This window comes from Agromyces humatus, assembly GCF_021228295.1.
Taxonomy (GTDB): Bacteria; Actinomycetota; Actinomycetes; order Actinomycetales; family Microbacteriaceae; genus Agromyces; species Agromyces humatus.
This window is the reverse complement of the sequence record NZ_JAJQPD010000005.1, coordinates 112,905-169,113: the sequence shown is the minus strand read 5'-3', so window position 1 is coordinate 169,113 and position 56,209 is coordinate 112,905. Positions and strand designations below refer to the sequence as shown.

The following is a 56,209-nucleotide window of genomic DNA, read 5'->3' as shown; positions in this document are numbered from 1 at the left end:
CGGTACGACTCGGTTCGGCGCCGGTTCGAGAACAACCTCGGGCTGCGCGACCAGGTCGCGCTGCTCAGGTGGGTGCGTGAGAACATCGGCGCATTCGGCGGCGATGCCGAGCGCGTCACGGTGTTCGGCGAGTCGGCGGGCGGCAACGCGGTCACGACGCTCATGGCGACGCCATCGGCGCGCGGGCTCTTCGCCGGGGCGATCGCCCAGAGCCCGCCGCCCGACGCCGTGTACTCGCCCGACCTGACGGCGAGATGGGCGGCGGAGTTCGTCGCGCTCCTGCGCGACGTCGTGCGGGAGCGATCCGAACCCGACCGCATGCGGGGCGAAGAGGATGTCCCACGCGACGCGGCCGCCTCGGCGACGCCCCAGCAGTTGCTCACCGAGGCGACCGCCGATGACCTGGTCGCGGCATCCGTCGCCCTGCAGGTGCGTACTCCCGACTTCTACGCCGGAGCCTTCTGCTTCGCGCCGGTGGTCGACGGCGACACGGTGCCCGAGCGGCCGTTCGTCGCGTTCCGCGAAGGTCGTGCGCACCGCGTGCCGCTCATCATCGGCACGAACGATCGGGAGGGGACGATCTTCCGTGGTCGCGTCGACATCCTGCCGCGCACGGGACAGCGCATCGACGACCTGTTCGCCGAGGCGCCCGGCGAATCGCGGCAGGCCATGCGCGCGGCGTACCCCGACCTGTCGGCACGGCGGTCCGCCGCGGACTTCGGCGGTGACTTCGGCTTCTGGTATCCGAGCACGCGCGTCGCCGACACCGGCTCGCGATTCGCGCCGGTCTGGTCGTATCGATTCGACTTCGCGCCGCGACTGCTCAAGCTGGTCGGCCTCGATGCGACGCACGGCGTGGAGATGTTCGCCCTGTTCGATCGCACCGACGTGCCGCTCGCGCGCGTCATCACCTCGTTGGGCGGGTACGAGGAGTACGCGGCGGCGGGCGAACGGATGCGGCAGCACTGGCTGCGCTTCGTCGAGACCGGGGCGCCCGGCCCGGCGTGGCCACGCTACGACGAGCAGACGCGATCGACGCTCGTGATCGACGACTCCGACCGCGTCGAAGCCGATCCGCGCAGCGAACGACGTCGAGCATGGGATGCGTTCATGCCTTCGCTGGCAGGGTGAGCGGGCGGCGTCTCACCATCAGGCCGCAGATGCTCCGGATGCCGCAACTGCGTGCCGCACGTCCTCCTCGACGAGGTCGGCGTTGATCATCGCACCGGCGGCGTTGCCCCCGGCCGAGGCGATCGGCACCGACGTGCGCGGTGACACGACGTTGCCTGCGGCCCAGAGCCCGGGCACGTTCGTGCGGCCCTCGCCGTCGACGGCGACCCAGTCGACGCCCGCGTGCTCGGCCGTCTTCGCGCCGAGGGCGCGGAGCACGCCGTCGTTCGGCACCGGAGTCGGGTGCAGGAAGATCGAGTCGATCGGCACGTCGACGTCGTCGGCGAGTCGGATGCCGCTGAGCCCGCCGTGCTCGTCGGCGAGCACGCGAACCACCGCCCGTGATTCCACCGCGATGCCGCGTGCGACGAGGCCGGCGTGCGCGTCCGCGGGCAGCTCGGTGCCGTTTCGGAAGTAGGTGACTTGCGGCGACAGCTGTCTGAGGAGTTGGGCCTGGTGCACGCTCATCGCCCCCGACGCGAGTACGGCGATGCGCCGGTCGCGGACCTCCCAGCCGTCGCAGTACGGGCACACGGCGGCGCCCGTGCCCCAGTGCTCCGCAAGGCCGGGGAGGTCGGGCAGCCGGTCGCGGACTCCGGTCGCGACGAGCATCCGACGTGCGGTGTGACGCCTGCCACCGTCGACCACGACCTCGAATCCACCGTCGCCGAGTGACGCAGTCGCGACATCCGCCGACTCGATGACGACGCCGTACCGTTCGACCTCGTCGCGACCCGCGGCGAGCAGGTCGAGCGGCGACCAGCCGTCGCGACCCAAGACGCCGTGCATGTGGGGCGCGAAGCGATTGCGCGGAGCGCCCGAGTCGAGCACGAGCACGCTGCGGCGCGAGCGGCCGAGCTGCAGGGCGGCGCTGAGTCCGGCGCTGCCGCCGCCGATGATGATGACGTCCCACGAGGTGTTGTGCATGCAGCCACTCTGCGGGTAGCCTGCCGCGACGGCAACTCGGTTTGCCGGAACAGCAAAGGAGCGTGCGCTCATGTCAGACGAACTCGACGGGGTGCTCGACGCCGTCGCTCCGAGGCTGCGCGCGCTGCGCGCACGACGCGGGCTCACCCTCGCCGAACTCTCGCAGCAGACCGGCATCTCGGTGAGCACCCTCTCGCGGCTGGAATCGGGTGGACGGCGTCCGACGCTCGACCTGCTGATCCGCCTCGCGTCGGTGTACCGGGCGAGCCTCGACGACCTCGTCGGTGCGCCGCAGATCGCCGACCCACGCGTTCAGCCGAAGCCGATCTATCGCGAGGGGAGGGCGATCATCCCGCTGACCCGCAGCAACCCCGACGTGCGTGCCTACAAGATGGTGCTGCCCGGGTACCCGCCTGCACAACCGATCGAGCAGGGAGCGCACGAGGGCTACGACTGGATCTACGTGCTCAGCGGCCGGGTGCGCCTCGCGCTCGGCGACGATGAGATCGTGCTCGAGCCGGGTGAGGCCGCTGAGTTCGACACCCGGATTCCCCACGGCAGCGCGAGCGCGTCGCTCGAGCCGGCCGAGATCATCAACCTGCTGAGCACCCAGGGTGAGCGGATGCATGTGCGCGGCGGCCGCGAGACGTGAGTTGAGGCATCCTCACCCGTTTTGGGGCTGATCGCGCGGCCGCGATGGGCGTACCCTTCGGACCGTTGTCGGCCCGGCCGCCTCGGGCCGCCGAGGAGGGGAACTCGCCATGTCGAGGCAACCGAACAGGCTCGCACTCATGCTCACGACCGCGGCGGTCGCTGCGGCGCTGACGGCGACCGCGAACGCGAACGCCACCGCGACGGCGACGGCGTCTGAGACCGGCCCGCGCTTCACGGGCACGGTGATCGCCGACGGCTCGGCCGTGCGGGGCGCCACGGTGCGGCTCTTCGCCGCGGGCGCCGCACCCGGCAGCGCGACCCGACTGGCGACCGAGACGACCGATGCGCGCGGGCGGTTCACGGTGCGCGTTCCGCAGTCGGTCGACGCCGCCGACGTGCTCTACGCGACCGCGCGAGGCGGCGCGGTCAACGGACAACCCGTGCCCGACTCGGTCGAGCTCGCGGCTTCGCTCGCCGACCTGCGCAAGGGCAAGATCACGATCGACGAGATGACCACGGTCGCAGCCGGGTACTCGCTGGCCCAGTTCGCGGTCGCCGGCGTCGTCGGCGGGCCGTCACCGGGTCTCGAGAACGCGGCGCGGATGCCCCGGAACCTCGTCGACGTGGCGAGGGGAGAGCCGGCGAAGTTCCTGCTGCAGCCGCCGAACGGGACGGCGACCGAGACGCTGTCGACGTTCAACTCGCTCGCGAGCATCATCGCCGGGTGCGTCGACGGCTCCAACGACTGCGACGCGTTCCTCGACGCGGCGACCGATGCATGGGGCACGCGACCCGGGACGACGTGGCAGGCGATGACGCTGTTGCCGACGAACCCGTCGGGCGATGCGCCGGGCGTCTTCGCGCAGGTGCCTGCCGAGCCGCGCTTCACGCCGGTGCGCGCCTCGGCACCGTCGGCGTGGGTCATCGCCCTGCGGTTCTACGGCAACGGGCACCAGTTCAACGGGCCTGGCAACGTCGCCTTCGACGCGCAGGGACTGGTTTGGGCCAACGACAACGCCACGTTCTCGCCGCAGCCGAAGAAGGTCTGCCCGGGGCTCGACCTGTTCCGGCTCGACCCGTACTCGCATGGGCAGCCGATGCAGGTGTTCCGGGGCGGTGGCCTGAACGGCGCCGGGTTCGGCATCGCGATCGACACGCGCGACCATGTGTGGGTGAGCAACTTCGGATTCACCGGCTCGGAGTGCCCGGTGGCGCCGACCTCGAACAGCGTCTCGGAGTTCACGGCAGGCGGGCAGCCGATCTCGGGTGATGACGGCTACCTCGACGGGCCGCTGAGCTGGCCCCAGGGCATCAAGTCCGACGTCGACGGCAACCTCTGGATCGCCAATTGCGGCACCGATTCGGCGGTCGTGTACCCGGGCGGCGACCACTCCCTCGCCGAGACGCTCGACACCGAGATCCCGAAGGCGTTCGACGTCGCGCAGAACACCGACGGCAACATCCTCGTCACCGCCAACGCGGGCGATCAGGTCTACGGCTTCGACCCCGACGGCACCCCGCTGCCGGGCTCGCCGTTCGGGGCATATCCGACGATCGACAAGCCGCTGGGCGCCGCGAGTGACAGCCTCGGCAACGTGTGGGTCTCGAACTCGGGCGTCATCGACATCCCGTGCAGTACCGAGGAGACCCTCGAGGCGCCGGCGCCCGAACTCCATCCGCTGTTGCACGGCACCGTGGCCCGAGTCGGCCCCGACGGGGCGGTCGCGAGCTTCGGCGGCGCCGGCATGACGGTGCCGTGGGGCATCGCGGTCGACGGCGACGACAATCTGTGGGTCGCGAATTTCGCGGGCGAGCGGCTCTCGCACCTCTGCGGTGCACGCGAGAGCACCTGCCCGAGCGGCGAGGTCGGGGACCCGATCTCTCCGGCCGACGACGGCTACTCGTTCGACGGGCTGCAGCGGAACACGGGTGTGCAGGTCGACCCGTCGGGCAACGTGTGGCTCGCCAACAACTGGATCGCCGTCCCCGTGCAGACCGACCCGTTCGGCGACGGGCTCGTCGTCTACCTCGGCATGGCCGCGCCGGTGAGGGCGCCGCTCATCGGAACGCCCGAGCAGCCCTGAGTGCTGCCGCGGGCAAGGTCGGCCTGAACAGGAACCTCCGGAGCCCTGCCGGCGTGTCGGGCGTGGCGACATGCCGGCGACCGAGCGGTTCTTCCTGCGTTTGCGGAAGACCGTGGGTCGCGAGAAACACAAGCGGCGCACCCGCCCGCAATCAGCGCGAAATTCCCTAGGCTGGTGGCATGGCCGCCGCCACCGCCGACACGCCAGCCCGAGGGGTCCGGTGGCGCGTGCGCGGCCGCGCCGCCCGTTCGCAGCAGCAGTTGCCGGCATGGACGCGCGCGCTCGCCGATGGCGACGACGCCGGGTTCTTCGGGCCCGGCAGTGCGGTGTGGGCCGTGAACGGTGCGCTGCCGACGCTCGTGGCCGGCATTCGCGCGCTGCTCTTGCAGACGTTGCACCCGGGGGCCATGGCGGGCGTGCACGACTGGTCGCGCTACAACGAAGACCCGCTCGGGCGACTCGACGGCACCGTGCGCTGGGTCGCGACGACGACGTTCGGCGACCGGCGCAGCGCCACCGCGGCCTCGGCCTTCGTGAGTCGCCTGCACGAGCGTGTCACCGGCACGTACACCGACGCGGCGGGCATCGAACGCCGGTACTCCGCGAACGACGAGCAACTGCTGCGCTGGGTGCACGACGCGTTCACCGAGGCCTTCCTCGGTGCACATGAGACGTGGGGCAGGTCGATCCCCGGTGGCGGTGACGCCTACGTGCGCGAGTGGGCGCAGGCCGGCCGGCTCATGGGCGTGACCGACCCGCCCACCACGGTCGCGGCCCTGCACGCCGAGATGTCGGAGTTCCTGCGCGAGGCGAAGGTCGACGAGCGCGTGGTCGAGGCCGTGCGGTTCGTGCGACGGCCGGGGCTGCCCGGACTCACGGGCCTCGCCTATCCGATCCTGTTCGGCGGGGCCGTCGCGTCGCTCGCGCCCGAGTACCGCAGGCTCCTCGGGCTGCGCCGACCGCGCTGGCCGGCCATCACGCTCACCAGGATCGCGCTCGCCGTGGGCGTGCTCGTACTCGGGCCGGTGTCGCCGAGTGAGCGCAACGCCCGCGCCCGCATCGCGCGGCTCGCCTCACTCGGCTGAAGCGGCCTCCGGCACGCACTGCAGCGCCGTCTGCGCGGTCACCGCCGTCTGCGCGGGTCACCGCCGACGAACGCGCATGCCCCCGAGCCAGCCTGGTCCGAGTTCGACCCTCGACGCTACGCGCCCAGTGCGCACGAACGCCGCGAACGCCGCACGCATGCCCACTCCCGCAGCGATCAGCGACCGGGCGCCGTCGGGCGCGACGAGCGCCGCGCGCGCCCAGACGGCCTCGTTGGGAAACAGCAGTGGCGTCTCCATCGCGTGCGAGGCGCCGAGCGTGCCTCCGACGGGGCGCCCGCTGAACACGCCCTCGTACACCGTCGCACCCGAGCGGGCGAGCAGCCTGCCGAACCTCTTGCCGCCGCGTGCGTACACCGCGCTGCTCGAGACCGCCACCGCCAGGCGACGGGCGATCGGCCCGATCACGGGCGTGCGGAACACGGCCTGCGCTCGAGGCACCTGGTTCAGGTAGAACATCGTCTCGTCGGTCGTCCAGGTCACGAGCACCTCGAGGCCTGTTGCGCGCCGGCGCCAGGTCGCGTCGACGTCGGCCTCGGCGGGCAGTGGCGCGCGGCCGTATTCGGTGCAGAACGACATCCCCGACCGCAACCCGAACGCCGAACCGGCCTGCTTCGCACGGGCCTGGGCTGCGAACAGGTCGTCGTACGGGACATCCGATCGCAGTTCGCCGATCGCCTCACGCATCTTCGCGTGCATCGCATCGCGCCGTGCACGAATGCCGAACGGCGCGCTCTGGATGATGGCTCGCCTGACGAGCCCTTCGGTGCCCTCGGCGACGAGCACGTGCGCGATCGCATCGCCGCCCGAGGAGTGGCCGCTGACCGTCACCGCGTCGGGATCGCCGCCGAACCCCGCGATGTGGTCGCGCACCCAGCGCAGCGCCTCGATGACGTCGAGCAGTCCGAGGTTCGCCGAGTGCCGCTGCCGCGCGTCGTCGCCGATGAAGCCGAGCAGGCCGAGCCGATAGGTCACCGAGACGACGATCAGGCCGTGCTCGCGCACGAGCGTCGACGGGTCGAAGCCGGGCAGGTCGCCCGCGTTCGAGACGTACGCGCCACCGTGGATGCAGACCAGCACCGGCAGGGGGCCGTCGATCTCGGCCGGGCGGGTGATCGTGAGGCGCAGGCAGTCCTCGTCGAATCGGGCGCCGACCAGCGGGTCGCCGAGCACCGCTGCACTCGCGCTCGGCGGCTGCGGGCAGGCGATGGTCGTGAACTGCAGGTCGGCCGACTCGTCGGGATCGGGACCGACGGGCTGCGGCGGTGCGAACCGATCGGCGCGGGCATAGCGGATGTTGCGGAGCCGGACGACTCCGTCGACCTCGACGGCCGGGAACCCGCCCCATGGCGTCTCGACGCGGACGAGATCGGGCTGGCGTTCGGTGAGATCGGTCACCTCACCGATTCTGCACCTCGCCGCGGCGGATGCGGAGACGGCTCACAGCTCCCAGGTGCGATCTGTCGCCCTGCGGGCGGTGACGAGCACGCCCAGAATGCCGGCGAACACGAGGATCGGGCTCGCGACCAGGGCCATGAGCACCCAGTCGCCGTCGAAGACCGACCCGATGGCGACGATGAGCGCCGGGGATGCCACGAGCGAGGCGGCCCACGGCCAGGCGCCGAGCGCCAGGGCGAAGAGCCCCGCAGCGATGCCGGCGGCGAGGCCCGCGTAGAAGAGCACGTCGTAGCCCCCGAAGCCGTGTCCGGCCTCAGCGCGCAGCAGCGAGCCGAGCATGCCGATCCCGATCGCGAACGGCGTGGCCGCGGTGAAGACCGACCAGAGCGCCAGCTCGACCGACGCGGTCGAGTGCCGGGGCGCGCGGCGTGCGTCCGTTCGCCCGACGGTGTGCTCCGCCAGCGCGCGCTCCATGTGCTGCGCGCGTGCGCGCTGCACCTGCGGCGCGTGGGTGCGCGGCAGTCGGAGGCTCTGGGTCTGGGTCATGGCGCGAAAGTACCTCCGCATGATCGGCACCGCATCCGTGCCACTACCGATTCCCGCTGCGCCGCGCGGCGCGATAGTCTCCGAATCGGAGGTGCATCATGCACGAGACATCCGCTGATTCTTCGATTCCGGCCCATCCCCACGGGCGCGTGAAACAGCTCCGGCTCGTCGTTTCGGTGCCCGAGGGCGAAGACTTCGAGGCGGCGCTCGCGTTCTATCGCGACGTGCTCGGAATGCCGCAGCAGGAGGCCTACGAGGGCGAAGACGACGCGCGCGTCGTGATCCTCGGCGCGGGTCGCGCGACGCTCGAACTGTCGAACGCCGCGCAGGTGCGCTACATCGACCGCGTCGAGGCCGAGGGGCAGCCCAGTGCGACGCTGCGGGTCGCGCTCGAGGTGACGGATGCCCCGGCCTCGACCGCAGACGCCGTCGAGGGCGGTGCCGAACTCGTCGCCGAGCCGCGGCAGACGCCGTGGCGGTCGGTGAACTCGCGGCTCAACGGGCCGGCAGGGTTGCAGCTGACGCTGTTCGAGGAGCTCGACTGAGCCGGTACGAGGGCAGGCCGATCCGGCACTGATGCCACGTCAGCATCAGTGCCGGAGTCGCGCGGCGGTCACCGATTCTTTCGGCGTTCCGCGTCATCATCGGGAGTGGGGCGCGTCTCTCTTGGTGAAGGGGATCTTTGAGGGGGGATCACATGAGCTCGACTCGTTCGCAACGGGCCGTCGATCGTTGGTTTGTCGTCGGGGTGGTCGCGGCGCTCGTGGCGGTGATCGAGTGCGGCATCGGCGTGGTGCTCGTCAGCAATCCGGCGGTCATCGAGGGATTCGCGCTGGCGGGGTGGGTGCCGCCGGCCGTGACGGTCGGGCTCATCGCGGTGGCGATCGCCATCGCCGGGGCCGCAGCGCTCAGCGCTGTGCCGCGCCCGCACTACATCACCGTGTAGTCGCGCCTGCCGCGTTCGGCTCGTCGGCCCAGGTCTGGATGATGACGTCGGACGCGTGGATGCAGAGGATCCGGAGGCGCCCGTCGCCGGCGTTCTTGAAACCGTGCCACACGCCCGTCGGCACGGTCGCGGTGTCGCCGACGGTCGCGATGAGCTGCCGGTCGCCGATCGTGATGCGCGCGGTCCCCTCGATCACGAACCAGGTCTCGGTGTACGGATGCCAGTGCAGGTCGGGGCCCTGGCCGGGCTCGTTGTCGACGTAGAAGTACGAGATGCCGGCGCCGTGCTCGCGGCCCACGAAGCGGCGGGTGCGGCCGGTGCCGATGACGAGCGACGCGGCGGTGACCAGCTGGGGCTCATCGGGCGGGGTCATCGTCGGGGTCATCGTGATCTCGGCGGCGTTCATCGGGGATACCTCGTTCCGGTCGGTGTTGGGTGTTCGGTCGGGATCGGTGCCTGCAGACAGGCTCCCGCCGGGGCATCCGATGCCGTTAGTGTTTCGATGTGGATCGAAACTTCGTCGACTTCCGGCTCGCGCCCGACGACATCTCGGCGATCCGGTTCGGAGTGTCTCCCGGTCACGAGCTGTGCCACGCGGTGCGGGTGCTGCAGCGCCCCGCCGAGCATCCGCTGCAGTGGGGATGGCTGCGCGGCGTGCGCGATCGGGTGCCGCGCGAGGCCTTCGACCTGCTCGCCCTCGTCATCGGCGCCGAGGGGTACTTTCCCGACTTCTTCACCGCGACGCCGAGCTGGGACATGACGCCCGACGACGAGGCCGATCGGCTGCGATCCGTGCCGCCAGACCTCATGCGGGCCGACCTGGCGAAGATGATCCTGCGGTCGACGGGCGCTCGGCAGGCGGCGATCACGCAGTTGCGTGAACGACCCGAGCGCGCGCGGGAGCTGATCGCCGATGCATGGACCGAGGCGTGGGCGGCACTGCTCGCGCCGGTCTGGGTGCAGCTCGAGCGCATCCTGCGCGCCGACATCGCCGTGCGGTCACGGCGCGCGGCGACCGAGGGCCTCGCGGGCATGGTGACGACGCTGCATTCCACGGTCGCGTGGAACGGCGACGCCGTGCGCGTCGGCATGCGCCTGCACAGCGAGGTGCTCGACTGCCGGGGGAGCGGCCTCGTGCTCGTGCCGTCGGTGTTCGGCGGGCAGCGGTGCGCCGTGCTCACCGAGCCCCCCGCGCAGCCGACGCTCTTCTACCCGGCGCTCGGGGTCACCGAGACGTGGGCGCGCGACCCCGAAGAGGCCGAGCGGGCGCTCGGCGCGCTGCTCGGGCCCGCGCGCGCGGGCATCCTCCTCGCCGCGCACGAGCCGCGCACGACCTCGCAGGTGGCCGCCGATGCAGGCCTTGCGATCTCGACCGCCTCGCATCACCTCACGGTGCTGCGTGACGCGGGCCTCGTGGCGAGCACGCGCGAGGGTTCCAGCGTGCACCACCTGCGCACGCCGCTCGGCGAGGCGATCGTCGGAGCGGTGCTCTGACGGCGATGAGTAGCGGGTGAATCCTGTGGCTGTGGCTGTGGCTGTGGCCGTGGCCGTCGCAGCGCCGCCCGCGGCTCAGGCGGTCAGCGCGAGGTCGGAGTCGAGCAGGTCGAGAAGCAGCGACGCGGACGCCGAGGAGGGCGTGCCCGTGATCGCCGACACCACCCACTGCGGCGCCGACTCCGGCAGGGGCACGGTGACGAGTCCGGCGGCCTGCGGTTTCGAGGCCACGTGCTGCGGCACGATCGCGACGCCGAGCCCGCGGTGCACGAGGTCGAGCAGCGTGTGCACGTCGTTGACCGTGCACCGCACACGCCGCGCGACGCCGTGCGCCAGGCAGGCCTCGTCGTTGAGCGAGCGCACCGCCCACGATTCCTGGAAGTCGACGTAGTCCTGGTCGCGCAGGTCGGACCAGTCGGCGTGATCGGCGGTGGCCAGCGGATGCCACGACGGCACGAGGAGCACGATGGGCCGGCGCCCGAGCTCCACCCGGTTCACCCTCGCGAGGTGGTCGCCGGTCGCCACGAACGCGATGTCGAGCGTGCCGTCGTTCACGCGGGCGACGAGGTCGTGCGAGCCCGCCTGCGTGAAGTCGAGGTCCACGAGCGGATAGCGCTTGTGCACCCGCTCGAGCAGACCCGAGACATCGACGCTGCCGAGGCACTGCTCGGCGCCGACGCGCAGGCTCCCCGAGAGCTCACGCGTCGCACGCACCACCGCGTCGCGGGCCGCGGCGGCCTGCGCGAGCATCGTGCGCGCGTGGGGGAGCAGCGCCAGTCCGGCATCCGTCGGCTCGACGCGACGCGTCGTGCGGTTGAAGAGGGTCGTGCCGAGCTCGTCCTCGAGGCCGCGGATCGCCGCCGAGAGTCCCGACTGCGACACTCCGCACACGGCCGCCGCTCGCGTGAACTGCTGTTCGTCGGCGAGCGTGACGAGGTACTCCATCTGCCGAAGATCCATCTATGTGCTCGCCTTCTGAATCGCATGAGCATTAGTTGTTGGACTTCTAGCTTGACCCTGCCTAGTGTGAATCCGCAACCCACCACGACGAGAGGATGCCATGCAGCAGCGAACCATCGGCCCGCGTTCCGTCAGCGCGATCGGTCTCGGCGGCATGCCGATGTCCATCGAGGGGCGGCCCGACGAGGCCCGGTCGATCGCGACCATCCACGCCGCACTCGACGCCGGCGTGACCCTGATCGACACCGCCGACGCTTACCACCTGACCGCCCACGACGTCGGCCACAACGAGGAGCTCATCGCGCGTGCGCTGGGTTCCTACGGCGGCGGCACGTCCGACGTGCTGGTCGCCACGAAGGGCGGCCACCTGCGACCCGGCGACGGATCATGGACGCAGGACGGCCGGCCCGAGTACCTGAAAGAGGCCGTCAAGGCGTCCGCGCGCCGGCTCGGCGTCGAGGCGATCGGCCTCTACCAGTTCCATCGGCCCGACCCGCACGTGCCGTACGCCGAGTCCGTCGGCGCCATCCGCGACCTGCTCGACGAGGGCGTGATCGAGCTCGCGGGCATCTCGAACGCGAACGTCGCCCAGATCGACCTTGCGAACGAGATCCTCGGCGGGCGCCTCGTGTCGGTGCAGAACCAGTTCTCGCCGGCCTTCCGGTCGAGCCTCGACGAGCTCGAGCACTGCGCCGCGCTCGGCATCGCATTCCTGCCGTGGTCGCCCCTCGGCGGCATCGCCCGCGCCGGCGCGGTCGGCCGCCGCCACACCGCGTTCCAGCGCGTCGCCGACGCCCGCGGCGTGAGCCCCCAGCAGGTCGCGCTCGCGTGGGAGCTCGCGCTCGCGCCGGTCGTCATCCCGATCCCGGGCGCCTCGCGACCCGAGAGCATCATCGACTCGGTGCAGGCCGTCGAGCTCGAGCTCAGCGCCGATGAACTCGAGTCGCTCTCGGGTGCCGAGGAGCTCGCGGCATAGCTGCCGCACCCCACGAACCGCGGATGCCGCGGCCGCGACACCGCGGCATCCGACCCGCCCGAACCAGGAGCACCATGAAGACCATCACCCTCGGCGCCGACCTCGCCGCCCCCAACGTCGTGCTCGGCCTCATGCGCATCTCAGAGATGAGCGACGACGCCGTGCGCGAGCTCGTCGGCACGGCCCGCGACGCCGGCATCGACTTCTTCGACCATGCCGACATCTACGGCGACGAACTGCACGGTTGCGAGCGCCGGTTCGCGGAGGCGATGCAGCTCACGCCGTCGGAGCGCGAGCAGATCACGATCCAGTCGAAGGCCGGCATCGTGAAGGACGGCCCGTACTTCGACTTCTCGTACGAGCACCTCACCGAGGCCGTCGAGGGATCGCTGCGCGCGCTGCAGACCGACTACCTCGACATCCTGCTGCTGCACCGCCCCGACGCCCTCGTCGAGCCCGACGAGGTCGCCCGCGCCTTCGACGAACTCGAGGCATCCGGCAAGGTTCGCGCCTTCGGCGTGTCGAACCACACGCCCGCGCAGATCGACCTGCTGAAGAAGTCGGTGACCCAGCCGCTCGTCGCGAACCAGCTGCAGCTGTCGATCACGCACGCGCCGATCATCGCGCAGGGCGTGGCCGCGAACATGCAGGGCACCGACCAGGCGCTCACGCTCGACGGCGGGGGCATCGTGGACTACTGCCGCCTGCACGACCTCACGATCCAGGCGTGGTCGCCGTTCCAGGCCGGGTTCTTCAACGGCGTCTTCCTCGGTTCGCCCGACTACCCCGAGCTGAACGCGGTCATCGACCGCCTCGCCGCGAAGTACGACGTGCCGGCGATCGCCGTCGCGACCGCGTGGATCACGCGTCACCCCGCGAACATGCAGGTGGTGCTCGGCACCACCAATCCCGAGCGGGTCGCGGGGGCCGCGCAGGGCTCCGACATCCCGCTCACCCGTCCCGAGTGGTACGAGCTGTTCCGTGCAGCGGGGTACCGCGTGCCCTGAGCAGATCACGGCGGGTTCTGGGCGCCCGTTCTCAGACGTCGGATGCCGCGTCGTTCCAGAGCCGCAACTTCTCGGGGTTGCGCATGATCCAGATGCGCGCGATGCGGTCGTCACGAACGTCGAGCACCGCGACGCTGTCGACCACGCCGCCCTCGCCGAACGCGAGCGTGAGGCCGTCTGCGGTCTCGTGCACCGAAACGGTGAGCGCCGGGCCCCGCTGCTCCTGCAGGCCGAGAATGAACCGACCCACGTGGTCGGCGCCGAGCACGGGCCGGCGAGCGGCCGATGCCAGCCCGCCGCCGTCGGAGACGAGTACCACGTCGGGATCGAGCTGGGCGACGAGCCCCTGCAGGTCGCCCTCGCCGGCCGCAGCGATGAAGGCGCGAACCACGGCGTCGTGCTGCTCGCGCGTGGCCGAGCCGGCTCGCCGCTCCCGCACGTGCCGCCTCGCGGTCGACGCGAGCTGCCGGCACGCGTCGGGCGAGCGGCCGACGACCTCGGCGATCTCGCCGAACGGCATCGCGAACACGTCGTGCAGCACGAAGGCGACACGCTCGGCCGGGGTGAGCGACTCGAGCACGACGAGGAGCGCGGTCGACACCGACTCGTCGAGCGTGACCCGGTCGAGCGGATCGGATGAGGGCGGGGTCGCGAACATCCCGGCGCCGCCCGGCAGCGGCTCGGGCAACCACTCGCCGACGTACCGCTCGCGACGTGCCCGAGCCGAGCCGAGCTGATCGAGGCAGATGCGGCTCGCGACCCGGGTGAGCCATGCGGCGGGGTTCTCGATCGCGTCGCGCTCGCCCTGCGGCATGCGGTACCAGCGCGCGTAGGTCTCCTGCACGGCGTCTTCGGCGTCGGCGACGGTGCCGAGCATGCGGTAGGCGAGGCTCATGAGCATGCGCCGCTCGGCCTCGAGCGTGGTCGCATCGAAGGCGTCAGCCGGTGCCGAGTCGTCCGCCGTCATGGTTCCACCTTCCCATCGATGCCGCGTCGCGGCCACTGGCCGGCGCGTGCCCCATTCATCCCACGACGCGGCGGCGACCGATGGGAGGAGGCGCCGAGACCCGGTCTCACATTCCGACGGCGTGTGTCGTCGGAGAGGTGTGAACACGAATTGGAGACGGATCATCCTGTGGGCCCTCAACGCGCTCGGCGCGTTCGTCGGTGCCTGGGCGCTCGCCGCGCCCCGCAGCTTCTACGACGTCTTCCCGGTGCCCGGCGTCTTCGGGCCCTGGGTCGCGGGCGACGGGCCCTACAACGAGCACCTCGTGCGCGACGTCGGGTCGCTCTACCTGGCGCTCGTCGCGGCCGGCGTGGTCGCGGCGCTCATGCGCCGGGCGGATGCCTCGGTCGCGGTCGGCGTCGCCTGGCTCGTGTTCTCGGTGCCGCACCTGGCGTATCACGTGGGGCACCTGCACGGGCTGGCACCCCTCGACGCGATCGCGCAGCCGATTGCGCTCGCGGCGACGCTGGTGCTCGCCATCCCCCTATGCCTGCCGCCACGGCGGAGCACGATCAGCGAACGAGAGGAACCATGATGAGGATCGCCGTCGCCGGAGGAACCGGCACTGTCGGAAAATACGTGACCAAGGCCGCGCGCGAGCGCGGGCACGAGGTGGTGCTGCTCACCCGAAGCAGCGGTGTCGACCTGGTCTCGGGCGCGGGACTCGATGAGGCGCTCGGCGGCGTCGAGGTGGTGATCGACACCAGCAACCTCAACTCGCTGTCGACGAGGAGGGCCACCGAGTTCTTCACGACCGTCACGCGCAACCTGCTGGCGGCCGAGGAGGCTGCCGGTGTACGGCACCACGTCGCGTTGTCGATCGTGGGCATCGACCGGGCTCCCTACGGCTACTACGCCGCGAAGCTCGCGCACGAGCGCGCGGTCGAGGCGGGCGCCGTGCCGTGGACGATCCTGCGCGCGATGCAGTTCCACGAGTTCGCGGTGCAGATGCTCGACGGACTCACCGTTGCGGGCCTGCACCTCGCGCCGAAGGTGCGCTCGCAGCCGGTGGCCGCACGCGAGGTCGGTCAGCGGCTCGTCGAGCTCGCCGAGGGCGCGCCCGCCGGGCATGCTCCCGACCTCGCGGGGCCGCGGCAGGAGCGCCTCGACGACATGATCCGCCGGTTCGCTGAAGCCACGGGGGTGAAAGGACCCGTCATCTCCATCTCGCTGCCGAACAAGCAGTTCGCCGCGATGCAGCGCGGTGAGACCCTGCCGGGGCCCGATGCGATGCTCGCGCGACAGACATTCGACGAGTGGGTCGCCGAGCAGGCGAGCGGAGCCGTCGCCGGCGCGGCTCGCTGACGCGGCTCGCTGACGCGGCTCGCTGACGCGGCTCGACGACGCGGCTCGGCCCCGACACGCGGCATCCGTTTTCGCGCTTTCGCCGTCGCGCGGCGCGCGCACGCGGCGTCCGCTCAGTGGTAGCGGCCGCTGTAGGCGTTGATCGCAGGCTGCCCGCCGAGGTGCGCGTAGAGCACGTTCGAGTCGCGGGGGATCTCGCCGTCGGTCACGAGCGAGATGAGCCCCGCCATCGACTTGCCCTCGTAGACCGGGTCGAGGATGACGCCCTCGAGGCGGCCGGTGAGCCGCATCGCCTCGTCGGTGGACTCGACCGGGATGCCGTACTCGTCGCCGGCCCAGCCCTCGAGCACCGTGATCTCGTCGTCGCGCAGGTCGCGGCCGAGCTCGATCAGGGCGGCCGTGTTGCGCGCGATTCGCGCGACCTGGTCGCGGGTCTCGTCGATCTTCGCCGACGCGTCGATGCCGATCACCCGGCGAGGCCGGCCGCCGAAGTTCTGCTCGAGGTCGGCGAAGCCGGCGATCATGCCCGCGTGCGTCGACCCGGTGACCGAGCACACCACGATCGTGTCGAAGAAGACACCGAGCGAGTCCTCCTGCGCGGCGACCTCGTGCGCCCAGTTCGCGAAGCCGAGGCCGCCGAGGCGGTGGTCGCTCGCGCCGGCCGGGATCGCGTAGGGCGTGCCGCCGGCTGCCTCGACGTCGGCGATCGCCTGCTTCCACGAGTCACGGAAGCCGATGCTGAAGCCGGCGGGTGAGAGGCGCACGTCGGCGCCCATGAGCCGTGACAGCAGGATGTTGCCGACCCGGTCGTTCACGGCGTCGGGCCAGTCGACCCAGTGCTCCTGCACGAGCACGGCCTTCATGCCGAGGTGGGCGGCGACGGCGGCGACCTGGCGGGTGTGGTTCGACTGCACGCCGCCGATCGACACGAGCGTGTCGGCGCCCTGCGCGAGTGCGTCGGGCACGAGGTACTCGAGCTTGCGGGTCTTGTTGCCGCCGAAGGCGAGACCGCTGTTGACGTCTTCGCGCTTCATCCAGATGCGACCGCCGCCGAGGTGGTCGCTCAGGCGGTTCACCGGGTGCACGGGGCTCGGCCCGAACGTCAGCTGATGGCGGGGGAAGTCGGCGAGTGCCATGGGGGCTCCTTGATTCAGGTGGCGGATGACCCGGGCGCGGTCGTGCTCGCGTCGCGGGGTGGTTCGGGATTCTGCGGAGGGAGTTCCTCGAGATGCAGCAGCCGGCCGAGCGTCGACCAGTTCTCGTGGGTGGCCGCGGCGGCCTCGTCGGCGCGTCCCGCCGCGCTGAGCTCGATGATGCGTTCGTGGTCGTCGACCGACCCGCGCCCCGCGAGCGACGAGAACCGGGCGTGCTCGAGCCGTCGGAGCAGTGGGGTGACCTGCTCGAGCAGCCCCGGCAGCAACGGGTTCGCGCTCGCCCGCACCGCGACGCCGTGGAAGTCGTCGTCGGCGGCGACCGCAGCGGCGACGTCGTTCGCCCGCAGTGCAGCGGCGAACCGGGCGTTCGCCGCCCGCATCTCGTCGAGGTCGGCCTCGGTGAACTGCGGCACCGCGTCGCGTACGGCGAGCTCGTGCAGTGCCGCGGCGATGCGCTGGGCCGCGAGGGCGGCCCGTGCGTCGAGCGGTGCGACGACCGTCTGCTTCGCGCGGCGCGTGTGCACGAGACCGGCCGTCTCGAGGCGCGCGATCGCCTCGCGGATCGGCGTGCGGCTGACACCGAGCCACTGCTCGAGCTCGGGGTCGCGCAGTCGCTCGCCCGGCTCGAGCTCGCCGCTGACGATCGCGTCGCGCAGCTCGCGATAGGCGTAGTCGCGCAGCGAACTCGGGCGCTCGGCAGTGCGTCGCGTGGAAAGTGGCATGCAATATATTGCAGTCGATTTCGGAACCGGAGTCAAGTCCTCTCCGCGGGCATCTGCTCCTGGGCGGTGCCGGAGTCGAGGCGCACGCGACGCCCGGTGAATCGCGCTCGCATGAGGCGGTCGTGGGTGACGAGCACCACCGTGCCCGGGAACGACGCGAGGGCCTGCTCGAGTTCCTCGACGAGCGCGGGAGCGAGGTGGTTCGTCGGTTCGTCGAGCAGCAGCACGTCGTGCCCGCCGGTCACGAGCAGCGCGAGGTCGAGCCGCCGTCGCTGGCCGTACGAGAGTGCGCGCAACGGCATCGACAGGTCCTCGGGGCGGAACAGCCCGAGCGCCCCGAGCGTCTGCTCGCTCGTGTCGAGGTCGACCAGGCTGCGCTTCGCGAATCCCTCGACGACGGTCTCGTCGGTCGGGGCGATCGCACTCGCCTGCTGCAGGTGCCCGATACTCGGCGGCGCGAGCACGGTGCCCTCGTCGGGCGCCGCCTCGTGCGCGATGAGCCGCAGCAGCGTGGTCTTGCCTGCACCGTTCGGACCGGTGATCAGCACCCGCTCACCGGGATCGACGCGCAGGTGATCGATCGTGAGGCGATCCCCGACCCGCACCGCGTCGAGTTCGATCGCCGTCCCCGGGACATCCGTCTCGCCGTGTTCGCCGCCGAGCGGCGCCGTGAACGTCAGCGGCTCGGGCGGCGGCGCGACCGCGTGCTCGGTGAGGCGCGCGATGCGCTCCTTGGCGTTTCGGATGCGACCCATCGCGCCATGGTCGCGGCCGCGGGCGCGGAAGGCGCCGGCACCCATGCCCGGCTTGTCGAGCTTGCGCGGGATCGCGTCGAGCCGCGACGCGTTCGCCGTCACCAGGTTGCGATTGCGGGCGAGCTCGCCCTTCCACGTCTCGTACGCCTCGATCGCCTCGCGGCGCTGGTTCGCCTTCGCGACCAGGTAGCCGGCATAGCCGTCGCCGTGGCGGGCGACACTGCGGGCGTCGACCTCCCACACGAGGTCGGTGAGCTCGTCGAGGAACGCCCGGTCGTGCGTGACCGCGACCACCGTGCCCCGATGCGCGTGCAGATGTTCCCGCAGCCACTCCCAGCCGGAGTCGTCGAGGTCGTTCGTGGGCTCGTCGAGCAGCAGCAGCTCGGGATCTCCGGCGAGCGTCGCGGCCAGCGCGATGCGCGAGCGTTCACCGCCCGACAGGCTCGCCCACGGCCGGGCGCGCTCGATGGCCCCGACGCCGAGCGCGTCGAGGGCGATCGCAAGTCGCGCGTCGGCCGCGTAGCCGTCGCGTGCCGCGAAGCGTTCGACGAGATCGCCGTACCGGTCGAGCGCCGTCGCGAGCGCGTCGCCGGCGAGGCCCGCGAGCGCGCGCTCGGCGGCCGCGAGGTCGGCCTCGAGGGCGCGCAGGTCGGCGAGCCCGGTGTCGATCGCGTCGTTCACGGTGGCGGATGCCCCGAGCTCGAGCTGTTGCGCGAGATGCCCGACACCGCCGGGCGCGACGACGCGCACGGCACCGTTGTCGGGCTCGAGGTCGCCGGCGATCAGGCGAAGCAGGGTCGACTTGCCCGAGCCGTTGTCGCCGATGATGCCGACGCGCTCGCCGGGCCGCACCGTGAGGTCGACCCGATCGAGCACGAGGCGATCGGCGAACCGCTTCGTGACGGAGTGCAAAGAGAGTTGGGAGGAAGACGGGTACATCGAAGTCCTTCGGGACACCCGAGGTCGCGGTGCCGGCCCGCGGTATCGAAGCCCGGTGGATGGGCGGCGGGCGATGGCGATGGGCGACGCTCGGAACGATCGGTGGTCACGCGCGAATGCGCGAAGCAGGACCGCGGAGCAGAACTCGACGCGGCCGGCCACCTAGGAATAGATCAGCGTACCCATTGCCCCGGCAGGCTAGCACATCCGAAGCGCATGTCGGCGGCCGGTGGCAGACTGGGCGCGTGCTGCTCGACGAGCTCGTCACCACCACCGATACCGTCGCCGCGACCCGCTCGCGGCTGGCGAAGGTCGACGCGCTCGCCGACCTGCTCGGCCAGCTCGAACCCGACGAGATCGCGCCGGCGGTCGGATTCCTGGTCGGCAAGGCACGGCAGGGGCGCGTCGGCGTCGGTTGGCGCGGGTTGGCGGCGGCCATGGGAGACCCGGCCGATGTCGCGGGCCTCACGGTCTCAGATCTCGACGGCCTGCTCGACCGGCTGGCCGTGCTGTCGGGCTCCGGCTCGAGCGGCGAACGCGCTCGTGGGCTGCGCGAGCTGACGGCGCGCGCCACCGCGCGCGAGCAGGACTTCATCGGTCGCGTGCTCATCGGCGACATGCGCACCGGCGCGCTCGAGGGCGTGCTCATGGATGCGATCGCACGGGCCGCCGATCGACCGGGCGAGGCCGTGCGGCGCGCGGCGATGCTCTCGGGCGATCTCGGCGAGTCCGCGCGACTCGCGCTCACCGGCACCGCCGACGACCTCGACGCCGTCGGACTCGTCGTCGGGCGCCCCGTGCTGCCGATGCTCGCGGCCACGGCGGCGAGCCCCACCGAGGCGGTCGAGGCGGTGGGCGAGGCATCCGTCGAATACAAGCTCGACGGCGCGCGCATCCAGGTGCATCGCGCCGGCGACGAGGTGCGCGTCTTCACCCGCAACCTCGCCGACATCACCCACCGGCTGCCCGAGGTCGTCGAGGTGGTGCGGGCGATGCCCGTGCGCGACGTCATCCTCGACGGCGAGACGCTCTCGCTCGACGAAGACGGCGGCCCCCGGCCGTTCCAAGACACCATGTCGCGGTTCGGCGCCGAGCGCGCGAGCGAGACGGTGCTGCATCCGTGGTTCTTCGACGTGCTGCACGTCGACGGGCGCGACCTGCTCGACGAGCCGCTCGCGTTGCGGCTCGCCGAGCTCGAGCGCATCACGCCCGGCCATCGCATGCCCGGCGAGGTCACCGCCGATCCCCAGGTCGCCGAGCGCGTCTCGATCGAGGCGCTCACCGCGGGGCACGAGGGAGTCGTCGTCAAGGCGATCGACTCGACGTATGCGGCCGGGCGACGCGGTTCGAGCTGGATCAAGGTGAAGCCCGTGCACACCTACGATCTCGTCGTGCTCGCCGCCGAGTGGGGCTACGGCCGCCGCACCGGCTGGCTGTCGAACCTGCACCTCGGAGCGCTCGATCCCGTGGGCGAGTTCGGCGAGGCGGGCGAGTACGTCATGGTCGGCAAGACCTTCAAGGGCCTGACCGATGCAGTGCTGCGCTGGCAGACCGAGCGGTTCCCGCAGCTCGAGGTGCGCCGCACCGAGTCGACGGTGTTCATCGAGCCCGTCATCGTCGTCGAGATCGCCATCGACGGTGTGCAGCGCTCGACACGCTACCCGGGCGGCGTCGCGCTGCGGTTCGCGCGGGTCAAGGGCTACCGCGACGACAAGCGGCCCGAAGACGCCGACACCATCCAGGCGCTGCGCGAGCTGCTGCACGTGTGACCGAGAGGGCGCACGTCGGGCCGGCGCACTCGTCGCACCGCACTCGTCGCACCGCACTCGTCGTGCCGCGCAGGAATCGGGCTGTGATGGGTCTTCCCAATGTTGACGTCAACATGTATCGTCGTGCCCGGGCGTGTTGACGTCAACACGCTTGCACCACTCAACTCCGACGGCGAAAGAGGACGACGTCAATGACGATGTCTCAAGGCAGACGACGGCTCACTGCGCTCACGACGGGCGCGGCACTCACCAATGCACTGCTGGCAGCGCCGATCGGCGCGGCGGCCCCGGCCTCCGCGGCGGACGGCACCACCATTACGCCCAACCCGGCCTACGCCGGCGAGGCATTCGAAGGCTGGGGCACCAGCCTGGTCTGGTTCGCAAATGCGACCGGCAACTACCCCGAGGATCTCCGCGAGGAGCTCTACCAAGCGGTGTTCGGTGACGACGGGCTCGACCTCAACATCGCGCGCTACAACATAGGCGGCGGCAACGCCTCCGATGTGACCGACTACCTGCGCCCCGGCGGCGCGGTCGAGGGCTGGTGGGCGCCGAACCCCGACGGCGACGCCGACAGGTATGGCGGCGTCTCGACCGGATACGCCGACCGCAACGCGTTGCTCGCGACGTGGAACGCCGACGACCCGGCGTCGTACGACTGGAACGCCGACGAGACGCAGCGCTGGTGGGTGGAGCGCCTCGCCGCCGACGACCAGATCACGCGCTGGGAGACCTTCGCGAACTCGGCGCCCTACTTCATGACCGAGAGCGGCTACGTCTCGGGCGGCTTCAACGCCTCGTCCGAACAGCTGAAACCGGCTGCGGAAGCGCAGTTCGCGAGCTACCTCGTGCGCGTGACCGAGCACCTCGAAGACCTGTACGGCATCGACGTCGACACGATCGACCCGTTCAACGAGCCGAACACGAACTACTGGGGCACGACGCTGAGCAACGGCAAGCCCGTCGGAGGCCGTCAGGAGGGCATGCACATGGGGCCTGCCCGCCAAGTCTCGCTCATCGACGACGTGCGCGCCGAGCTTGACGACCCGGCCACCACGACCGGCGCAGGCCTCGCGGCTATGGACGAGACCAACCCCGGCATCTTCGCGACGAACTGGGCTGCGTACCCGGCCGCGACGCGCGCCAAGGTCGACCGCATGAACGTGCACACCTATGGCACCTCGGGTCGACTCGCTGTTCGCGACCTCGCGAAGCAGGCCGACACCGACCTGTGGATGAGCGAGATCGAGGGCAACTGGGTCAGCGGCTTCAACCCGGTGAACATCGAGAACGGCCTCGGGATCGCCGGTCGCATCCAGGACGACCTGCGCGAACTGGAGCCGAACGCCTGGGTGCTCTGGCAGCCCGTCGAGGACCTCTACAACATGGAGCCGCAGGGCGAGAACCTCAACTGGGGCTCGATCTTCATCGACCTCGACTGCAAGCCGTACGACGAGGCGGGCGGGACCGTATGGAAGTCGGAGCGACGCGTAGAGGACGCGGGCGGCGACTCCAATGCGGCCCCCGAGTGCAGCGTCCAGGTGAACTCGAAGTTCAACACGATCCGCAACTTCACGAAGTACATCCACGAGGGCGACCACCTCATGGCGATCGACGACGTGTCGAGCACCGCGGCGATCCGCGGCGACGGCTCGGGCGCCACGATCGTGCACCGCAACACCGCGACATCCGAGCGTCAGATCATCATCGACCTCTCGAACTTCGGTGCGATCGCCGAGGGGGCCACAGTCACGCCGGTCGTCACGACGCAGGCCGACTCGGCGGATGCCCCGACTGCGAACGCCCTCGTCGAGGGCGCGCCGGTGGCGATCGACCGCGTGGCCCGCACCGCCACCGTCACCGTTCCGGCCAAGTCCGTGACGACGTTCGTCATCGACGGTGTATCGGGCGTCGCCGCCGATGCCCCTGCGCTCCGCGACGGCCACCGCTACCAGTTCGTGGGCGCGCAGAGCGGCAAGGCGTTGACCGCGGGTCCGAGCAGTGCGGCAACCACCATCCGCAACCTGGCAACGGATGCCGCAGCGGCCGCACCGCAGGCGTGGACCGTGCACGAGGTGGCGGCGGGCGACCGCGAGGCGACCCGGCGTGTGGTGCTCGAGGCATCCGACGGCCGTGTGCTCGGCGCGACCAGCTCGGGAACGGATCTTCGTTCGGAGAGCCTTGAGGCGGCGGCGGGGAGCGCGGCGACCCGCTGGATCGTGAACACGATCGACGGGCGCACCTACTCGCTCGTGAACGAGCAGCTCGGGCTCGCGCTCGACGTGGGCGGCCAGTCCACGGCCGACGGCGCGGCCGTCGGCATATACGGGTCGAATGGCGGTGCGAACCAGGCCTGGGATGCGCGCGACCTCACGCCGCTCGACGGCCAGTCGGTCGCCGCGCGCACGCAGGCCGGCGTGGCGCCCGTGCTGCCCGAGACGGTCGTGCCGCGGTACCCGTGGGGCGCCGGCGTGCCGGTTTCCGTGTCCTGGCAGCTTCCCGACGAGGACGCGTGGGCGAGTACCGGTCGCGTCGACGTTCCGGGTACGGCGACCGACGTGTTCGGGCAGGCCGTGTCGGTGACGGCGCTCGTCGACGTCGGCGGGCTCACGGCCTCCGACCCCGTGTCGGTCACGGTCGCCGCGGGTGCCTCGCTGGTCGCCGTGCAATCGGCGGCCCCGGCCGCCGTGCCGGCGCGCGTCGGTGCCTCGGAGAACGCGTTCGACGTGCCCGTGACGTGGGACTGGACCGGCGTCCCCGATGCCGCCTTCAGTGAGATCGGCGTGGTGCGCGTGCCCGGCGTGGCATCCGCCGATTCAACCGAGCTGCCCGCGACGCTCTCGGTGCTCGTGACGGAGGGCACGCTGCGCAACTTCAACCCCGATGCGGGCACCACCGCGACGGCGAGCTCCACCGAGTCGGGCTACCCGGTCGACCGCACGCGCAACGGCGTGCTCGGCGACAAGGGCTGGTCGAACTGGGTGTCCGCGAACAAGCCGGCGCAGTCGACGCTCACCTACCAGTACGCGGCGGCGCACCAGGTGCAGCGTGTGTCGGTTGAGTTCTACCGCGACGGCACCACGAGCTGGGCGCAGACCATGCAGGTGCAGGTGCGCGGCACCGACGGCGGCTGGGCGCCGGCGCCCGGATGGGAGTCGGCACGGCTTGTGGCGTCGCCGGTCGACGGCAGCGCGCCGACGGTGGTCGCCGAGTTCGCGCCCGTCACCGCGACCGGGGTGCGCGTGATCATGAACTCGTATGCGAACACGCACCTCATCGTGTCGGAGGTCGAGGTGTCCGAGGCTGTGCCGGCCCGGGCCGCGGTCTCGGACCTCGCGCTGCTGCGGCTCGACGGCGAGACGATCGACGGTTTCGATCCGGCGACGCTCGACTACGAGCTCGAGGTCGACGGCGGACGCCTACCGCTGGTCGACGCGATCGCGGTCGACTCGGCCGCGACCGTGCGGGTCACGCAGCCGACGACCGCGAACGGCGGAGTCGCGACCGTGGTCGTGACGTCGGCCGATGCCAGTGAACGAGCCGAGTACACGGTCACGATCCGGCGGCACGCGGTGATCGACGGGCTCGAGCTCGCCGACCGTCCGCGCGTGGGCACCCCAGCGTCGGCGACCGGCACGCTCGACCCCGCCGATGGCGAGATCGCCTACCAGTGGCTCCGCAACAGCGAGCCGATCGAGGGTGCGACCGATGCCACGTACACGCCGGTCACGAACGACGCGGGCAAGCTGCTCAGCGTGCGCGTGACGGTGTCGGCCGAGGGCGTCGAACCGGCCACCGCCGTGACACCCGCCCAGCGGATGCTGGCCGCGAACGCTGCCAAACCCTGAGCCCTGGCGCGCGCCCGAGCGGCGGCCGTCGCACCCCTGCGGCGGCCGCCGCTCGGGCATTTCGCGAGTCAGAACACGGATGCCGCGGCACGCTGCAACGCGCTCGGCGTGTCGCCGGGGTCGTCCGGCAACTCGGTCAGCCGACCCCGCGCGTCGTGTCGCGCATCAGGCGGGCGGGGCCGCCGACGAGTCGCGCACCACGAGCTCGGTGGCTACGAGCGTGCTGTCGTCGCGTTCGCCCGACTCGACCTCGTACAGGAGCGCCTCGACTGAACGTCGGCCGACCTCGCCGAAGAACTGGCGCACGGTGGTGAGGGGCGGCCAGAAGCTGCGCGACTCCTCCATGTCGTCGAAGCCGACCACGCTGACCTCGGCGGGCACGGCTCGCCCGGACTCGTGCAGGGCTCGCAGCAGGCCGAGCGCCATCTGGTCGTTCGCCGCGAAGATCGCCGTCACGTCGGGATTCCGGGCGAGCTCGAGCCCGAGTTCGTGGCCCGACTCGCTCGACCAGTCGCCGACCAGCACGGGCGGAACGTCGGCGCCGTGTTCGCGCAGCGTCGCCTCCCAGGCCTCACGCCGGTGGGTCGCGGAGTAGGAGCGCTCGGGGCCGGCGATGTGCCACACCGTGCGATGGCCGAGGTCGAGCAGGTGCTCGGTGGCGAGGCGGGCGCCGTGCGCCTGGTCGGTGTCGACGACGGGGTAGCGGTCGCCCGCGGTCGAGTCGACGATGACCACCGGCAGATCGGCGGGGAGCGCCACGTCGTTCTCGTCGAGCAGGTGCGCCTCGACGATGATGATCACGCCGTCGACCGCCTCTTCGCTGAGCCGGCCGAACGCGACCGAGATCTCGCCCTGCGTGGGGTGCGGCACCGGGATGAGCGTGATCGAGTAGCCCGCATCGGCGGCCGCGATCGCGATGGCGTCGAGCGTGCGCATGTTGCCGAAGCTCGACAGGGTGAACGTGATCACGCCGATGCTGTGGAATCGACCCGATCGCAGCGCGCGGGCGGCGCTGTTCGGACGATATCCGAGCTTGCGCATCGCCTCGAGCACGCGCTCACGGGTGTCGGGATCGACGTTGTCGCGACCGTTGGAGACGCGCGAGACGGTCTGCCCCGACACGTTCGCCTCTCGGGCGACATCTGCCATCGACGGACCGCGTCGGCGCCCGGGTGCGGCATCGGCCGGACTGGTGACGGTCGTCATCTGTGCTCTCTCTTCGCTCGACTTCATGCTCCCAGTGGTGCATGTTCACGTCAACATGCTACAGTGACCAGACCGCATGTTGACGTGAACATGCACGTGATTGGAAGAATCGATGACAGCGACGTCTGCAACGGCACCGCCCGGCGGCGCCACGGCGCCCGAGGCGCGGCCCATCCGATCCCGAGCGCGCAGCGAATGGAAGGGTCTCGCGTTCGTGGCCCCGTTCCTGGTGGTCTTCGTGCTGGTGTTCATCGCACCGGTGGCGTACTCGATCTACCTCAGCCTCTTCCGCGAGCAGCTCATCGGCGGCAACGCGTTCGTGGGCTTCGAGAACTACCTGGCCCTGTTCGCCGACCCCCAGTTCTGGGAGGGCTTCGGTCGTGTGTCACTGTTCCTGGTCGTGCAGGTGCCGATCATGCTCGCGCTCGCGCTCGTGGCGGCACTCGCCATCGACAGCGCGCGGCTGCACGCCTCGGGCTTCTTCCGCATCGTCATCTTCCTGCCCTACGCGGTGCCGGCGGTCGTCGCCGTGCTCATGTGGGGCTTCATCTACGGCGACAACTTCGGGCTTGCGGCCAATATCAACGACTGGCTCGGCTCGGTCGTGGTCACGCCGTTCGCCCGCGAGTGGATCCTCGTCTCGATCGGCAACATCGTGACCTGGGAGTTCGTCGGCTACAACATGCTCATCTTCTACTCGGCCCTGCGGGTCATCCCCACCGACCTCTACGAGGCCGCCGAACTCGACGGCGCCGGGCCCATGCGCGTCGTCACCGGCATCAAGCTGCCGGCACTTCGCGGCGCGATCGTCATCGCGACGATCTTCTCGATCATCGGCAGCTTCCAGCTCTTCAACGAGCCGAACATCCTGCGCACGCTCGCACCGAACATCATCACGACGTACTTCACACCGAACATGTACGCCTACAACCTCTCGTTCGCCGGCCAGCAGTACAACGCCTCGGCCACGGTCGCGATCGTGATGGGCGTGATCACCGCGGTCATCGCGTACGTCGTGCAATTGCGCGGCTCGCGGAAGGAGGAGCGATGAGCACCGTGGAACGCATGACTCCGGATGTCGCGGGGGCTGCCGGCGACAACGCCGCAGCCACTCGTGCCGCGGTGCTGCCCGCAGGTGTGCCGCGCCGCCGGCGCCGTCGCACGTCGGCACTGCAGCCGCGCAAGTCCGTTGCCTTCACGATCATGATGTCCATCTTCGTGATCTACAGCCTCGTACCGCTCGTGTGGCTCGTGATCAACGCGACCAAGACGCAGAGCGGGTTGTTCTCGAGCTTCGGGCTCTGGTTCGACGACGAGTTCGTGCTGTTCCAGAACATCTGGGAGACGCTGACCTATCGCGACGGCATCTTCGTGCGCTGGCTCGGCAACACGCTGCTCTACGTCGTGCTCGGTGCCGGCGGCGCGACCCTGCTCGCGACCCTCGCAGGATACGGGCTCGCGAAGTTCCGCTTCGCCGGCCGCCGTGCGGTGTTCGCGGTCGTGTTGGGCGCGATCGCCGTGCCCGGCACCGCGCTCGCCGTGCCGACCTTCCTCATGTTCAGTCAGCTCGGCCTCACGAACACGCCCTGGGCGATCATCGTGCCGTCGCTCATCAGCCCGTTCGGCCTGTACCTGATCTGGGTGTACGCGGTCGATTCCGTGCCCACCGAGATCCTCGAGGCGGCTCGCATGGACGGCGCGGGCGAGTTCCGCACGTTCTTCACCATCTCGATCCGGCTGCTCACCCCCGGCATCGTCACCGTGTTGCTGTTCACGGTCGTGGCGACCTGGAACAACTACTTCCTGCCGCTGATCATGCTGAGCGACCCCACGTGGTACCCGCTCACGGTCGGACTCAACCAGTGGAGTGCGCAGGCCAGCGGCGTCGGCGCGCAACCCATCTACAACCTGGTGATCACGGGCTCGCTCCTCACGATCATCCCCATCGTCGTCGCGTTCCTCGGGCTGCAGCGGTTCTGGCAGTCGGGACTCAGCGCCGGAAGCGTCAAGCAGTGACCGAGCGGCACCGCATGTCGAACCCCACCGACCGCTCACCGGGAGCGTCCTGCCCCCGAACACAGATGGCACAACGAAGTGAAGGGAAGCATCACATGACCACTGCCCGTACCGCCCTACGGCGGACCCTGACGGTCGCCGCGGCCGCCGCACTCGCGGTCGGTTCGCTCGCCGCGTGCTCCGCAGCCGGAAGCACCGAGAGTGGCACTGCCGACGACCTCGACGCCGCCCTCGAAGCCGGCGGCAAGCTCACCTACTGGAGCTGGACCCCGAGCGCCGAGGCTCAGGTCGCCGCGTTCGAGGAGGCCTACCCGAACGTCGACGTCGAGCTGGTGAACGCCGGCACGAACACCGAGGAGTACACGAAGCTCCAGAACGCGATCAAGGCCGGCTCGGGTGCGCCCGACGTCGTGCAGATCGAGTACTACGCCATCCCGCAGTTCGCGCTGTCCGACTCGCTCGTCGACCTCAGCGAGTTCGGCCTCGACCAGCTGGAAGCGCAGTACAGCGCCTCGACTTGGGGGGCCGTGAACGTCGACGGCAAGCTCGTCGGCCTGCCGCAGGACTCCGGCCCCATGGCCCTGTTCTACAACGCGGCGGTGTTCGAGGAGTTCGGCATCGCAGTGCCCGAGACCTGGGACGACTACGTGCAGGCAGGTCGCGACCTGCACGCCGCCGACCCGACGAAGTACATCACCTCCGACACCGGCGACGCCGGATTCACGACGAGCATGATCTGGCAGGCGGGCGGACGTCCATTCCAGATCGACGGCACCGACATCACGGTCGATCTCGCCGACGAGGGCACGCAGAAGTGGACGGGCGTGTGGAACCAGCTCGTCGAGGAGGACCTGCTCGCGACCACCCCCGGGTGGAGCGACGAGTGGTTCAAGGGTCTCGCCGACGGGTCGATCGCGTCGCTCGTGATCGGCGCGTGGATGCCCGGCGTGCTCGAGTCGAGCGTGGCCGATGCCGCGGGCGACTGGCGGGTGGCGCCGATGCCGACCTACGACGGCACCCCGGTGACCGCTGAGAACGGCGGCGGCGGGCAGTCCGTCACCAAGCAGTCGGAGAACCCGGCACTCGCCGCAGCGTTCCTGCGTTGGCTGAACAGCGACCCGGCGTCGATCGAGGTGTTCCTCGAGAGCGGCGGCTTCCCCTCGACGACCGCCGACCTCGAGGACCCCGAGTTCCTCGCGATCGAGTCGGAGTACTTCGGCGGCCAGAAGATCAACGAGGTGCTCACGCAGGCGTCGAAGGATGTCTCGGAGGGGTGGTCCTATCTGCCCTACCAGGTGTACGCGAACAGCATCTTCGGCGACACCGTCGGCCAGTCCTATGCCAACAAGAGCGACCTGAACGACGGGCTCGCCGAATGGCAGAACCAGCTCGTCGACTACGGCAACGAGCAGGGCTTCTCGGTCAACGAGTAGCCGACCACCGCCGCGAGGCCGGTCGGATGTCCCGGCCGGCCTCGCTCGGTGATCCCAGCTCCCGCATCCGCGGCATCCGTGTCAGCGACCGCCCGCACCATGAGGCACCGCCGCCCCGATCAGAACGGACCCCCCGTGACCGCCTCCATCCGCATCGATCCCGGTTCCACCATCGGACCGGTGCCTCGACGCCTCTTCGGCACGTTCGTCGAGCACATGGGCCGCTCGGTCTACGGCGGCATCCATGACCCGGCCGCGCCGACCGCGGACCAGCACGGATTCCGTGCCGACGTGCTGGAACTCGTCCGCGAACTCGGGGCGACGGCCGTTCGCTACCCGGGCGGCAACTTCGTCTCGGGCTACCGTTGGGAGGACGGCGTGGGTCCCGTCGAAGAGCGGCCGACCCGCCTCGAGCCCGCGTGGCGGGGCATCGAGCCCAACACGGTGGGCCTCCACGAGTTCGCGGAGTGGGCGGACGAAGCCGGCCTGGAGCTCGTCGAGGCCGTCAACCTCGGCACGCGCGGTCCTGCGGAGGCGGCTGAGCTGCTCGAGTACGCCAACCATCCGGGCGGCACGACGCGCAGCGACGAGCGGCGGTCGAATGGCGCCGACGCGCCCTTCGATATCCGCGTCTGGTGTCTCGGCAACGAGATGGACGGCCCCTGGCAGATCGGACACAAGACCGCAGACGAGTACGGTCGCCTCGCCGCCGAGACCGCTCGCCTCATGCGCTTCATCGACCCCCGCGTCGAGCTCGTCGCCGCGGGGAGTTCGAACGCCGAGATGCCGACGTTCGGCGTGTGGGAACGCACGGTGCTGCGCCACACCGCCGGCCTCGTCGACCACGTCTCGGTGCACGCCTATTACGAGGAGCAGAACGGCGACGTGGCGAGCTTCCTCGCCTCGGCGGTGCAACTCGACCGCTACCTCGACGACGTCGCTGCGATCGTCGACGAGGTCGCCCTCGAGACTGGCACCGCACCTGTGGGCATCAGTGTCGACGAGTGGAACGTGTGGAACCAGACACGTTGGAATGACGTCGACAAGCCGCGAGTGCTCGGCGGCGACTTCGCGATCCAGCCCGTGATCGAAGACGACTACACCGTCACCGACGCGGTGGTCGTCGGCTCGCTCCTCATCGCGTTGCTGCGGCACGCCGATCGTGTCACCATGGCGAACCTCGCCCAGCTCGTGAACGTGATCGCCCCGATCCGCTGCGAGCCCGACGGCCCGGCGTGGCGCCAGAGTACGTACTTCCCGTTCCAAGCGACCGCCCGCCACGCCCGTGGGGTTGTCGTGCGACCCGAGATCGCGGTCGGCAGGTACGCCACCGCGCGATATGGCGAGGTGCCCATCGTCGACGCCGTCGCCACGATGAGCGGCGACGCGGCATCCGTCTTCGTCGTGAACCGCTCGCTCGACGAGCCGGTGCCAGCGCGGATCGAGCTTCCAGGGCGCTGGCGCCTCATCGAGGCGGTCACGCTCGATGCGCCCGACGGCGCTGACCGTCACCTGACCAATCGCGCCGGCGATGAGCGGGTGCGGCTTCGCCCACTCGATGGAGTGCGGGTCGCGCAGGCGCAGGACGCCGTCGTCGAGGTCACCCTGCCCGAACTGTCCTGGACCATGATCCGACTCGCCCGAACGGAGGATGCCGCATGAGCCGCTTCGCCATCGGCACGACCGACTTCGAACTCGACGGGCGTCCGCACCGCATCCTCGCCGGGGCGCTGCACTACTTCCGCGTGCACCCCGACCTGTGGGCCGACCGCATCCGCAAGGCGCGCCTCATGGGTCTCAACGCGATCGAGACCTACGTCGCGTGGAATGCCCACGAGCCACGCCGCGGCGAATGGCGTGCCGACGGCGATCTCGACCTCGGTCGGTTCCTCGATCTCGTCGCGGCTGAGGGCATGCACGCGATCGTGCGTCCTGGCCCGTACATCTGCGCCGAATGGGACAACGGCGGCCTGCCCGCGTGGCTGTTCCGCGACCCCGACGTGGGTGTGCGCCGCTCCGAGCCTCACTATCTCGGCGCCGTGAGCGGGTATCTCCGTCACGTGTACGAGATCGTGGCTCCGCGGCAGATCGACGCCGGCGGGCCGGTCATCCTCGTGCAGATCGAAAACGAGTACGGCGCGTATGGCAGCGACAAGGCGTACCTCGCCGAACTCGTGCGGGTGACGCGGGAGTCCGGCATCTCCGTACCCCTGACGACGATCGACCAGCCCACGCCGCAGATGCTCGCTGACGGGAGTCTGCCCGGCGTGCATCTCACCGGGTCCTTCGGCTCGCGAACGCCCGAGCGCCTCGCGACCCTCCGAGCGTTCCAGCCCGCCGGGCCACTCATGTGCATGGAGTTCTGGTGCGGATGGTTCGACGACTGGGGCTCGCACCACCACACGACGGATGCCGAGGCCTCCGCCGCCGAGCTCGACGCATTGCTCGCAGCCGGCGGCTCCGTGAACATCTACATGTTCCACGGCGGCACCAACTTCGGACTCACGAACGGCGCCAACGACAAGGGGCGGTACGCGCCGATCACCACGACCTACGACTACGACGCGCCGCTCGACGAGTCGGGGCATCCGACGGCCAAGTACTGGGCGTTCCGTGAGGTGATCGCGAGACACGCAGACGTGCCCGATGAGGTTCCCGCTCCGAGACCGGTGGCTCCCACGCTCGTCGCTCCGCTCGAGCCCGGTCGCTCGCTGCTCGACGTGGCCCCCGAACTCGGTTCTGCGAGCGCGCACGAGTTCGTTCCCACGTTCGACGCCCTCGCCCACGACCGCGGGATCGTGGTGTTCTCCACCCGTCTCGAGCGCGGCGGCGTCGGCACGCTGACGGTCGGCGAGCAGGTGCGCGACCGGGCGTGGGTGCTGCTCGACGGCAAGCCGATCGGTGTACTCGCCCGTGACGCACACGAGCGTGCGATGGTGCTGCCTGACGCGCGCGGTGAGCTCACGATCGTGGTCGAGGACCAGGGTCGCGTGAACTACGGCACGCGCATCGGGGAGCACAAGGGGCTCATCGGCGGGGTGCGGCTCGACGATGTCGAACTGACCCAATGGACGGCGCGTCCGCTTGACCTCGAGCGGGTGCCCGAGGTCGACCTCGCGAACGGAGCCGACTTCGCGGCCGGGCCGCTGTTCGCGAGCGGCTCGTTCGAGCTCGACGAGCCCGCCGACCTGTACCTCGACACGCTCGCGTGGGGCAAGGGCCTCGCGTGGGTGAACGGGTTCCTGCTCGGTCGGTATTGGCGGCGTGGGCCGCAGCGCACGCTCCTCGTGCCCGGCCCGGTCACCTGCGCTGGCCGCAACGAGGTCGTCGTGCTCGAGTTCGAAGCCATCGCCGACCCGGTGGTGCGCCTGCTCGGCGCGCCGGAACTCGGCCACACCGAGATCTGACTCACGCGGTCGTGACGCCCGCCACGGCGTCGGCGAGCTCGGGCGGGCACGCCGCGGCCGCGGCATCCGCACCGCCGACGGCGGCGAGCCGATCGAGCGCGACGAGCGTGCTGAGGCGGTCGCCCTGCGACCAGCGCGTCTCGACGAGGCGGGTGAGGATCGCGATCTGCTTGGCGGTGTCGCCGGCGTCGACGGCAACTGCGAACGCCTCGTCGAGCAGTGCGATCCGCTCGAGCGGCGCCGCGCGCTCGGCCCGCAGCACGAGGCTGCGGGTGACGCACCGAAGGTCGCCGAGCCGGCGGAACCTGCCGACGAGTGCGTCGAGCTCGCCAGGCGAATCGGCACCCAGGGTGGCCTGCACGAGCTGGGCGTGCGCGAGTTCGTGCTCGTTGCCGATCGAGCGCGCGTAGTCGACGCACTCGGCAGCCCACTGTGCCGCGCGGTCGAGTTCGATGCCCGCCTCTGCGGCCGTGTGGGCCATCATGTACCGCGAGTTGTTGACGTGGATCGCATCGCCGGCGAGGGCGTAGCCGCGCATCGCCGCCTCGAACTCGATGATCGCGCTTCGCGCCCCCTCGACCGTCGAGTCGCGCAGCGCCAGGCCGCGCATCTGCCGCACGGCGGCGAGATCCCACTCCTGGTGTTGCGCGGCGGCGAGCCGAGCGGCCTCGTCGAGGTGCTCGAGCGCCGAGCCGTGGCGTTCGGCGTACGCGTCGGCCAGGCCGGCGAGGTGGTGTGCGTCGAGCCGGTCGTGGTCGTCGGCGGCGAGCGCGAGGGCGCGCTCGGCGAGTTCGCTCACGAGTGCGACATCCATGAATGCCAGTGCCGTGCCGATCGACAGCAGCTGCGACGGGGAGGCGGCGGCGAGGAACCCCTCATCGTGCGCCGCCATCGCGAGCGTGCGGATGCTGTCGGCGTCGGATCCGAACTGCTCGACCCCGATCGAGAGCGAGTTCGCAAGCGAGACCGCAGCCGGATGTCGCGCCGCGAGCGCCCAGCGCAGCGCGGCGTTGACCTCGGGGCACAACGTCTCGGACCGGTGCATGGCCTCGAGGCTGCTGTCGGTTCGGGCCGTCGAGACGAACACGAGCACGCTCTCGTCGAGGAACTCGGCATGTTGTCGCAGCACCTCGTGGATGATCTCGGGATCGGTGCGCGCGCGCACGAACTCGCGCGTGACGGCGAGCAGGCGGAAACGCCTCGGGTGTCCGCCCGCCGGCACGATCAGCGAGTGGTCGAGCAGGCGCAGCACGACCCCCTCGGCACCCGGATGCGTCACCGCCGCCGCGAGGTCGACGTCGAACGTGCGCGGCAGCGCGCCGAGCCGGCAGAGCACCTCGCGCTCCTCGTCGGTGAGCAGGTCCCACGTCCACTCGAACGCGGTCTCGAGGGTGCGGTGCCGGCCCTCGGGCACCGCGCGATCGAGGGTCGCGAAGTCGCGCTCGAGGCGCGAGGCGAGTTCGGCGAGCGAGAGGTGGCGGGCGACGGCCGCGGCGAGCTCGATCGCGAGCGGCAGCCCGTCGAGGCGCGCGCAGACCTCGGCGGCGAGTTCCAGTTCGGCCGGCGACGCGAGCGAGGTCGAGAGGCGCATCGGCGCAGCCTCGCTCCGCCCGGCGGTCGCGAGCCGGTCGAGGAACATCCTCACCGCGGGGGCGTCGCCGTCGGAGTCACCGCCGACGGCGAGCGGCGCGAGCGTGAACACCGCCTCTCCGGCGTCGCCGATCGGCGTGCGCGACGTGGTCAGCACCCGCAGCGCCGGTGTGGTGGCGTGTGCCCGGGCGATCGCCTCGCCGACCGCGACGCCGACCCGGTCGACGTTGTCGAGCACGAGCAGGTACGGGTGCGTGGCGAGCGCGAGCGACACCGACGACGCGACGTCGCTGCCGGGACCCGGCTCGAGGTCGAGCGCCCGGGCGATACGGGCGACGACGTCGCCGGGCTCGGCGTGCTCGAGTTCGACGACGACCGGCACGCGCTCGCCGATGCTCGCGAACTCGAGCGCGAGCCGGGTCTTGCCGACCCCGCCCGGGCCGACGACCGTCACCCAAGGGTGCTCGTCGAGCAGCGCACCGAGCGCGGCGAGGTCGGCGTCACGGCCGACGAACGCGTTGTGCGGGAGGCGAACGGATGCCGCGCGCTCGCGTCGCTCGCCGGCCGCGGCCATCAGCTCGGCCCGGCTCTCGGCGCCGAGCTTGCGTTTCAGGCTCGCGATGTGGCTCTCGACGGTGCGCACCGAGATGAACAACTCCGCCGCGATCTCGGGGTTGCTCAGTCGCCGCTCGACAGCGGCGAGGACCGCGCTCTCGCGAGGGGTCAGTGTGTCTTCACGGGTCGACACGGCGCTCAGTCTATGACGGCGCGGGCCGCGCCGCACCGGTGCGGCATCGCTCAGACACTCCTGAAGACAAGGACGCAGTTCGGTGTGGAAGCAGCGTCCTGGTCTTCAGGAGTCGCGAAGGGTGAGTGCCTCACGGGGTCGCGGGGCGCGGCGGGGTGAGCGAGCCGAGGCGGCGGGGGAGCAGGGCGCGGATGCCGCGGCGCGGGCGCGCGGCATCCGTCACCCCCTCGGCAGCCTCGGCGGTCTCTGCGGCGCGTTCGGCGATCACTCGCCTGCGCTCGAGGTCACGCAGCATCCGCTGCTCGGCGGCACGGTGCAGTTCGCCCGCGACGTAGTCTTCGCTGAGGTACATGATGGTCTCTCCTTCGGGGTGCCCCGAGGCTCACCGCTTTCGGGCGGTGAGCAGCAGGTACTCCCATTGCATCGGTTCGCCGTTCACGCCGAAGCCCTGCTCGGCCGCGAGGGCGACGAGGGCATCGTCGAGTGCGCGAACCTGGTCGGGGTCATCGGCGATCCGGTTGTAGACGGCGATGGTGGGGCCGTAGTGGGCCTTGAAGTAGTCGCGGAACGCCTCGGGCGTCGCGAGTGCGTCGATCGTGACGGTCTGGCGATTGGCCACGACGTCGTCGACGCGGTCGCCGAGCAGCTCGCGCACGTGATGCTCATCGCCCCAGAGCGGCGCCGGCTGCGCCCCTTCGGGCAGCGGCGCCGCGAACGGCTTCATCGTCTTGAACATGCGGCCGATGAACCCGTCGGGGGTCCAGCTGATCAGGCCGATGCGTCCGCCCCGCGCGGTGACGCGGACGAGTTCGTCGGCGGCCTGCTGGTGGTGCGGCGCGAACATCACGCCCACGCACGAGAGCACCGCGTCGAACGAGCGGTCGGCGAACGGCAGCGCTTCGGCATCGGCCTCGCGCCACTCGAGCTCCGCCCCGGCCTCGGTGGCGAGGCGCCGGCCGACGTCGAACAGCTCGGGCGTGAGGTCGCTCGCGACCACGGTCGCGCCATGCAGTGCGGCCGGAATGGCCACGTTCCCGCTGCCTGCCGCGATGTCGAGCACGCGCTCGCCGGGCTGCACCGCGGTCGCGGCGACGAGTCGCGGCCCCAGCCGCCAGATGAGCTCGCTCGCGAGTCGCGCGTAATCGCCCGAGGCCCACATCGCGCGGTGCTTCTGCTTGAGTGCGCGGTCGGCGTCGGACTGCGTGGCGGGAATCGTTTGGGTGTCGGACATCGGTGTGTCTCCTTGAGGTGTGAGAAGCAGCGTGAATCGGATGCTTCGTCGCCCAGAGTGCTCCCGCGTCGCGGTGGCGGCATCCGTGCAGCACACGGAGATCTCCTCAGGGTGCGCCCGGACGCGTGCCCCGCACCGGGCGGTCGTCCGCCACACCCGAGCATGTCGGGCTCGGTCGCGAACGGCGACACGGCGGCGCTCACGATCGGCGTGCGAGCCGCGCCGCCGAGCCGAACGCTACGCGTCGATGTCGATGCCCGTGACGGGCGCGCCCGCGCGGTCGTACGAGAGCAGGATCGCGCCCTTCGGGAACGCCCGGGGCGGCGCGGCGAGCGTGAACGCCGCAGGCACGCCGCGGGTGAAGAGGCTCTTGCCGGAGCCGAACGTGATCGGGTAGACGTACAGGTTCAGGCGATCGACGAGGTCGACCTCGAGCAGCGACTGCACGAGGTGACCGCTGCCGATCACGCGCGTCGTGCCGAACCGTGCCTTCAGCGGTGCGACCTCGGTCGCGACATCCGTCAGTACCGTCGTGCCCTGCCACGTCGGCTCGAACGCCGCGTGCGAGACCACGAACTTCGGCACCTCGTTGAGCTTGCGGGCGATCGGCATGTCGGCGGACTGCTTCGGCCAGTAGCCCGCGAAGATGTCGTAGGTCTTGCGGCCGAGCAGCAGCGCGTCGAAGTCGTCGAAGCCCGCGTCGAGTGCTTCGCCGGTCTCGTCGTCGAGGTAGGGCGCCTGCCAGCCGCCGAATTCGAAGCCGCCGTCGGTGTCTTCCTGCGCACCACCGGGCGCTTGGTAGACGCCGTCGAGGGTGACGAACAGATCGGCGATGATGCTGCCCATGGGGTGCTCCTTCGGTCGGGGTCAGGCGCCGATGGCCTGCTCGATCTCCTGCTCGGTCGCGGTGGCGTAGCGGGCGTCGACGAGGATCGGCAGGTGATCGGATGATCCCCGCGGAAGCGTCTCGACCCGTTCGATGTCGAAGCCGACCGAGGTCGCGAGGTCGAAGTGCCCGCGGAAGTACTTGTAGCGCGTGTAGGTGCGGCTGTCGCTCAGGGTGAGCTCGTAACCGGCCTCGCGCACCTTCTCGGCCAGGTTGTCTTTGAACACGGGGTAGTTGTAGTCGCCGACCATGAGGATCGGCAGCCCCGGTCCGAGGCGCGCCAGCTCATTGAGGGCCGCATGTATCTGGTGGCGGCGCAACGAGTTCAACGCCGTGAGCGGGGCGGCGTGGAACGAGGCGACGACGAACTCGCGATCGGCCGCGAGGTCGCGCAGGCGCACGCCGACGAGGCGCTCGTGGGCCGGGCGCAGCAGGTGGTCGTGCAGCGACTTCTTGAGGGCGAAGCTCTGCACCACCTCGAACTCGTAGCGGTCGGGCCGGAAGTACACGGCGAGCCCGAGCCGATTGCCCGTGGTGGAGTGCGCCAGCTGCAGCCGGCCGACGTGCTCGGCGAGCCCGGTGGTCTCGACCTCTTGCAGGCAGAGGACATCGGGGGAGTACCGCTCGTCGAGCGCAGCGAGCTCATCGATCGCGCGGTGCTTGCGCAGGTTGTAGCTGACGACCTTCATCGGCTCCAGCCTACGCAGGCCCGAGCCTGATGTGGTCGGCTTGACAGGGTGCTCTCGGGTTCAATTCGAGCGCCGAACCTTCGACCCGGTGCCGCCCCGGCCGAGTGCCCAGATCGCCAGTTCGACCCGGTTGCGGGCGCCGATCTTGGTCATGATGCTCGCGACGTGCGTCTTCACCGTGCTGAGCGAGATGTGCAGTTCGGCGGCGATCTCGCCGTTGCCGAGCCCCCGCGCCACCTCGGCGAGCACCTCCTGCTCGCGTTCGGTGAGCGGTTCTGCAGGACTCGCTGCCGGCGCTGCCTGCGCCGACCCCGCGAAGGTCTCGAGCAGGCGCACCGTGATGCTCGGGGCGATGAGCGCGTCGCCGCGCGCGGCCGCGTGCACCGCCTCGGCGAGCATCGCCGGGCCCGCGTCCTTCAGCAGGAATCCGCGCGCACCGGCGCGCAGCGCCGCGTAGACGTATTCGTCGAGGTCGAACGTCGTGATCACGACCACGGGGATCGGATCGGCGACCTCCGGCCCGGCGAGCTCGCGCGTGGCCTCGATGCCGTCGAGCACGGGCATGCGGATGTCGAGCAGGCAGACGTCGGGCCGCAACCGGTGGGCGAGGGCGACCGCCTCGGCTCCGTCGGCGGCCTCGCCGACCACCTCGATGTCGGGCTGCGCGTTCAGGATCATGCGCAGGCCCGCGCGCACGAGCTCCTGGTCGTCGGCGACGACCACGCGCACGGTCACGTCGACCACCCGGTGCGCGGGATGACGGCCGAGACCGACCAGCCGCCGCCCGCGGCCGGGCCGGCCCGGAAGGAGCCGCCGAGCAGCGTCGCGCGTTCACGCATGCCGGTGATGCCGAAGCCCGGCGTCGCGGACGCCGCGGGCTCGCCGTCATCGTGCACGTCGAGGGTGATGCCGGTGTCGTCGACCTCGAGGCGCACGTCGACCCGGGTGGCGTTGCGCGCGTGCCGTCGCGCGTTCGTCACGCCCTCCTGCGCGAGGCGGTAGACCGCCGCGGCGATGGTCGGCGGCACGGCCTCGACGTCGCCCCTGAGCTGCACGTCGACGATGGGAGCGCCCGGCTGCTCGGCTCGAGCGAGCGCGCGCAGGTCGGCGATGCCCGGGCCCGGCGTGCGTTCCGCGGCGGCGTCGTTGCGCAGCACGCGCACGATCGAGCGCATCTCGGCGAGCGTGCGTGAGGCCTCGGTCTCGATCGTGCGCAGGGCGGCGGCGGCGGCATCGGGGTTCGTCGCCGCGACGGCGGTTCCCGCCTGCGCCTGGATCGCGATCGCCGAGACGTGATGCGCCACGGTGTCGTGCAGGTCGCGCGCGAGCTGCTCGCGCTCGACGAGCTTCGCCCGATCGAGCTCGCGGGCACGCGCGCCCGCGCGCCAGCGGAACGCCACCCCCAGGGCGACGGTCGCGACGAGCACGCCCAGCCCGCCGATGGCATCGCCGAGCGACGTCGATCCGAGCATGAACGACACCGCCGACGACCCCACCAGGATCGCCGCGCCGCCGAGCCATGCGCGACCATCGCCCCAGCGGAACGTCGCGTACACGAGGATCAGGAAGTACGCGGTCGTGATGAACGGCGGATCGCCCGCGGTCGCGGCGGAGCACACCCAGCCGACGGCGAACGCGATCGCGAGCATCGCGAGCGGGCGCGTGCGCCGCCACAGCAGCGTCGGCACGAGCCCGATCAGCACGGCCGCCCAGAGCCATCGCCACGGGACATCCGTTCGCACCGTCGCTTCAAACAGCGCCACCAGTGGAATCGCCGCGACCAGCACCCAGTCGCGCCAGATCCGCCGCGGTGGTGGCGGCGACGCCGCCGGCGCATCCCACAGCGAGCGGAGCAGGCGCGTCATGCCCTCATGATAGAGCGGCATTCGCAGCACCGGATCGGGCCGAGGGACGCGCCGGGCGGCGCGATCGTGCCGCCCGGCGGCGGATCACGACCTCGGCGACGGCGAGGTTGATCACCCAGCCCGCACCCATGAGCACGGCATGCATCGTCTCGTCGGGCGTTCCGAACACGAGGGTCCACGGCAGGAAGGTGAACACCTGGGTTCCGGCGCCGAGGCCGATCGCGTACGCGCGTGTCATCCACGCGCTGTGCGTGGCCACATCGCCTCGGCGGATCGCGATGAAGGCGAACACGATGGCCGCCGCCATCACGGTGCCGAACACGAGCCGCATCACGAAGAGCGCGACGCCGCCTCCCGCAGGCATGTCGTAGAACAGCGTCATCCACAGCGCCGAGAGCGCCGAGAGCAGCCCCGCTGGGGCGGCGATGCGTCCCGCGTACCGGTGCCAGCGACGCCGACGCAGCGACGGCGCGAACTGCAGCGCCCCGAGCACGAGGAACACGCTCGAAGCCACGATGTGCACGACGACGGGGACCGGCGAGTCGAAGAACCGCGCGTTGGCGGCGGTCACCTCGCCGCCGCTCGTCAGCTCGGTCAGGCGGAACGCGCCCGCGGCGATCGGCACGAGGCTGAGCAGGATGAGTCCGGTCGGAGCGGGCCATTGCGCGCGCGGCTTCGAGACGCGGCGGTTCGGCACCCCGCCGATGGGTGCCGACACGCGGGCGGCGGATGATTCGGTCATGTCTCGATGCTCGCGACTCGCACCGTGCGCGACATCGGCCGCCCGGCTCGAACCTCCTCGTACTTTCGGCCGAGTCCGCGCCGCATGACACGACCGGGTCACGGTTCGGCGGGTTGCGGACCTCGGCGCTCACCGCGGACGTAGACTGCGGAAATGGAGGCCCCGGCCAGCACCACCCTGGTCGTCGTCGGAGACGAGGCGACGAATGCCATCCATGCGCTCGAGCGGTTCGCCAACGTGCAGGCCGCATCGCTGCACGACGCGACCGACGCCGAGGTCGCACGCTGGTCGGCCACCGCCGCCGCGCCCTACGTCGTGCACGACCACGATCCGCTCGCGCACGTCGCGGCCGCGTGGGTCGAGTTCTTCGACGACCAGTCGACGTACGGCGTGCTCGAACTCGAGATCGAGCGTGCGCTCGACGCCGCCGTGCGGCACGACTTCAGCGTGCCCGACTACTACGTCGTGATCCACCCCGAGTCGCTGCCCGTCACCTGGAAGCACTGGTGGCTCGGGGTGCTCTCGAGCGCGTCGCCGAGCCGGGTCATCCCGTGGCCCGCGGCCGACGACTCGCTCGCCGGGCTCTTGCGGCACCTGCCGACCGCGCGTGCCTGGCCCGAAGTCGACGCATGGCTGCCGAAGGTCAGGGGTGCGATTCCCGACCGAGTCGGGCTGCCAGGCGCGGGCTGAGCGGGCATCCGCGTCGCCGTCGATGTCGGTGTCCGCGTCGCCGTCGGCGTCGGCGTCGGCGTCAGGCGGATGTCCGGGCCGCGCGGGGTTGCTCCGCGTACGCCTTCAAGGCCGCCAGCATCCGTTCGCTCTCGCGGGTGTAGCGCCCGACGACGAACGAGCGCAGGAGCGCGAGTCGCCGCGGCAGGCCCAGATCGACCGTGCGTGTGACGCGCACCCCGCCGGCGGTCGGGGCGAACGACATGCTCACGGTGCTTTCGATCCTGCCGAGACTGCGGGGACGGAGGGCCATCGGCTGCCGGAAGGCGACCACGTCGGGCCGGGCGAGGGCGATCACGAGGCCGTGCCGCACGCCGGTGCGGCTGTGCTCGACGTAGGTGGTGCCGACCGCGACGGGCGGCGGCGAGATCTCGCTCGTGCCCTCGTAGTCGCCGGCGGACGGCAGCCAGCGGCCGTAGTGGTGCAGGTCGCAGACGAGGTCGAACACGTCCTCTGGCGAGGCCGCGATGTCGACGTGGCGTTCGATCGTCGTCATGGCTCAAGCCTCCCACCGTCGGCGGCGCGAGCATACCGTTCAGACAGGGTCCGCAGCAGCGGAACGAGTTCCGGCGGTGACTCGACCGTGAAGTCCATGTTGAGCATTCCGATGTACGCGGCGATCGTGTCGAGGCTGTCGGCGCCGGTCACGAGCACCGACGTGCGCTCGTCGACCGATTCGACGACCCCGACCGCCGGGTTGATGCGATCGAGTACGGCGGGGGCGGCGGCGTCGATGCGCAGGCGCGCATGGACGTTCCACCCGCTCGCGGCGATGGAGCGCATCGCGAAGGCGGTGTAGTCGCCGCCCGGCAGCGGGGTCGGCGCGAAGCGGCGGCGAGTCGGCATGCGGGGTTCGACCCAGTCGGCGCGCACCGTGACCCACTCGCCCGAGTCGGGCTCGCGCGCGACGAGGTACCAGCGCCGTGACCATGCGAGCAGTCGATAGGGCTCGACGAGGCGCGGCGTGCCCCGGTCGACGAAGCGGAACCACTCGACGTCGCGGATGGCCGAGGCGATCGCGGCGAGCACGGCAGGGTCGACCTCGGGGTCGGGGGCATCGGTGCCCGTGTTCTCGGGGGCGTGGTCGACGACCTCGCCGATCGCGGCGACCATCGGTCGCAGTCGCGACGGAAGCACCTGCTCGAGCTTCGCGAGGGCACGGGCGCTCGATTCCTCGATGCCCGCGATGCCGGTTGCGGCGCGGAGCCCGATCGCCACGGCGACCGCCTCCTCGTCGTCGAGCAGGAGCGGCGGGAGCTTGCCGCCCGCCCCCAACCGGTAGCCGCCGGCGGAACCGCGCGTGGCGTCGACCGGGTAGTCGAGCTGGCGCAGGCGGTCGACGTCGTTGCGGATCGTGCGGGTCGTGACCCCCAGTCGCTCGGCCAGCTCGGTGCCGGTCCAATCGGGCCGCGACTGGAGCAGGGAGAGGAGCGCGAGCAGCCTCGCGGCGGTATCGGACATGGACCGATTCTCCTCGTCAATTAGGAAGTGATCATGCCTGATTGCACCGTACCGTCGGAGACATGACGAACACCATCGCAACCACCGACATCCGCCCCTTCCGCGTCGAGGTCGCCCGAGCCGAGCTCGACGACCTCATGGAGCGGCTGGCCCGCACCCGGCTGCCCCAGCCAGCGCCCGGCGACGACTGGTCGTACGGCACCCCGAACGCCTACCTCCGCGACGCGGTCGAGCAGTGGCGCACGACGTACGACTGGCGGGCCGAGGAGGCCCGCATCAACGCGTTCCCGCACTTCATCACCGAGATCGACGGGCAGCCGATCCACTTCATCCACGTGCGCTCGCCCCACCCCGACGCCACGCCGCTGATCCTCGCGCACACCTACCCCGGGTCATCCGTCGACTACCTCGACATGATCGGCCCGCTCACCGACCCGGTCGCCTACGGCGGCCGGGCTGAAGACGCCTTCGATGTCGTCGTGCCGGATGCCCCGGGCTACGGCTTCTCGAACCCGGTCACCGACGCGGGGTGGACGATGGACCGGGTCGCTCGCGCCTACGACGAGCTCATGCACCGTCTCGGGTACTCGGAGTACGGCATCCACGGCTCCGACAACGGCGCGCTCGTCGCCCGCGAGCTCGGACTGCAGCGCCCCGAGGGCTTCCTCGGTCTGCACGTGCTGCAGCTGTTCTCGTTCCCGTCGGGCGACCCGAGCGAGTTCGAGCGCCTCGAGCCGCAGGACTACGCGGGGCTCGAGCACATGCAGTGGTTCCAGTCGGTCGGCGGCTACAACACGATGAACGCCTCCCGGCCGCAGACCGTGGCGGTCGGCCTCAGCGACTCGCCGGTCGCCCTGCTCGCCTACAGCGAGCTGTTCAACTCGTTCGGCAACGGCACCGCGCTCGTGCCGCTCGAGCGGATCCTCACCGAGGTCACGGTGAACTGGTTCGCGAACGCGGCGGCCGGCATGAGCCGCAGCTACCTCGAGAACGCCCGCGTCGAGGCCGAGCCGCAGGTGAACGCCTCGCCCACCGGGGTCGCGGTCTTCAAGGACGACTTCCAGACCATCCGGGTCTTCGCCGAGCGCGACAACTCGAACATCGTGCACTGGAACCGCTTCGATGAGGGCGGACACTACGCCGCGCTCGAGGTGCCCGACGCCGTGGTGGGCGACATCCGCGCGTTCTTCGCCGGACTGCGCGGCTGATCGCCGCCGGGCGAAACGCGAACGGATGCCGCGAGCGACAGCTCGCGGCATCCGTTCGAGCCTGCGCAGCAGTGCGCAGGGCGCCTGCTACTTGCGGTGCGTGGCGTCGCTCACGTCGTTGCCGACGCGGCCCGCGACCTTCGCCTTCTTGTCGGCTCGCTTCTCCTTGAGCGTCTTCGAGGCTGCGGTCTTGCTGGACGACTTCTTCGGTGACTTGTCTGACACGGGTGACGTCCTCTGATCGAGAGCCTGGGCGGCCCTGTGCCGCAACCCTAGTGCCGGTCGCTGTGAATCATCAGTCGTCGAAGGCGACCGCCCGCACCGGCGCGCCGTCGTCGCCGAGCCGCAGCGGGAAGATCCCGACGCTCGCGCGTGCAGGCAGCCCGTCGAGGCCGGTGAGGTTCTCGACGATGAGGCCGTCGCCGCCGAGCACCACGGCGTGCACCGAGAACTCCGTCGTTCCCTCGGCCGCGGTCGGGTCGGGGCTCAGCGTGTCGACGCCGAGCACTCGCATGCCGCGGCGCATGAGCTCGCGCGCGGCCTCGGCCTCGAGGGCCGGATGCCGCAAGGCCCGGGAGGTGCCGAAGTGCTTCGCCCAGCCCGTGTCGATCACGACGATCTGCGGCACCCGCTCGGGCAGCGGTCCCTCGGCCTCGAGCTCGACGAGCCCGTAGCGAGCTCCGTCGCCGAGTCCCACGACGTGCAGCACGAGGGCCTCGCCGACGAGTTCGTCGAGTGACACCTGCTGCATCGTGCGACCGCCCGCCACGGTGTGCGCGGGCGCGTCGACGTGGGTGCCGGTGTGCGAACCGAGCTCGAGCCGCGTCACTGCCGCGCCGTCGCGCTCGAACTCGAGCGCAGATTCGATGTGCACCGCTGGGTCGCCCGGGTACACCTGCATGCCGTCGGCGATCGGATGACTGAGGTCACGCATTCGGAGCGGGCTCCGCTGCGACATCCGTGAGGTGTCGGCTCTCGAGCTGCAGGTGCTTCGATCGTTCGCGCCACGCGAGCAGCAGGTAGAGCGCGAACGTGAGCGCGAAGGCGGGGATCGTGGCGCCGATGGGCGTCGGCCACACGTAGGTCCAGACGTAGACCGCGACCGCGCCGGCGGCCCACGACCCGATCGCCGCCCAGTTCACGCCGGCCAGGTACCAGTAGCGGCCGCCCCGCGCGCTCAGGATCTCGGGCGTGTACGCGCCGCGCTTGATGATGTAGTAGTCGGCGATCATGATCGCGAACACCGGCGCGAACAGTGCACCGATGAGCACCAGGAACGTCGTGAACTGGTTCAGCAGCCCGAAGAAGGTCGCGCCGATGATCGAGATCAGGCCGAGGATCAGCGCGGTCGGCAGGAACTTCACGCGCGTGCCGGGGATCGCGTTCACCACCGACGTGACCATGCCGTACACCACCATCGTGTTCGTCGCCATCACCGAGATGAAGATCACGACCGCGAGCGGCCAGCCGAAGGGTTCGACGATCGTCACCGGGTCGAACGGGATCGCCTCGCCGCCCGAGAGCACGACGTACGAGATCGCGGTCGCGCCGAGCGACATCGAGATGATCGTCGAGAGGCTGTAGCCCACGCCCGAGCCGATGATGCCGGCCCGGCTCGACTTCGCGAATCGATTGAAGTCGGCCGAGAGCACCGTCCACGAGATCGCGGTGGCGATGACCACGTCGAGCACGAGGATCGGCGTGTAGCCGATGGACTCGTCGACCGGGATCGCCTGGAACTCGGCCGGCGTGAACGTCGTGAACGCGGTGATGAAGATGACCGCCATGATCGCGAGCATGACCGCGGCGAGCCACGGCTCGATGCGCGCGATGCCCTCGTGGCCGAAGATCGCGAGGATCACGACGATCGTCTGGCAGACCACCGCCCACAACACGGGCATCGAGACCCCGGTGACGGAGGCGACGAGGAAGTCGAGCGCGATGCCGGCGAGCATCGCCTGCACCCAGCTCCAGCCCATGAGGATGATCACGTTCGCCGAGACCGGCAGGAGGCTGCCGCGGGTGCCGAAGGGCCCGCGGGTGAGCGCCATCGTCGGCAGGCCCGTGCGCGTGCCGATGTTGCCGATCGACACGAGCACGAGCGCGCCGACGAGCGTGCCGACGATGATCAGCAGGATGGCGAGTCCGTAGTCGACGCCTGGCACGAACAGCGTGCCGGTGAGCAGCGTGGTGACCACGAGGTTCGCCGCGAGCCAGATCATGCCGATCCGCAGCAGTGAGAGTTCGCCGGCGACAGGTCCGGCGTCGTCGGAGTTGCGTTCGAGACGTTGTTCGAGGCGGGTGTAGAGCGACATTGCTGTTCTCCTCGGTGGGATGCGGGCGGTCAGGCCGCGTCGGCGGCGGGCATGGGGGAGAGGTGTTCGTGCACGGCTACGAGGGCGTCGGCATCGGCGCGGAACACGATGGTCTCGCGCTCGCGGTAGGACTCGCCGCCGTCGGGAGTCTCGACGGTGGTGTCGACGGAATGCGTGAAGACGGCACCGCCGGGGTAGGCCTGCACGTGCCGGTCGGACGACGTGCACGAGACGACGCGCCAACCACCCTCGACCCATTCGGCCCAGAGCCGCTCATATGCGGCGCGGTCGTCGAGGCGCGAGGGCTCGGAGTGGAACACGAACGAGGCGTCGGGGTCGAACGCCGCGAAGTAGCGGTCGCGGTCGGTCGCGGCGAAGGCGTCGACGATGGCGGATGCCGCCGCCTCGACCTCGTCGCGGGAGGGGATTTCGGGTGATGACATCTCGTGGCTCCTTCGCCGTGGATGGGGGATCGGGTGAGCGGGTTCGGGTGGGCGGGTTCGGGCTCGGGGCGCTCAGTCGCGCGGCGCCATCGCGCTGATGAGCTCGTAGGCGACGTGGCTCGCGGCGACGGCGGTGACCTGCGCGTGGTCGTAGGCGGGTGCGACCTCGACGATGTCGGCGCCGACGATGCGCAGGTCGGCGAGGGCGCGCAGGATGCGCAGCAACTCGCGGCTCGTGAGCCCGCCGGCCTCGGGGGTGCCGGTGCCGGGCGCGTGCGACGGGTCGAGCACGTCGATGTCGATCGAGATGTACAGCGGCGCGTCGCCGATGCGCGCCCGTACTCGCTCGATCGCGGCCGGCAGGCCGTGCTCCTCGATGAACTCGCTCGTGACGATCGAGAAGCCGAGCCGCTCATCGTCGTCGAGGTCGCTCTTCGCGTAGAGCGGGCCGCGGATGCCGACGTGCACGCTGGCCGTGAGGTCGATGAGACCCTCTTCGGACGCCCGGCGGAACGGCGTGCCGTGCGTGACCGGCGCGCTGAAGTAGGTGTCCCACGTGTCGAGGTGCGCGTCGAAGTGCAGCACCGCGACCGGACCGTGCGTGCGGTGCACGGCGCGCAGGAGCGGAAGGGCGATCGTGTGGTCGCCGCCGATGACGACGAGCCGGTCGGCCTGCTCGCCGAGCGCGAGGGCACCCTCCTCTATCTGGCGCACCGCCTCGGCGATGTCGAACGGGTTCGCGACGAGGTCGCCCGCGTCGGCCACCTGCTGCGCGCCGAAGGGGAACACGTTCTGCGCGGGGTTGTACGGGCGGAGCAGCCGCGATGCCTCGCGGACATGCGCGGGACCGAACCGGGCGCCCGGCCGATAGCTCACACCGCTGTCGAACGGGACGCCGACGATCGCGATGTCGGCGTGCGCGACCTCGTCGAGTCGTGGGAGCCGGGCGAACGTGGCGATGCCGGCGAAGCGCGGAACGACGCTCGCATCGACGGGGCCGCGGATGTCGGGACGTCGGCGGCCGGCTTCATCGCGAGCATCGGGCGAGTTCGGAGTAGGTTGCATATTACGAAACTTTCAGTACTGTTGAGACAACTCGCAGTCACTGTATGCCTGCTCGCCCACGCGCGTCAAGGGAGGACCCGCCATGCGTCCCATCCATCCGTCGGCGGACGCCGCAGCCACCCCCATCGGCGCGAAGCTGCGCAGCACGCGCATCGCGCAGGGGCTCACGCTCGCGCAGGTCGCCGAATCGACCGGGCTGAGCAAGGGCTTCCTCAGCCGGGTCGAGCGCGACGAGACCTCCCCGAGCGTCGCCACGCTCGTGCAGCTCTGCCAAGTGCTCTCACTCCCCGTCGGAGCCCTCTTCGCCGAGCCCGAGATCCAGCGCATCACCCCGGCGGAGGCACCCCACATCAACCTCGGCGGCGTCGGCGTCACCGAACTGCTCATGTCTCCGCGCGGCGAGGAGCGCGTGCAACTGCTGCGCTCGTCGCTCGAGCCGGGCGCGCACGGCGGCCATGACCTCTACACCGTCAACTGCGATATCGAAGTGCTCCATGTGATCTCCGGAGCCGTGACCGTGCGATTCGCCGATCGCTCGGTGCGGCTCGATGCCGGTGACGCGCTCACCTTCCCCGGTCGTGAGCCGCACACCTGGCAGGCCGAGGGCGAATCGGGCGCGGAGCTCTGCTGGGTGCTCTCGCCGGCGCCATGGAGCGGGTCGGCATAGCCGCGATGGACGTCAGGGCTCCGAGTTGCAGCACCGGGCGAGGCCACCGCGGGGTACCTGTCGTCCGTCTCGAACTGGGTCACCGCAACGCGACGTCCCGCGTGCGCCAGAACACCACGACCACGAACACGAGCACGGCGAGCGCGGCCGTGATGCCGGCGAGCAGTAGCCAGTCGCCCGGCTCGGTGCCCGACGCGAACGAGACGCCGACGACGACGGTCGAGCCGATGCATCCGAGCGATCGTGCCGTCTGGAAGAGCCCCGCGGCCTCGCCGACCCGGTCGGGCGGCGCCGCGACGTAGAGCGACTGGGTGATGGCGATGAGCACGACGACGTATGGGATTCCGATCGCCGCCGTGACCAGCAGCACCACCCATGGCGCCGTCGATCCAGCGAGCGCGATCAGCCCGAGCGTCGCGACGGCGAGGCCGGCCGAACCGATCACGAGCGCGGTGCGCAAGCCCCGACGATCGATGAGCCGCTCGACGACGGGGGTCATGAAGATGTTGAACGCGGCGAGCGGCACGAGCAGCGCGCCGACGGCCGCGGTGCTGAAGCCGGCGTGATCCTCGAGGTACTGCGGGATGCCGAAGAGTGCGCTGTACAGCACGAGGTTCGCGAGGATGAAGGTGACGTACACGCGGACGAGCGGCACGTTCGCCGCGAGCAGGCGCAGGTCGATGAACGGCGTCGCACAGCGCAACTCGCGCCACACGAACAGCCCCGCAGTGAGGATCGCGGCCGCGAGGAGCAGCCAGTTCGGGTCACTGGTCACCTCGAGCAGGAACATGAGCAGGGCGATGATCGTGATGCTGAAGGCGAGGATTCCCGGGACGTCCGACTCCGCGAGGGTCGATCGCAGCGGCACATGGTCGCGAGGCGCGTCGCGCGGGGCGAGTATCGAGGTGCCGACGATCGCGATCATGGCGAGTGGCACGTTGATCCAGAAGATGGCCTCCCAGCCGACGAGCACGAGGAGTAGGCCGCCGACGACGGGGCCGATGGCAGCCGTGCTCGTGTCGATGAGCTGGATGCGGCCGATCATCTTCGGCGCGCTCCCGCCCGTACCCGCCGAGATCGACCGGAGCATCGCCGCCGCCGAGGGGAACGTCGTCGCCGTGCCGACCGCGAGGATCACGCGCGCCGCGCACAGCCACTCGAGCGAGGGGCTGAACGGCCCGAGCAGGCCGGCGAGGATGACGATGCACATGCCGGTCGTGAACACGCGGCGTGGCCCGTAACGGTCGGCGAGAAGACCCATGAGCGGCTGGAGCACCGCCGACGTCAGGTAGAACGCCGAGATCACCCAGGTCACCGTGGCCACGTCGACCGCGAACTCGCGCCGGAGCGTGCTGAGCGAGACGGCGATCATCCCCGAATTCAGTGCGCTCAGCGCGGTGCCGCTGCAGAGCGCCGCGATCGTCCAAGACGATCGTGAGGAGCGCGCCGTGCGCGGAACGGCAGCCCCATCCTGGTCGGCCATCGGATCAGGTCGGGGGCAGCGCCGTCGCCCGGATGGTCAGCACGACGAATTCCGCCGGCTTCATCGGCGCGAAACCGACGCGCACGACCAGGTCACCGGTCGCCCGCTCGTGCTGGGTCATCGTGTCGCGATCGCACGTGACGAAGTACGCATCGCGATCCGTGCGACCCTGGAACGCGCCCTTCCGGAACAATTCGTGCAAGAAGGTGCCGACGAGCTCGCGCACCGATTGCCACAGCGGTTCGTCGTTCGGCTCGGACCGCGTCCACTGCAGGCCGCGTTCGATGCTCTCCTCGAGGAGGAGCGCGGTGCGGCGAACCGGCACGTACTTCCACTCGCTTGCGGCGACGTCGGCGCCGGCGAGGGTGCGGGCGCCCCACACGATCGGCCGTCGCCGCCCGGGGAACATTCGCAGTGTGCTGACGCCGGCGCTGTTGAGGGCGTGCGCGTCGTCCCGGTCGAGGTCGAACTCGAGGCCGTCAGCACCGAGGATCTCGGCGTCGAGGCCGGCGGGCGCGTCCCAGGCCCCCTCAGCGGCGTCGGTGCGCGCGATCACGCCGGCGACCGCGCCGGCCGGCGAGAACAACCCCGCGGCGGCCTGCGCCGGGTCCGACCGGTGCAACCGCGGCAGGTAGAGCGCCGCGTTGGGGCTCGTGGTGCCGACCGCGGCCTCGAGGCCTCCGGCGAGCGCCGCCTCGATCGCCGGGACATCGGTCCACCCGGGCGGAGGATCGACGAGCAGCATCGCACGCCGACGCTCGCAGAACGCGGCCGCCTCGGCCACGATCTCGCGGGCATCCTCGCTGCCGGCGGACTCCGCCGGCAGCACCACCAGGTTGACGAGGTCCACCGCGTCGAGTGCAGCGAGGCCGGCGCGAACCGAGGCGCTTCCCGCGTCTTCGACGGCGACCGCCACCGCGGTCGCACCACCGTTCTCGAAGAAGCTCCGCAGGGCGTCACCCAGGGGGCGGGCGTGAATGCCTTCCCAGAGCGCGTCCTCGTCGGTCCCCCATCCGTCGAACGTGGTCGGCGTCTCGATGTCGAGCGGGCCGCCCGGGGCGAGTCCGATGAACGCGCTGACCGTCGTGCCGGGTGTCTCGATCGGTCGATTCATCTGCCCCACCTCCTCATGAGCGCGTGTGCCTCCCGACCCTCGGTGCGAGCCTCCTCCCGCAGGACGCCCGCGTCAAGGCAGTGGCGGCTCGGTGGGCGCAGCCTGCAGGGGAGCGACGGCGGCCGCGTCGAGCACACCGCGGGCGAGCATCGTCGAGCCCGCGACCGCGGCCGGCATCGTGACGATCGCGCCGAGCGGCACCAGGAAGCAGAGCTGGGTGGCGACGCCGAACCCGAGCAGCTGCGCACGGCTGCCGCGCAGGAGCACGGCGCGGTCGGCGGCGGAGATGCCGCGGGCGTCGAACGCCCGAGAGGAGAGCTCGCGGGCGAGCAGCCAGCCCGATGCGACCACGCCGAGCACGGGCGCGGCGACCCCGCCGACGAGCGGGATGAAGCCGACGAGCGCGACCACGAGCGCGGCGACGATGCCGAGGGCGACGAGCCCCGCGGCATCCGCGACGCCCCTCCAGAACCCGGCACCCTGCTCGGGCACCTCGCCGCCGAGGTCGAGTTCGACCGCGCGCCAGATGCGCTCGTAGAACGGATCGCCGACCGCGAGGGTGAGCGCCGTGAAGGTGATGGCCGCGAGCACGACCGCGCCGGTGAAGGTGACGAACGCGATCCCGTAGCGCAGCGCGTTCGCCCAGAACTCGTCCCAGCCGTCGGCGAAGGGGGTCGCCCACGCGACGAGTCCGGGCAGGTTGATGCCGAGGGCGATGAGCGCCGAGACGATGACCACGAACACGATCGCGGCGGGCACGATCCCGAGCGCCATGACTCCGGGACGACGGCGCCAGAAGCCGAAGCCGCGAGCGAGCAGCGCCACCCCCGATGCGAACCGCCTGATCACGGCAACAGCCTAAGCCCCGCTCGACGACGAGACGCTGAGCGGAGGCGCCCCTCAGAACGTGCCGTCGGAGTGCGGCATCTGCTCGGGGATCGGGGCGATGACGTCGCAGCACGGAGCATCCGTTCATCTTGCGTGCCTAGGCTGGGAGATATGGTGCTCGCCCTCATCCGTCACGGTCAGACCGACTGGAACCTCGCCGCCCGCATGCAGGGCCGCACCGACATCCCGCTCAACGACACCGGTCGTGCGCAGGCGCGCGCCGCGGCATCCGCGTTCGCCGCCGAACCGTGGCACGCGGTCGTGAGCTCGCCGCTCGGCCGCGCGCGAGAGACCGCCGCGATCCTGGCCGATCACCTCGACCTGCCGCTCGGCGCGGCGTACGACGAGCTCGTCGAGCAGGAGTTCGGCGAGGCCGAGGGAACGCTCGTCGCCGACCTCGACACCCGCTGGCCCCACCGCGACTTCGCCGGCAAGGAGCCCGACCACCAGGTCGGCGAGCGCGGCTTGCGCGGCCTCGAGCGCGTCGCCCGCGACCACGACGGCACGCGCGTGCTCGTCGTCGCGCACGGCACGCTCATCCGCTACACGCTCGCGGCGATCACCGGGCACGACGCGCGCGACTACCCTCGGCTCGACAACCTCTCGTCGTCGCACGTGCGGTCGAATCGGTCGGTCGCATCGACAGATGGCGCATCGCGACCGTCGACGGATGCCGCGTGGCAGGTGCTGACCGTCGCCGGGGTACCCTTCGTCGACGTGCTCGGCGACCTCGAGCGCGCGGGGGAGCTGCAGCCGGCGAGCTAACCGCCTGCCCGCTCGAGCCCGTCGAGCACGATGTCGAGGCCGAACTCGAACTCGAATTGGTCGTCGCACCAGCCGAGCGTCGAATCGGGGTCGGCGTGCGCGACGGCCGCGAGCATGCTCGCGAGGTGCGGCACGTGCTCGGCGAGTTGCGCCATGTCGTCGGCGCCGCTCGAGTCGTTGTCGTCGCCGAGTTCCTGCGTGAACCCGAACATGCGGCTGCCGAGGGCGTGCATCGAGTGGTGGATGAGGTCGTACGAGAACCCGCCCGACCGCAGGGTGCCGACGATCGAGTCGACGTAGCGGGCCTGGGTGAGACCCATGCCGGCGCGGGTGTCCATGACGGCTGGTGCCCACGGATGTCGCAGCATGACGGTGCGCGCCCCGAGGATGCGCTCGCGCAGCGAGGCCTTCCACGAGTCATCCGACTCGGCCACCTCGAAGCCGTCGACGACCTGCTCGATCTCGCGGAAGACGAGGTCGACGACGCCGTCGAGGATCGCCTCCTTGTTGGCCACGTGGTAATAGAGCGACATCGCCTCGACGCCGAGCTGCTCGGCCAGCCTGCGGATCGTGAGCGATGCGATGCCGCTCGTGTCGGCGAGGTCGAGGGCGGTCTGCAGCACGCGGTCGCGCGTGAGGGGAGTGCGGCGCGCGGGGCCGGGTGCTGCTGCCTGCTCGGCGATCGATGACATCGGCTGCCTCCCCTCTGCTCAACGGTACAAGGCGGCAACCCACCGCCGACCCGATTGCGGAATTTCTTCGAGGACCTCTCGACAATTCCGCGATCACGGTCTATCTTACAGTGTAAGACTTACAACGTAAGGCAAGGGGAGGCACTCATGGACACCGAACAGATCCAGGGCACGCGGATGCGTGCAGCCGTCGCATACCGCTTCGGCGGTCCCGAGGCGGTTCGCGTCGAGCAGCGCCCGATGCCGACCCCGCGGGCCGACGAGCTGCTCGTCCGCGTGCACGCGAGCACCGTGAGCATCGCCGACTACCGCATGCGCAGCCGCGACCTGCCCGAGGGGCTCGGGTTCCTCGTGCCGATCTCGCTCGGCATCCTCCGTCCGCGCAAGCCCGTCCTCGGCATGGACCTCGCGGGCGTGGTCGTCGCCGTCGGCGAAGACGTCACCGGGTTCGCGCCCGGCGACGAGGTCATCGCGATGCCCGGCGGGTCGTTCGGCGGCCACGCCGAGTACGCCCGCGTTCCGCAGTCGAAGGCCATCGCGCACAAGCCGGCGAGCCTCGACATGCGCGAGTCCGTCGCGCTCGTGTTCGGCGGGCACACGGCGCTCGCGTTCCTCGACAAGGGCGAGGTCGGGGCCGGCGACGAGGTGCTCGTCAACGGGGCATCGGGCGCCGTCGGCACCGCGGTCGTGCAGCTCGCGAAGCAGCGCGGCGCGCGCGTCACCGCCGTCTGCGGACCGCGCAACGTCGAGCTGGTGCGCACGCTCGGAGCCGACCGCGTGATCGACTACACCACCGACGACTTCGCCGCGACCGGCGAGACCTACGACGCGATCTTCGACTGCGTCGGCAACGCCCCGTTCGAGCGGGTCGCCGACTCGATCAAGCCGGGTGGCGCACTGTTGCTGGTCGTCACGAACCTGCGCAGCATGCTGCGGGCCTCACGCGACAGCCGCCGCAGCGGCAAGCTCGTGACGGTCTCGGGTGCACCCGTCACGCACGACCGGTTCGCCGAGCTGTCGCGGCTCGCCGACGCGGGCGCGCTGCGACCGGTCATCGACCGCACCTACGACCTCGACGACATCGTCGAGGCGCACCGCTACGTCGACACCGGCCACAAGACGGGCAGCGTCGTGCTGCGCATCGCCTAGCCACCGAGCACGACGCAGCGAGCACCACGAGCAACGACGAACGGATGCCGCGGGCCGAAGCCCGCGGCATCCGTCACGCGTCGCCTGCCGAGCGCAGCGTCAGCCGCGCACCTTCACGTCGACCCACACGAGCCGGTGGTCGCTCGACGGGAACGGGAACGTGCCCGTGAGCGCCGAGAGCGGATCGGTCGAGACCGGCCAGAACACGCGGGCGTCGGCGACCCGAAGATCGCGAGACGGCAGCACGTAGTCGGCGCGCAGGTTGCCGGGCGCCGGATTGTCGTTGAAGTCGGCCGTGTCGAGCGCCGGGTCGCCCTCGTGTGCGAGGTTGGCGCCGCCCTGCAGCACCGACGCCTCGGCCGCACCCGCGGAGGTCGGCTGCGGGTCGGTGATGCGCGGGTGGTCGAGCAACTGGTCGATCGCCTGGTCGACCGAGTCGCCGTCGAGCGGGTCGGCGTTCTGGTCGCCGAGGATCACGAACGACTCACCCGGCTTGAGCCCGCCGGTGGCGCCGTCGTCGTCGGAGATGTAGCGCGAGGCCGTGCCGGGGGTGACGTAGTCGGCCCAGAACCGGATCTCGTCGTGGTTGCGCTTCCCGTTGCGGTCTTCGACGCCGTCGAACGTGGGCGGTGTCGGGTGCGAGACGAGCGCGTGCACGGTGCGGCCGTTGACGTCGATCGGCACGTCCCAGTGCGACTTGCTCGAGAGGCGGAACACCTCGAGCTCTTCGGCCGAGTACCAGTCGGCCGGCGCCGCGGTGTTGGGGTCGTCGGGCAGCAGCGCGCCGGGCATGTCCTTCCACAGGAAGTTCTGGAACGTGCGCACGGCGTCGGTGTCGATCGGGTACTTCGAGAGCACGGCCATGCCGAACTGGCCGGGGAAGGCGCCGAAGCCGAAGGCGTCGTCGCCGTACCCCGGTGCGCCCGGGGTCGTGACCGTCGCCCCGTTGTTGTTGAGGTCGAAGCCGCTCGCGATGCCGGTGTTCGACGGTGCGACGTACGCGTACGGATACACGACGGGGTCGGCGCCGCCCTGCGACAGCTCGAGGTAGTTCTCGCGGAACAGGTCGGCCGCGAGGCCGCCCTCGACGAAGTCGAACTCGTTGAGCAGCACGACGTCGGGGTTCACCCGCTGGATGACCTCGGCGACCGTCTTCGCCTGCGCGTTCGTGGTCGTGCTGAGGTCGGTGACGAGCTGGCCCTCGACATTGCGGTTGAGCGACAGGTTGTAGGTCGCCACCCGCAGGTCGGTGGTGCCGGCGCCCGACGGTGGGGCAGCGATCGCGGCGCCCGCGCCGACGGTCGCGGCGGCGAGCACGCCGACCGCGGTGGCGGTCAGTGCGGTGGTGATGCGGTGTTTCGTGGACATGCGCTCTCCTTCGTGACGCGGCCGATTCACCTGACACGGTAGGCCTCAACGGTGACGAGCGGAAGAACCTCAGGTGAGCGGATGCCGCGACACGGCGTCGCCCGCGACCTCGTCGAGCGCCTCGACGAGGTCGGCGTAGAGGTCGTCGACATGCTCGAGCCCGACCGACAGGCGCACGAGTCCCTCGGGGATCGTCGGCGCTTCGGCCGGCCAGCGGCGACGGCGCTCGAAGGTCGACTCGACGCCGCCGAGGCTCGTCGCGTGGATCCACAGCCGCGTGCGACCC

The 56,209-nt window shown here is 70.8% G+C and carries 54 protein-coding genes (2 of these 54 only partly in view); 23 read left to right on the top strand and 31 right to left on the bottom strand.

Features of this window, described 5'->3' with window-relative positions; genetic code table 11:
- Positions 1-1,131, top strand: partial view of a carboxylesterase/lipase family protein gene (locus tag LSF15_RS10195; RefSeq protein ID WP_232498425.1) — the 3' portion only. 471 nt of this gene lie to the left of the window's left edge; 1,131 of the gene's 1,602 nt are visible here — the last part of the coding sequence; its start codon lies beyond the left edge, outside the window; the stop codon is at positions 1,129-1,131.
- An 18-nt stretch (positions 1,132-1,149) separates the two neighbouring features.
- On the opposite strand, the gene LSF15_RS10190 is transcribed toward LSF15_RS10195, so the two are convergent.
- Positions 1,150-2,097, bottom strand: a complete 948-nt coding sequence (locus tag LSF15_RS10190; protein ID WP_232498424.1) for an NAD(P)/FAD-dependent oxidoreductase — start codon at positions 2,095-2,097, stop codon at positions 1,150-1,152.
- Between the two features lie 70 nt (positions 2,098-2,167).
- Here LSF15_RS10190 and LSF15_RS10185 point away from each other — a divergent pair, with 70 nt between their 5' ends.
- The 3 genes from LSF15_RS10185 to LSF15_RS10175 all read left to right on the top strand — a co-directional run bounded on the left by LSF15_RS10185 (position 2,168) and on the right by LSF15_RS10175 (position 5,920).
- Positions 2,168-2,749, top strand: coding sequence for a helix-turn-helix domain-containing protein (locus LSF15_RS10185; RefSeq protein WP_232498423.1), 582 nt, complete (start codon positions 2,168-2,170; stop codon positions 2,747-2,749).
- A 109-nt stretch (positions 2,750-2,858) separates the two neighbouring features.
- A complete protein-coding gene (locus LSF15_RS10180) occupies positions 2,859-4,835 on the top strand; it encodes a hypothetical protein (RefSeq protein ID WP_232498422.1) in 1,977 nt (658 codons plus the stop codon).
- A 179-nt stretch (positions 4,836-5,014) separates the two neighbouring features.
- A complete protein-coding gene (locus LSF15_RS10175; protein WP_232498421.1) occupies positions 5,015-5,920 on the top strand; it encodes an oxygenase MpaB family protein in 906 nt (301 codons plus the stop codon).
- A 57-nt stretch (positions 5,921-5,977) separates the two neighbouring features.
- On the opposite strand, the gene LSF15_RS10170 is transcribed toward LSF15_RS10175, so the two are convergent.
- Both LSF15_RS10170 and LSF15_RS10165 read right to left on the bottom strand, forming a co-directional pair.
- Positions 5,978-7,336, bottom strand: coding sequence for a carboxylesterase family protein (locus LSF15_RS10170; protein ID WP_232498420.1), 1,359 nt, complete (start codon positions 7,334-7,336; stop codon positions 5,978-5,980).
- A 42-nt stretch (positions 7,337-7,378) separates the two neighbouring features.
- Entirely contained in the window at positions 7,379-7,882 is a 504-nt protein-coding gene (locus tag LSF15_RS10165) for a hypothetical protein (protein ID WP_232498419.1), read from the bottom strand.
- Positions 7,883-8,031: 149 nt separating this feature from the next.
- Here LSF15_RS10165 and LSF15_RS10160 point away from each other — a divergent pair, with 149 nt between their 5' ends.
- Both LSF15_RS10160 and LSF15_RS10155 read left to right on the top strand, forming a co-directional pair.
- Positions 8,032-8,427 carry a VOC family protein gene (locus LSF15_RS10160; RefSeq protein WP_232498418.1) on the top strand — a complete coding sequence of 132 codons (396 nt, stop codon included), beginning with the start codon at positions 8,032-8,034 and terminating at the stop codon, positions 8,425-8,427.
- 152 nt (positions 8,428-8,579) lie between these two features.
- Complete coding sequence (locus LSF15_RS10155; RefSeq protein ID WP_232498417.1) at positions 8,580-8,828, top strand: hypothetical protein; 249 nt, start codon at positions 8,580-8,582, stop codon at positions 8,826-8,828.
- Here the strand turns inward: LSF15_RS10155 and LSF15_RS10150 are convergent.
- Positions 8,818-9,234 (bottom strand): cupin domain-containing protein, encoded by a 417-nt coding sequence (locus tag LSF15_RS10150; RefSeq protein ID WP_232498416.1) that lies wholly within the window; start codon positions 9,232-9,234, stop codon positions 8,818-8,820. The two genes, LSF15_RS10155 and LSF15_RS10150, sit on opposite strands and share 11 nt — an antisense overlap.
- Positions 9,235-9,332: 98 nt before the next feature.
- Between LSF15_RS10150 and LSF15_RS10145 the strand changes: the two genes are divergently transcribed.
- On the top strand, positions 9,333-10,322 hold the full coding sequence (locus LSF15_RS10145) for an ArsR/SmtB family transcription factor (RefSeq protein WP_232498415.1): 990 nt from the start codon (positions 9,333-9,335) through the stop codon (positions 10,320-10,322).
- A 75-nt stretch (positions 10,323-10,397) separates the two neighbouring features.
- Here the strand turns inward: LSF15_RS10145 and LSF15_RS10140 are convergent, their stop codons facing one another.
- Complete coding sequence (locus tag LSF15_RS10140) at positions 10,398-11,282, bottom strand: LysR family transcriptional regulator (protein WP_232498414.1); 885 nt, start codon at positions 11,280-11,282, stop codon at positions 10,398-10,400.
- A 100-nt stretch (positions 11,283-11,382) separates the two neighbouring features.
- On the opposite strand from LSF15_RS10140, the gene LSF15_RS10135 reads away from it, so the two are divergent.
- The gene (locus tag LSF15_RS10135) at positions 11,383-12,258 is read left to right on the top strand and encodes an aldo/keto reductase (protein ID WP_232498413.1); all 876 of its coding nucleotides are present in this window, start codon (positions 11,383-11,385) and stop codon (positions 12,256-12,258) included.
- A gap of 74 nt (positions 12,259-12,332) precedes the next feature.
- Entirely contained in the window at positions 12,333-13,265 is a 933-nt protein-coding gene (locus LSF15_RS10130) for an aldo/keto reductase (RefSeq protein ID WP_232498412.1), read from the top strand.
- Positions 13,266-13,296: 31 nt separating this feature from the next.
- Here LSF15_RS10130 and sigJ read toward each other — a convergent pair whose 3' ends face one another.
- Entirely contained in the window at positions 13,297-14,232 is a 936-nt protein-coding gene (gene sigJ / locus LSF15_RS10125) for an RNA polymerase sigma factor SigJ (RefSeq protein WP_232498411.1), read from the bottom strand.
- A 139-nt stretch (positions 14,233-14,371) separates the two neighbouring features.
- On the opposite strand from sigJ, the gene LSF15_RS10120 reads away from it, so the two are divergent.
- Together LSF15_RS10120 and LSF15_RS10115 are read left to right on the top strand one after the other, a co-directional pair.
- Positions 14,372-14,806 carry a hypothetical protein gene (locus LSF15_RS10120; protein WP_232498410.1) on the top strand — a complete coding sequence of 145 codons (435 nt, stop codon included), beginning with the start codon at positions 14,372-14,374 and terminating at the stop codon, positions 14,804-14,806.
- Positions 14,803-15,576 carry an SDR family oxidoreductase gene (locus LSF15_RS10115; protein ID WP_308188456.1) on the top strand — a complete coding sequence of 258 codons (774 nt, stop codon included), beginning with the start codon at positions 14,803-14,805 and terminating at the stop codon, positions 15,574-15,576. Before LSF15_RS10120 ends, LSF15_RS10115 begins: the two co-directional genes overlap by 4 nt.
- 113 nt (positions 15,577-15,689) lie before the next feature.
- Here the strand turns inward: LSF15_RS10115 and LSF15_RS10110 are convergent, their stop codons facing one another.
- The 3 genes from LSF15_RS10110 to abc-f are packed head-to-tail and all read right to left on the bottom strand — an operon-like array spanning position 15,690 to position 19,146.
- Complete coding sequence (locus LSF15_RS10110; protein ID WP_232498409.1) at positions 15,690-16,712, bottom strand: 1-aminocyclopropane-1-carboxylate deaminase; 1,023 nt, start codon at positions 16,710-16,712, stop codon at positions 15,690-15,692.
- Between the two features lie 14 nt (positions 16,713-16,726).
- Positions 16,727-17,452 (bottom strand): GntR family transcriptional regulator, encoded by a 726-nt coding sequence (locus tag LSF15_RS10105; RefSeq protein WP_232498408.1) that lies wholly within the window; start codon positions 17,450-17,452, stop codon positions 16,727-16,729.
- A gap of 32 nt (positions 17,453-17,484) precedes the next feature.
- Complete coding sequence (abc-f, locus tag LSF15_RS10100) at positions 17,485-19,146, bottom strand: ribosomal protection-like ABC-F family protein (protein WP_232498407.1); 1,662 nt, start codon at positions 19,144-19,146, stop codon at positions 17,485-17,487.
- A 245-nt stretch (positions 19,147-19,391) separates the two neighbouring features.
- Between abc-f and LSF15_RS10095 the strand changes: the two genes are divergently transcribed.
- Together LSF15_RS10095 and LSF15_RS10090 are read left to right on the top strand one after the other, a co-directional pair.
- Positions 19,392-20,915 (top strand): ATP-dependent DNA ligase, encoded by a 1,524-nt coding sequence (locus LSF15_RS10095; RefSeq protein WP_232498406.1) that lies wholly within the window; start codon positions 19,392-19,394, stop codon positions 20,913-20,915.
- 191 nt (positions 20,916-21,106) lie between these two features.
- Positions 21,107-24,763 (top strand): RICIN domain-containing protein, encoded by a 3,657-nt coding sequence (locus tag LSF15_RS10090; protein WP_232498405.1) that lies wholly within the window; start codon positions 21,107-21,109, stop codon positions 24,761-24,763.
- Between the two features lie 165 nt (positions 24,764-24,928).
- Here the strand turns inward: LSF15_RS10090 and LSF15_RS10085 are convergent, their stop codons facing one another.
- Positions 24,929-25,969: a LacI family DNA-binding transcriptional regulator gene (locus LSF15_RS10085; protein WP_232498404.1), complete on the bottom strand. Its 1,041-nt coding sequence runs from the start codon at positions 25,967-25,969 to the stop codon at positions 24,929-24,931.
- Between the two features lie 112 nt (positions 25,970-26,081).
- On the opposite strand from LSF15_RS10085, the gene LSF15_RS10080 reads away from it, so the two are divergent.
- The 5 genes from LSF15_RS10080 (at position 26,082) to LSF15_RS10060 (ending at position 32,825) form a co-directional block, all read left to right on the top strand.
- Entirely contained in the window at positions 26,082-27,020 is a 939-nt protein-coding gene (locus tag LSF15_RS10080; protein WP_232498403.1) for a carbohydrate ABC transporter permease, read from the top strand.
- The gene (locus LSF15_RS10075; RefSeq protein WP_372459972.1) at positions 27,017-27,985 is read left to right on the top strand and encodes a carbohydrate ABC transporter permease; all 969 of its coding nucleotides are present in this window, start codon (positions 27,017-27,019) and stop codon (positions 27,983-27,985) included. Before LSF15_RS10080 ends, LSF15_RS10075 begins: the two co-directional genes overlap by 4 nt.
- A gap of 95 nt (positions 27,986-28,080) precedes the next feature.
- The gene (locus LSF15_RS10070) at positions 28,081-29,418 is read left to right on the top strand and encodes an ABC transporter substrate-binding protein (RefSeq protein ID WP_232498402.1); all 1,338 of its coding nucleotides are present in this window, start codon (positions 28,081-28,083) and stop codon (positions 29,416-29,418) included.
- A gap of 99 nt (positions 29,419-29,517) precedes the next feature.
- Positions 29,518-31,080, top strand: coding sequence for an alpha-N-arabinofuranosidase (locus tag LSF15_RS10065; RefSeq protein ID WP_269756368.1), 1,563 nt, complete (start codon positions 29,518-29,520; stop codon positions 31,078-31,080).
- Positions 31,077-32,825, top strand: a complete 1,749-nt coding sequence (locus LSF15_RS10060; RefSeq protein ID WP_232498400.1) for a glycoside hydrolase family 35 protein — start codon at positions 31,077-31,079, stop codon at positions 32,823-32,825. The genes LSF15_RS10065 and LSF15_RS10060 overlap by 4 nt, the downstream gene beginning before the upstream one ends.
- Position 32,826: 1 nt before the next feature.
- Here LSF15_RS10060 and LSF15_RS10055 read toward each other — a convergent pair whose 3' ends face one another.
- The 8 genes from LSF15_RS10055 to LSF15_RS10020 form a co-directional block, all read right to left on the bottom strand.
- Positions 32,827-35,163, bottom strand: a complete 2,337-nt coding sequence (locus LSF15_RS10055) for a LuxR C-terminal-related transcriptional regulator (protein WP_232498399.1) — start codon at positions 35,161-35,163, stop codon at positions 32,827-32,829.
- A gap of 130 nt (positions 35,164-35,293) precedes the next feature.
- Positions 35,294-35,515 (bottom strand): hypothetical protein, encoded by a 222-nt coding sequence (locus tag LSF15_RS10050; protein WP_232498398.1) that lies wholly within the window; start codon positions 35,513-35,515, stop codon positions 35,294-35,296.
- 30 nt (positions 35,516-35,545) lie between these two features.
- A complete protein-coding gene (locus tag LSF15_RS10045) occupies positions 35,546-36,394 on the bottom strand; it encodes a class I SAM-dependent methyltransferase (RefSeq protein WP_269756346.1) in 849 nt (282 codons plus the stop codon).
- A gap of 237 nt (positions 36,395-36,631) precedes the next feature.
- Complete coding sequence (locus tag LSF15_RS10040; RefSeq protein WP_232498397.1) at positions 36,632-37,240, bottom strand: dihydrofolate reductase family protein; 609 nt, start codon at positions 37,238-37,240, stop codon at positions 36,632-36,634.
- A 21-nt stretch (positions 37,241-37,261) separates the two neighbouring features.
- Positions 37,262-37,969 (bottom strand): endonuclease/exonuclease/phosphatase family protein, encoded by a 708-nt coding sequence (locus LSF15_RS10035; protein ID WP_232498396.1) that lies wholly within the window; start codon positions 37,967-37,969, stop codon positions 37,262-37,264.
- A 60-nt stretch (positions 37,970-38,029) separates the two neighbouring features.
- Positions 38,030-38,704 carry a response regulator gene (locus LSF15_RS10030; RefSeq protein ID WP_232498395.1) on the bottom strand — a complete coding sequence of 225 codons (675 nt, stop codon included), beginning with the start codon at positions 38,702-38,704 and terminating at the stop codon, positions 38,030-38,032.
- Entirely contained in the window at positions 38,701-39,834 is a 1,134-nt protein-coding gene (locus LSF15_RS10025; protein ID WP_232498394.1) for a sensor histidine kinase, read from the bottom strand. The genes LSF15_RS10030 and LSF15_RS10025 overlap by 4 nt, the downstream gene beginning before the upstream one ends.
- A 4-nt stretch (positions 39,835-39,838) precedes the next feature.
- A complete protein-coding gene (locus LSF15_RS10020; protein WP_232498393.1) occupies positions 39,839-40,576 on the bottom strand; it encodes a DUF2306 domain-containing protein in 738 nt (245 codons plus the stop codon).
- 153 nt (positions 40,577-40,729) lie between these two features.
- Between LSF15_RS10020 and LSF15_RS10015 the strand changes: the two genes are divergently transcribed.
- A complete protein-coding gene (locus tag LSF15_RS10015) occupies positions 40,730-41,266 on the top strand; it encodes a hypothetical protein (protein WP_232498392.1) in 537 nt (178 codons plus the stop codon).
- Between the two features lie 61 nt (positions 41,267-41,327).
- Here LSF15_RS10015 and LSF15_RS10010 read toward each other — a convergent pair whose 3' ends face one another.
- Both LSF15_RS10010 and LSF15_RS10005 read right to left on the bottom strand, forming a co-directional pair.
- A complete protein-coding gene (locus LSF15_RS10010) occupies positions 41,328-41,801 on the bottom strand; it encodes an SRPBCC family protein (protein ID WP_232498391.1) in 474 nt (157 codons plus the stop codon).
- Complete coding sequence (locus LSF15_RS10005) at positions 41,798-42,766, bottom strand: helix-turn-helix transcriptional regulator (protein ID WP_232498390.1); 969 nt, start codon at positions 42,764-42,766, stop codon at positions 41,798-41,800. The genes LSF15_RS10010 and LSF15_RS10005 overlap by 4 nt, the downstream gene beginning before the upstream one ends.
- Before the next feature lie 62 nt (positions 42,767-42,828).
- Here LSF15_RS10005 and LSF15_RS10000 point away from each other — a divergent pair, with 62 nt between their 5' ends.
- Entirely contained in the window at positions 42,829-43,974 is a 1,146-nt protein-coding gene (locus LSF15_RS10000; protein WP_232498389.1) for an epoxide hydrolase family protein, read from the top strand.
- Between the two features lie 87 nt (positions 43,975-44,061).
- Here the strand turns inward: LSF15_RS10000 and LSF15_RS09995 are convergent, their stop codons facing one another.
- The 5 genes from LSF15_RS09995 to speB form a co-directional block, all read right to left on the bottom strand.
- On the bottom strand, positions 44,062-44,199 hold the full coding sequence (locus LSF15_RS09995; RefSeq protein ID WP_232498388.1) for a hypothetical protein: 138 nt from the start codon (positions 44,197-44,199) through the stop codon (positions 44,062-44,064).
- A 70-nt stretch (positions 44,200-44,269) separates the two neighbouring features.
- Entirely contained in the window at positions 44,270-44,908 is a 639-nt protein-coding gene (locus LSF15_RS09990) for a cyclase family protein (protein WP_232498387.1), read from the bottom strand.
- The gene (locus LSF15_RS09985; protein ID WP_232498386.1) at positions 44,901-46,289 is read right to left on the bottom strand and encodes a purine-cytosine permease family protein; all 1,389 of its coding nucleotides are present in this window, start codon (positions 46,287-46,289) and stop codon (positions 44,901-44,903) included. Before LSF15_RS09985 ends, LSF15_RS09990 begins: the two co-directional genes overlap by 8 nt.
- 29 nt (positions 46,290-46,318) lie before the next feature.
- Positions 46,319-46,732: a nuclear transport factor 2 family protein gene (locus tag LSF15_RS09980; RefSeq protein WP_232498385.1), complete on the bottom strand. Its 414-nt coding sequence runs from the start codon at positions 46,730-46,732 to the stop codon at positions 46,319-46,321.
- A gap of 72 nt (positions 46,733-46,804) precedes the next feature.
- Complete coding sequence (speB, locus tag LSF15_RS09975; protein ID WP_232498384.1) at positions 46,805-47,797, bottom strand: agmatinase; 993 nt, start codon at positions 47,795-47,797, stop codon at positions 46,805-46,807.
- A gap of 82 nt (positions 47,798-47,879) precedes the next feature.
- Between speB and LSF15_RS09970 the strand changes: the two genes are divergently transcribed.
- Complete coding sequence (locus LSF15_RS09970) at positions 47,880-48,464, top strand: helix-turn-helix domain-containing protein (RefSeq protein WP_232498383.1); 585 nt, start codon at positions 47,880-47,882, stop codon at positions 48,462-48,464.
- 79 nt (positions 48,465-48,543) lie between these two features.
- Here LSF15_RS09970 and LSF15_RS09965 read toward each other — a convergent pair whose 3' ends face one another.
- From LSF15_RS09965 to LSF15_RS09955, 3 genes are all read right to left on the bottom strand, one after another.
- The gene (locus LSF15_RS09965) at positions 48,544-49,947 is read right to left on the bottom strand and encodes an MFS transporter (protein WP_269756345.1); all 1,404 of its coding nucleotides are present in this window, start codon (positions 49,945-49,947) and stop codon (positions 48,544-48,546) included.
- A gap of 4 nt (positions 49,948-49,951) precedes the next feature.
- Positions 49,952-51,061 carry a phage tail sheath family protein gene (locus tag LSF15_RS09960; protein ID WP_232498381.1) on the bottom strand — a complete coding sequence of 370 codons (1,110 nt, stop codon included), beginning with the start codon at positions 51,059-51,061 and terminating at the stop codon, positions 49,952-49,954.
- Between the two features lie 72 nt (positions 51,062-51,133).
- Positions 51,134-51,910, bottom strand: coding sequence for an EI24 domain-containing protein (locus LSF15_RS09955; RefSeq protein ID WP_232498380.1), 777 nt, complete (start codon positions 51,908-51,910; stop codon positions 51,134-51,136).
- Between the two features lie 150 nt (positions 51,911-52,060).
- Between LSF15_RS09955 and LSF15_RS09950 the strand changes: the two genes are divergently transcribed.
- Positions 52,061-52,714 (top strand): histidine phosphatase family protein, encoded by a 654-nt coding sequence (locus tag LSF15_RS09950; RefSeq protein WP_232498379.1) that lies wholly within the window; start codon positions 52,061-52,063, stop codon positions 52,712-52,714.
- Here the strand turns inward: LSF15_RS09950 and LSF15_RS09945 are convergent.
- Positions 52,711-53,406, bottom strand: a complete 696-nt coding sequence (locus LSF15_RS09945; RefSeq protein ID WP_232498378.1) for a TetR/AcrR family transcriptional regulator — start codon at positions 53,404-53,406, stop codon at positions 52,711-52,713. The two genes, LSF15_RS09950 and LSF15_RS09945, sit on opposite strands and share 4 nt — an antisense overlap.
- Positions 53,407-53,553: 147 nt before the next feature.
- On the opposite strand from LSF15_RS09945, the gene LSF15_RS09940 reads away from it, so the two are divergent.
- Positions 53,554-54,555: an NAD(P)-dependent alcohol dehydrogenase gene (locus LSF15_RS09940; protein WP_232498377.1), complete on the top strand. Its 1,002-nt coding sequence runs from the start codon at positions 53,554-53,556 to the stop codon at positions 54,553-54,555.
- A gap of 99 nt (positions 54,556-54,654) precedes the next feature.
- Here the strand turns inward: LSF15_RS09940 and LSF15_RS09935 are convergent, their stop codons facing one another.
- Complete coding sequence (locus LSF15_RS09935; RefSeq protein ID WP_232498376.1) at positions 54,655-55,923, bottom strand: endonuclease/exonuclease/phosphatase family protein; 1,269 nt, start codon at positions 55,921-55,923, stop codon at positions 54,655-54,657.
- A 69-nt stretch (positions 55,924-55,992) separates the two neighbouring features.
- A protein-coding gene (locus LSF15_RS09930; protein ID WP_232498375.1) for a trans-sulfuration enzyme family protein crosses the window boundary here: on the bottom strand, positions 55,993-56,209 show its 3' portion. It continues 896 nt past the right edge of the window; 217 of the gene's 1,113 nt are visible here — the last part of the coding sequence; its start codon lies beyond the right edge, outside the window — the gene reads right to left on this strand; its stop codon occupies positions 55,993-55,995.

Coding starts and splice junctions, on each gene's coding strand:
- LSF15_RS10190 (WP_232498424.1), bottom strand. CDS start 2,097: ATGCACAACACCTCGTGGGACGTCATCATCATCGGCGGCGGCAGCGCC.
- LSF15_RS10185 (WP_232498423.1), top strand. CDS start 2,168: ATGTCAGACGAACTCGACGGGGTGCTCGACGCCGTCGCTCCGAGGCTG.
- LSF15_RS10180 (WP_232498422.1), top strand. CDS start 2,859: ATGTCGAGGCAACCGAACAGGCTCGCACTCATGCTCACGACCGCGGCG.
- LSF15_RS10175 (WP_232498421.1), top strand. CDS start 5,015: ATGGCCGCCGCCACCGCCGACACGCCAGCCCGAGGGGTCCGGTGGCGC.
- LSF15_RS10165 (WP_232498419.1), bottom strand. CDS start 7,882: ATGACCCAGACCCAGAGCCTCCGACTGCCGCGCACCCACGCGCCGCAG.
- LSF15_RS10155 (WP_232498417.1), top strand. CDS start 8,580: ATGAGCTCGACTCGTTCGCAACGGGCCGTCGATCGTTGGTTTGTCGTC.
- LSF15_RS10150 (WP_232498416.1), bottom strand. CDS start 9,234: ATGAACGCCGCCGAGATCACGATGACCCCGACGATGACCCCGCCCGAT.
- LSF15_RS10140 (WP_232498414.1), bottom strand. CDS start 11,282: ATGGATCTTCGGCAGATGGAGTACCTCGTCACGCTCGCCGACGAACAG.
- LSF15_RS10135 (WP_232498413.1), top strand. CDS start 11,383: ATGCAGCAGCGAACCATCGGCCCGCGTTCCGTCAGCGCGATCGGTCTC.
- LSF15_RS10130 (WP_232498412.1), top strand. CDS start 12,333: ATGAAGACCATCACCCTCGGCGCCGACCTCGCCGCCCCCAACGTCGTG.
- sigJ (WP_232498411.1), bottom strand. CDS start 14,232: ATGACGGCGGACGACTCGGCACCGGCTGACGCCTTCGATGCGACCACG.
- LSF15_RS10115 (WP_308188456.1), top strand. CDS start 14,803: ATGATGAGGATCGCCGTCGCCGGAGGAACCGGCACTGTCGGAAAATAC.
- LSF15_RS10110 (WP_232498409.1), bottom strand. CDS start 16,712: ATGGCACTCGCCGACTTCCCCCGCCATCAGCTGACGTTCGGGCCGAGC.
- LSF15_RS10105 (WP_232498408.1), bottom strand. CDS start 17,452: ATGCCACTTTCCACGCGACGCACTGCCGAGCGCCCGAGTTCGCTGCGC.
- abc-f (WP_232498407.1), bottom strand. CDS start 19,146: ATGTACCCGTCTTCCTCCCAACTCTCTTTGCACTCCGTCACGAAGCGG.
- LSF15_RS10090 (WP_232498405.1), top strand. CDS start 21,107: ATGACGATGTCTCAAGGCAGACGACGGCTCACTGCGCTCACGACGGGC.
- LSF15_RS10085 (WP_232498404.1), bottom strand. CDS start 25,969: ATGACGACCGTCACCAGTCCGGCCGATGCCGCACCCGGGCGCCGACGC.
- LSF15_RS10080 (WP_232498403.1), top strand. CDS start 26,082: ATGACAGCGACGTCTGCAACGGCACCGCCCGGCGGCGCCACGGCGCCC.
- LSF15_RS10075 (WP_372459972.1), top strand. CDS start 27,017: ATGAGCACCGTGGAACGCATGACTCCGGATGTCGCGGGGGCTGCCGGC.
- LSF15_RS10070 (WP_232498402.1), top strand. CDS start 28,081: ATGACCACTGCCCGTACCGCCCTACGGCGGACCCTGACGGTCGCCGCG.
- LSF15_RS10065 (WP_269756368.1), top strand. CDS start 29,518: ATGAGGCACCGCCGCCCCGATCAGAACGGACCCCCCGTGACCGCCTCC.
- LSF15_RS10060 (WP_232498400.1), top strand. CDS start 31,077: ATGAGCCGCTTCGCCATCGGCACGACCGACTTCGAACTCGACGGGCGT.
- LSF15_RS10050 (WP_232498398.1), bottom strand. CDS start 35,515: ATGTACCTCAGCGAAGACTACGTCGCGGGCGAACTGCACCGTGCCGCC.
- LSF15_RS10045 (WP_269756346.1), bottom strand. CDS start 36,394: ATGTCCGACACCCAAACGATTCCCGCCACGCAGTCCGACGCCGACCGC.
- LSF15_RS10040 (WP_232498397.1), bottom strand. CDS start 37,240: ATGGGCAGCATCATCGCCGATCTGTTCGTCACCCTCGACGGCGTCTAC.
- LSF15_RS10035 (WP_232498396.1), bottom strand. CDS start 37,969: ATGAAGGTCGTCAGCTACAACCTGCGCAAGCACCGCGCGATCGATGAG.
- LSF15_RS10025 (WP_232498394.1), bottom strand. CDS start 39,834: ATGACGCGCCTGCTCCGCTCGCTGTGGGATGCGCCGGCGGCGTCGCCG.
- LSF15_RS10020 (WP_232498393.1), bottom strand. CDS start 40,576: ATGACCGAATCATCCGCCGCCCGCGTGTCGGCACCCATCGGCGGGGTG.
- LSF15_RS10015 (WP_232498392.1), top strand. CDS start 40,730: ATGGAGGCCCCGGCCAGCACCACCCTGGTCGTCGTCGGAGACGAGGCG.
- LSF15_RS10010 (WP_232498391.1), bottom strand. CDS start 41,801: ATGACGACGATCGAACGCCACGTCGACATCGCGGCCTCGCCAGAGGAC.
- LSF15_RS10005 (WP_232498390.1), bottom strand. CDS start 42,766: ATGTCCGATACCGCCGCGAGGCTGCTCGCGCTCCTCTCCCTGCTCCAG.
- LSF15_RS10000 (WP_232498389.1), top strand. CDS start 42,829: ATGACGAACACCATCGCAACCACCGACATCCGCCCCTTCCGCGTCGAG.
- LSF15_RS09990 (WP_232498387.1), bottom strand. CDS start 44,908: ATGCGTGACCTCAGTCATCCGATCGCCGACGGCATGCAGGTGTACCCG.
- LSF15_RS09985 (WP_232498386.1), bottom strand. CDS start 46,289: ATGTCGCTCTACACCCGCCTCGAACAACGTCTCGAACGCAACTCCGAC.
- LSF15_RS09980 (WP_232498385.1), bottom strand. CDS start 46,732: ATGTCATCACCCGAAATCCCCTCCCGCGACGAGGTCGAGGCGGCGGCA.
- speB (WP_232498384.1), bottom strand. CDS start 47,797: ATGCAACCTACTCCGAACTCGCCCGATGCTCGCGATGAAGCCGGCCGC.
- LSF15_RS09970 (WP_232498383.1), top strand. CDS start 47,880: ATGCGTCCCATCCATCCGTCGGCGGACGCCGCAGCCACCCCCATCGGC.
- LSF15_RS09965 (WP_269756345.1), bottom strand. CDS start 49,947: ATGGCCGACCAGGATGGGGCTGCCGTTCCGCGCACGGCGCGCTCCTCA.
- LSF15_RS09960 (WP_232498381.1), bottom strand. CDS start 51,061: ATGAATCGACCGATCGAGACACCCGGCACGACGGTCAGCGCGTTCATC.
- LSF15_RS09950 (WP_232498379.1), top strand. CDS start 52,061: ATGGTGCTCGCCCTCATCCGTCACGGTCAGACCGACTGGAACCTCGCC.
- LSF15_RS09945 (WP_232498378.1), bottom strand. CDS start 53,406: ATGTCATCGATCGCCGAGCAGGCAGCAGCACCCGGCCCCGCGCGCCGC.
- LSF15_RS09940 (WP_232498377.1), top strand. CDS start 53,554: ATGGACACCGAACAGATCCAGGGCACGCGGATGCGTGCAGCCGTCGCA.
- LSF15_RS09935 (WP_232498376.1), bottom strand. CDS start 55,923: ATGTCCACGAAACACCGCATCACCACCGCACTGACCGCCACCGCGGTC.